45 protein-coding genes, 1 tRNA gene and 3 pseudogenes (1 of these 49 running past the window's edge) are annotated in these 57,671 nt (G+C 64.8%); 23 read left to right on the top strand and 26 right to left on the bottom strand.

Going from position 1 to position 57,671, the window contains the following annotated elements; genetic code table 11:
• The 10 genes and pseudogenes from cmk to A7A08_RS04515 form a co-directional block, all read left to right on the top strand.
• A protein-coding gene (gene cmk / locus A7A08_RS04560; RefSeq protein ID WP_069094660.1) for a (d)CMP kinase crosses the window boundary here: on the top strand, positions 1–17 show its end. Its footprint begins 625 nt before the window's first position; the window shows 17 of its 642 coding nt (coding positions 626–642); the start codon falls outside the window, past its left edge; its stop codon occupies positions 15–17.
• 221 nt (positions 18–238) lie between these two features.
• Positions 239–2,119, top strand: coding sequence for a 30S ribosomal protein S1 (rpsA, locus tag A7A08_RS04555; protein WP_083226455.1), 1,881 nt, complete (start codon positions 239–241; stop codon positions 2,117–2,119).
• Between the two features lie 88 nt (positions 2,120–2,207).
• Complete coding sequence (gene sppA, locus A7A08_RS04550) at positions 2,208–3,170, top strand: signal peptide peptidase SppA (protein ID WP_069094363.1); 963 nt, start codon at positions 2,208–2,210, stop codon at positions 3,168–3,170.
• A gap of 50 nt (positions 3,171–3,220) precedes the next feature.
• Positions 3,221–3,538: an integration host factor subunit beta gene (ihfB, locus tag A7A08_RS04545; RefSeq protein WP_069094362.1), complete on the top strand. Its 318-nt coding sequence runs from the start codon at positions 3,221–3,223 to the stop codon at positions 3,536–3,538.
• Positions 3,539–3,699: 161 nt separating this feature from the next.
• Positions 3,700–4,038 (top strand): lipopolysaccharide assembly protein LapA domain-containing protein, encoded by a 339-nt coding sequence (locus A7A08_RS04540; protein ID WP_069094361.1) that lies wholly within the window; start codon positions 3,700–3,702, stop codon positions 4,036–4,038.
• A gap of 166 nt (positions 4,039–4,204) precedes the next feature.
• Positions 4,205–4,873, top strand: a complete 669-nt coding sequence (locus A7A08_RS04535) for a phosphoribosylanthranilate isomerase (protein WP_069094360.1) — start codon at positions 4,205–4,207, stop codon at positions 4,871–4,873.
• A gap of 19 nt (positions 4,874–4,892) precedes the next feature.
• A pseudogene (trpB, locus tag A7A08_RS04530) lies at positions 4,893–6,117 on the top strand (tryptophan synthase subunit beta).
• Positions 6,114–6,956 (top strand): tryptophan synthase subunit alpha, encoded by an 843-nt coding sequence (trpA, locus tag A7A08_RS04525; RefSeq protein WP_069094359.1) that lies wholly within the window; start codon positions 6,114–6,116, stop codon positions 6,954–6,956. Before trpB ends, trpA begins: the two are co-directional and overlap by 4 nt.
• A 42-nt stretch (positions 6,957–6,998) precedes the next feature.
• Positions 6,999–8,129 (top strand): acetyl-CoA carboxylase, carboxyltransferase subunit beta, encoded by a 1,131-nt coding sequence (accD, locus tag A7A08_RS04520; protein WP_083226454.1) that lies wholly within the window; start codon positions 6,999–7,001, stop codon positions 8,127–8,129.
• A 25-nt stretch (positions 8,130–8,154) separates the two neighbouring features.
• Positions 8,155–9,519: a bifunctional folylpolyglutamate synthase/dihydrofolate synthase gene (locus tag A7A08_RS04515; protein WP_069094358.1), complete on the top strand. Its 1,365-nt coding sequence runs from the start codon at positions 8,155–8,157 to the stop codon at positions 9,517–9,519.
• A gap of 50 nt (positions 9,520–9,569) precedes the next feature.
• Here A7A08_RS04515 and trxA read toward each other — a convergent pair whose 3' ends face one another.
• The 9 genes from trxA to A7A08_RS04470 all read right to left on the bottom strand — a co-directional run bounded on the left by trxA (position 9,570) and on the right by A7A08_RS04470 (position 25,516).
• Positions 9,570–9,905, bottom strand: a complete 336-nt coding sequence (gene trxA / locus A7A08_RS04510; protein WP_069094357.1) for a thioredoxin — start codon at positions 9,903–9,905, stop codon at positions 9,570–9,572.
• Positions 9,906–9,983: 78 nt separating this feature from the next.
• Entirely contained in the window at positions 9,984–13,493 is a 3,510-nt protein-coding gene (gene addA / locus A7A08_RS04505) for a double-strand break repair helicase AddA (RefSeq protein ID WP_069094356.1), read from the bottom strand.
• Positions 13,494–13,496: 3 nt separating this feature from the next.
• Entirely contained in the window at positions 13,497–16,547 is a 3,051-nt protein-coding gene (addB, locus tag A7A08_RS04500) for a double-strand break repair protein AddB (RefSeq protein ID WP_069094355.1), read from the bottom strand.
• Positions 16,540–17,241 carry a nucleotidyltransferase family protein gene (locus A7A08_RS04495; RefSeq protein ID WP_069094354.1) on the bottom strand — a complete coding sequence of 234 codons (702 nt, stop codon included), beginning with the start codon at positions 17,239–17,241 and terminating at the stop codon, positions 16,540–16,542. The genes addB and A7A08_RS04495 overlap by 8 nt, the downstream gene beginning before the upstream one ends.
• Before the next feature lie 33 nt (positions 17,242–17,274).
• Complete coding sequence (gene tsaE, locus A7A08_RS04490; protein WP_069094353.1) at positions 17,275–18,807, bottom strand: tRNA (adenosine(37)-N6)-threonylcarbamoyltransferase complex ATPase subunit type 1 TsaE; 1,533 nt, start codon at positions 18,805–18,807, stop codon at positions 17,275–17,277.
• The gene (locus A7A08_RS04485) at positions 18,804–21,251 is read right to left on the bottom strand and encodes a sensor histidine kinase (protein ID WP_069094352.1); all 2,448 of its coding nucleotides are present in this window, start codon (positions 21,249–21,251) and stop codon (positions 18,804–18,806) included. Before A7A08_RS04485 ends, tsaE begins: the two co-directional genes overlap by 4 nt.
• A 293-nt stretch (positions 21,252–21,544) precedes the next feature.
• Entirely contained in the window at positions 21,545–23,176 is a 1,632-nt protein-coding gene (locus A7A08_RS04480; protein ID WP_083226451.1) for an outer membrane beta-barrel protein, read from the bottom strand.
• A gap of 110 nt (positions 23,177–23,286) precedes the next feature.
• Positions 23,287–24,675 carry an adenosylhomocysteinase gene (gene ahcY, locus A7A08_RS04475; protein WP_069094350.1) on the bottom strand — a complete coding sequence of 463 codons (1,389 nt, stop codon included), beginning with the start codon at positions 24,673–24,675 and terminating at the stop codon, positions 23,287–23,289.
• A 295-nt stretch (positions 24,676–24,970) separates the two neighbouring features.
• The gene (locus A7A08_RS04470; protein ID WP_069094349.1) at positions 24,971–25,516 is read right to left on the bottom strand and encodes a glyoxalase superfamily protein; all 546 of its coding nucleotides are present in this window, start codon (positions 25,514–25,516) and stop codon (positions 24,971–24,973) included.
• 280 nt (positions 25,517–25,796) lie between these two features.
• Between A7A08_RS04470 and A7A08_RS04465 the strand changes: the two genes are divergently transcribed.
• On the top strand, positions 25,797–26,492 hold the full coding sequence (locus A7A08_RS04465) for a VIT1/CCC1 transporter family protein (RefSeq protein WP_069094659.1): 696 nt from the start codon (positions 25,797–25,799) through the stop codon (positions 26,490–26,492).
• Between the two features lie 3 nt (positions 26,493–26,495).
• Here A7A08_RS04465 and A7A08_RS04460 read toward each other — a convergent pair whose 3' ends face one another.
• The 5 genes and pseudogenes from A7A08_RS04460 to A7A08_RS04440 all read right to left on the bottom strand — a co-directional run bounded on the left by A7A08_RS04460 (position 26,496) and on the right by A7A08_RS04440 (position 30,361).
• Positions 26,496–26,804, bottom strand: coding sequence for an HPr family phosphocarrier protein (locus A7A08_RS04460; protein ID WP_245290815.1), 309 nt, complete (start codon positions 26,802–26,804; stop codon positions 26,496–26,498).
• Positions 26,805–26,811: 7 nt separating this feature from the next.
• Complete coding sequence (locus A7A08_RS04455) at positions 26,812–27,213, bottom strand: PTS sugar transporter subunit IIA (RefSeq protein ID WP_069094348.1); 402 nt, start codon at positions 27,211–27,213, stop codon at positions 26,812–26,814.
• A 76-nt stretch (positions 27,214–27,289) separates the two neighbouring features.
• Positions 27,290–27,802, bottom strand: a complete 513-nt coding sequence (locus tag A7A08_RS04450) for an HPr kinase/phosphorylase (RefSeq protein WP_245290814.1) — start codon at positions 27,800–27,802, stop codon at positions 27,290–27,292.
• Between the two features lie 24 nt (positions 27,803–27,826).
• Positions 27,827–29,645 (bottom strand): annotated as a pseudogene (locus A7A08_RS04445) (stimulus-sensing domain-containing protein).
• A gap of 20 nt (positions 29,646–29,665) precedes the next feature.
• On the bottom strand, positions 29,666–30,361 hold the full coding sequence (locus A7A08_RS04440; protein WP_069094346.1) for a response regulator transcription factor: 696 nt from the start codon (positions 30,359–30,361) through the stop codon (positions 29,666–29,668).
• Positions 30,362–30,513: 152 nt separating this feature from the next.
• Between A7A08_RS04440 and A7A08_RS04435 the strand changes: the two genes are divergently transcribed.
• Both A7A08_RS04435 and A7A08_RS04430 read left to right on the top strand, forming a co-directional pair.
• Positions 30,514–31,254 (top strand): HugZ family pyridoxamine 5'-phosphate oxidase, encoded by a 741-nt coding sequence (locus A7A08_RS04435; RefSeq protein WP_069094345.1) that lies wholly within the window; start codon positions 30,514–30,516, stop codon positions 31,252–31,254.
• Between the two features lie 22 nt (positions 31,255–31,276).
• Entirely contained in the window at positions 31,277–32,776 is a 1,500-nt protein-coding gene (locus tag A7A08_RS04430) for a gamma-glutamyltransferase family protein (RefSeq protein ID WP_069094344.1), read from the top strand.
• A 154-nt stretch (positions 32,777–32,930) separates the two neighbouring features.
• Here A7A08_RS04430 and A7A08_RS04425 read toward each other — a convergent pair whose 3' ends face one another.
• Positions 32,931–33,398: a COG4315 family predicted lipoprotein gene (locus tag A7A08_RS04425; protein WP_069094343.1), complete on the bottom strand. Its 468-nt coding sequence runs from the start codon at positions 33,396–33,398 to the stop codon at positions 32,931–32,933.
• A gap of 303 nt (positions 33,399–33,701) precedes the next feature.
• Between A7A08_RS04425 and A7A08_RS04420 the strand changes: the two genes are divergently transcribed.
• Positions 33,702–34,013, top strand: coding sequence for a hypothetical protein (locus tag A7A08_RS04420; protein WP_141693843.1), 312 nt, complete (start codon positions 33,702–33,704; stop codon positions 34,011–34,013).
• 226 nt (positions 34,014–34,239) lie between these two features.
• Positions 34,240–34,623 (top strand): hypothetical protein, encoded by a 384-nt coding sequence (locus A7A08_RS04415; protein WP_141693842.1) that lies wholly within the window; start codon positions 34,240–34,242, stop codon positions 34,621–34,623.
• Here the strand turns inward: A7A08_RS04415 and polA are convergent.
• The 3 genes and pseudogenes from polA to A7A08_RS04400 form a co-directional block, all read right to left on the bottom strand.
• Positions 34,620–37,583: a DNA polymerase I gene (polA, locus tag A7A08_RS04410; RefSeq protein WP_069094340.1), complete on the bottom strand. Its 2,964-nt coding sequence runs from the start codon at positions 37,581–37,583 to the stop codon at positions 34,620–34,622. The two genes, A7A08_RS04415 and polA, sit on opposite strands and share 4 nt — an antisense overlap.
• Before the next feature lie 226 nt (positions 37,584–37,809).
• Entirely contained in the window at positions 37,810–39,492 is a 1,683-nt protein-coding gene (locus A7A08_RS04405; protein WP_069094339.1) for an FAD-dependent oxidoreductase, read from the bottom strand.
• Between the two features lie 295 nt (positions 39,493–39,787).
• A pseudogene (locus tag A7A08_RS04400) lies at positions 39,788–40,761 on the bottom strand (acyltransferase family protein).
• Between the two features lie 799 nt (positions 40,762–41,560).
• Between A7A08_RS04400 and A7A08_RS04395 the strand changes: the two are divergent.
• Both A7A08_RS04395 and A7A08_RS04390 read left to right on the top strand, forming a co-directional pair.
• Positions 41,561–43,714 (top strand): TonB-dependent receptor, encoded by a 2,154-nt coding sequence (locus A7A08_RS04395; protein WP_169822918.1) that lies wholly within the window; start codon positions 41,561–41,563, stop codon positions 43,712–43,714.
• 224 nt (positions 43,715–43,938) lie between these two features.
• Positions 43,939–44,015, top strand: a tRNA-Arg gene (locus A7A08_RS04390).
• A gap of 61 nt (positions 44,016–44,076) precedes the next feature.
• On the opposite strand, the gene A7A08_RS04385 is transcribed toward A7A08_RS04390, so the two are convergent.
• Positions 44,077–44,976 carry a hydrogen peroxide-inducible genes activator gene (locus A7A08_RS04385; protein ID WP_069094337.1) on the bottom strand — a complete coding sequence of 300 codons (900 nt, stop codon included), beginning with the start codon at positions 44,974–44,976 and terminating at the stop codon, positions 44,077–44,079.
• A gap of 101 nt (positions 44,977–45,077) precedes the next feature.
• Between A7A08_RS04385 and A7A08_RS04380 the strand changes: the two genes are divergently transcribed.
• Complete coding sequence (locus tag A7A08_RS04380; RefSeq protein ID WP_069094336.1) at positions 45,078–45,287, top strand: DUF465 domain-containing protein; 210 nt, start codon at positions 45,078–45,080, stop codon at positions 45,285–45,287.
• 75 nt (positions 45,288–45,362) lie between these two features.
• A complete protein-coding gene (gene nhaA / locus A7A08_RS04375) occupies positions 45,363–46,565 on the top strand; it encodes a Na+/H+ antiporter NhaA (protein ID WP_069094335.1) in 1,203 nt (400 codons plus the stop codon).
• A gap of 13 nt (positions 46,566–46,578) precedes the next feature.
• Here the strand turns inward: nhaA and A7A08_RS04370 are convergent, their stop codons facing one another.
• Both A7A08_RS04370 and A7A08_RS04365 read right to left on the bottom strand, forming a co-directional pair.
• Complete coding sequence (locus A7A08_RS04370) at positions 46,579–47,112, bottom strand: MarR family winged helix-turn-helix transcriptional regulator (protein WP_069094334.1); 534 nt, start codon at positions 47,110–47,112, stop codon at positions 46,579–46,581.
• Complete coding sequence (locus A7A08_RS04365) at positions 47,109–48,017, bottom strand: arginase family protein (RefSeq protein ID WP_069094333.1); 909 nt, start codon at positions 48,015–48,017, stop codon at positions 47,109–47,111. The genes A7A08_RS04370 and A7A08_RS04365 overlap by 4 nt, the downstream gene beginning before the upstream one ends.
• 167 nt (positions 48,018–48,184) lie before the next feature.
• Here A7A08_RS04365 and A7A08_RS04360 point away from each other — a divergent pair, with 167 nt between their 5' ends.
• Positions 48,185–48,631, top strand: coding sequence for a GFA family protein (locus A7A08_RS04360; RefSeq protein WP_069094332.1), 447 nt, complete (start codon positions 48,185–48,187; stop codon positions 48,629–48,631).
• Positions 48,628–48,837: a hypothetical protein gene (locus A7A08_RS04355; protein WP_141693841.1), complete on the top strand. Its 210-nt coding sequence runs from the start codon at positions 48,628–48,630 to the stop codon at positions 48,835–48,837. Before A7A08_RS04360 ends, A7A08_RS04355 begins: the two co-directional genes overlap by 4 nt.
• A gap of 88 nt (positions 48,838–48,925) precedes the next feature.
• On the opposite strand, the gene A7A08_RS04350 is transcribed toward A7A08_RS04355, so the two are convergent.
• Genes A7A08_RS04350 through A7A08_RS04335 form a run of 4 tightly spaced genes read right to left on the bottom strand, consistent with a single transcriptional unit; the run spans position 48,926 to position 54,013 of the window.
• The gene (locus tag A7A08_RS04350) at positions 48,926–49,495 is read right to left on the bottom strand and encodes a sarcosine oxidase subunit gamma (RefSeq protein WP_069094330.1); all 570 of its coding nucleotides are present in this window, start codon (positions 49,493–49,495) and stop codon (positions 48,926–48,928) included.
• Positions 49,488–52,451, bottom strand: a complete 2,964-nt coding sequence (locus A7A08_RS04345) for a sarcosine oxidase subunit alpha family protein (RefSeq protein WP_069094329.1) — start codon at positions 52,449–52,451, stop codon at positions 49,488–49,490. Before A7A08_RS04345 ends, A7A08_RS04350 begins: the two co-directional genes overlap by 8 nt.
• On the bottom strand, positions 52,448–52,735 hold the full coding sequence (locus tag A7A08_RS04340) for a sarcosine oxidase subunit delta (RefSeq protein WP_069094328.1): 288 nt from the start codon (positions 52,733–52,735) through the stop codon (positions 52,448–52,450). Before A7A08_RS04340 ends, A7A08_RS04345 begins: the two co-directional genes overlap by 4 nt.
• Positions 52,736–52,762: 27 nt before the next feature.
• Positions 52,763–54,013, bottom strand: coding sequence for a sarcosine oxidase subunit beta family protein (locus A7A08_RS04335; protein WP_069094327.1), 1,251 nt, complete (start codon positions 54,011–54,013; stop codon positions 52,763–52,765).
• Between the two features lie 89 nt (positions 54,014–54,102).
• Between A7A08_RS04335 and A7A08_RS04330 the strand changes: the two genes are divergently transcribed.
• Positions 54,103–55,248 (top strand): GlxA family transcriptional regulator, encoded by a 1,146-nt coding sequence (locus tag A7A08_RS04330; protein ID WP_069094326.1) that lies wholly within the window; start codon positions 54,103–54,105, stop codon positions 55,246–55,248.
• Here the strand turns inward: A7A08_RS04330 and A7A08_RS04325 are convergent.
• A complete protein-coding gene (locus A7A08_RS04325; protein WP_245290813.1) occupies positions 55,157–55,879 on the bottom strand; it encodes a FadR/GntR family transcriptional regulator in 723 nt (240 codons plus the stop codon). The genes A7A08_RS04330 and A7A08_RS04325 overlap by 92 nt on opposite strands.
• Before the next feature lie 301 nt (positions 55,880–56,180).
• Here A7A08_RS04325 and A7A08_RS04320 point away from each other — a divergent pair, with 301 nt between their 5' ends.
• Positions 56,181–57,524, top strand: a complete 1,344-nt coding sequence (locus tag A7A08_RS04320) for an NAD(P)/FAD-dependent oxidoreductase (RefSeq protein WP_069094325.1) — start codon at positions 56,181–56,183, stop codon at positions 57,522–57,524.
• Positions 57,525–57,671 lie beyond the last annotated feature (147 nt).

The following is a 57,671-nucleotide window of genomic DNA, read 5'->3' as shown; positions in this document are numbered from 1 at the left end:
GCGGGTCCGCCTCCTAACCGGCGCATCCCTCCGCAGCCCCCTATTTCGCCTTTCCGCCACTAAAATCTCGCGGCCGGACGAACAGGCGCAACGCAGCCCGAACAGAGCTATCAGGAGGCATGGCGACGGCGATCGAGCGCGGGGCCTCCCGGTATTTGAATGCAATCTGGACGATTGGAAACGATCGGACGAGGACGGACAGGACCGTCACAGACGCCCATGGGGCTTAGGAGTATTGATGAGCGAACCGCAGACCAGCGTAGAACAGCCGAGCCACGACGAATTCGCAGCGCTTCTTGAAGAATCTCTTGCCGATGTAGCGCTCGAGGAAGGCACCGTTGTTAAGGGGACCGTCGTCGGCATCGAGAAGGACGTTGCGGTTATCGATGTCGGTCTGAAGACCGAAGGCCGCGTGGCCCTGAAGGAATTCGGCGCCACGGCCAAATCCGAAGATTTCAACGTCGGCGATATCGTCGATGTCTATCTGGAGCGCGTCGAGAACGCGCTCGGCGAAGCCGTTCTGTCGCGCGAGAAAGCCCGCCGCGAAGAGAGCTGGGTCCGCCTGGAAGAGAAGTACAAGAACAACGAGCGCGTCGAAGGCATGATCTTCAACCGCGTGAAGGGCGGCTTCACCGTCGATCTCGACGGCGCCGTGGCCTTCCTGCCGGGCAGCCAGGTCGACATCCGCCCCGTGCGCGATGTCTCGCCGCTCATGAACGTGCCGCAGCCCTTCCAGATCCTCAAGATGGATCGCCGCCGCGGCAACATCGTCGTCTCCCGCCGTTCGGTTCTCGAAGAGCACCGGGCGGAGAAGCGCTCCGAGATCGTCGGCCGGCTCGAAGAGGGTCAGGTCATCGAGGGCGTGGTCAAGAACATCACCGACTACGGCGCCTTTATCGACCTGGGCGGCATCGACGGCCTGCTCCATGTCACCGACATGGCTTGGCGCCGCGTTTCGCACCCGTCCGAGATCGTCAATGTCGGCGACACGGTGAAGGTGCAGATCATCCGCATCAACACCGAATCCCAGCGCATCAGCCTCGGCATCAAGCAGCTTGAGGCGGATCCGTGGGAAGGCATCGCCTCGAAATATCCGGTTGGCGCACGCTTCCAGGGCAACGTCACCAACATCACCGACTACGGCGCCTTCGTGGAGCTGGAGCCGGGTGTCGAGGGTCTGATCCACATCTCCGAGATGAGCTGGACCAAGAAGAACGTCCATCCCGGCAAGATCATCTCCACCAGCCAGCAGGTCGAGGTGCAGGTGCTCGAGGTGGACGCCGAGAAGCGCCGCATCTCCCTCGGTCTGAAGCAGACCCAGGAGAACCCGTGGTCGGCCTTCGCCGAGTCCCACCCGCCCGGAACCGAGATCGAGGGCGAGATCCGCAACATTACCGAGTTCGGCCTGTTCATCGGCCTCGAAGGCGGTATCGACGGGATGGTCCATCTCTCCGACCTCGACTGGAACAAGTCGGGTGAAGAGGCTCTGAAAGAGTACAAGAAGGGCGAGACGGCCAAGGCCGTCGTTCTCGAAGCCGACGCCGAGAAGGAGCGCATCAGCTTAGGCATCAAGCAGCTCGGCTCCGATCCCTTCGAGGGTGAGGGCAGTGGCGGCGAGAAGCTCAAGAAGGGCGCCCGCGTCACCTGCGAGGTCACCGATGTCAAGGACGGCGGCCTGGATGTGAAGCTGGTCGATTACGATCTGCCGGCCTTCGTTCGCCGCGCCGACCTGTCCCGCGAGCGTTCCGAGCAGCGGCCCGACCGCTTCGGCGTGGGCGAGAAGTTCGACGCCGTCGTGACCCAGTTCGATCCGAAGAGCCGCAAGGTCAATGTCTCCATCAAGGCACTTGAGATCGCCGAGGAGAAAGAGGCCGTGGCTCAGTACGGCTCGACCGACTCCGGCGCGTCGCTCGGCGACATTCTCGGGGCGGCTCTGAACAAGGCCAGCGAAGGCACCGATGAGGAGCCGGCCGAGGAAGAAGCCAAGCCGAAGAAGAAGGCCACCAAGGCGGCCAAATCCGAAGAGAAGGCCGACGACAGCGCCGAAGAGGCTGCTGACGATTCCGCCGAAGAGGCGAAGGACGAAGCGTCCGACGACTCTTCCGAAGCGGACAAATAAGAATGCTGTCTGCCGCGTCTCGAATTCCGGTTCGGGGCGCGGCATTCATGCTATATAGCGGCAATCTCGAACCCGCCGAGCAAGGCCGATGGCTCCTGACAGCGAAGTCCTGATCGACCGCCGCCGCACCCGCCGGCGCCTGACCTTCTGGCGTTTTTCGGCAATCACCCTCGCCGTTCTGCTGCTCATGGCAATGCTCCTGAGCAACGTGAAGTTCGCCGGCCAGGCGGGCGTCCTGCCCCATATCGCGCGGGTCGAAATCAACGGCATCATCACCGACGACCGCAAGCAGACCGAGCTCCTGGAACGCCTGCGCAAGGCTGATCAGGTCAAGGCGGTCATCGTCGCCATCGACAGCCCCGGCGGCACCACGACGGGCGGCGAGACCCTGTTCCGGGCCATCCGCCGCCTCGCCGAGGAGAAACCCGTCGTGGCGACATGCGGCACCCTGGCCGCGTCCGGCGGCTATATCGCCGCGATCGCCACGGATCGGATCTTCGTTCTCGGCAACACCCTGACCGGTTCCGTCGGCGTCATTTTCCAATGGGTCAATGTCAGCGAGCTGCTCGATCATGTCGGCGTGAAGGTCGAGGAGGTCAGGAGCGGGAAGCTCAAGGCGGTCCCGAATCCGTTCGAGCCCGCCAGCGAGCCCGCCCTGAAGCTCACCCGCGAAATGGTCGACGACGCCAAGGATTGGTTCTTCGGGCTGGTGAAGGATCGCCGCAAGATCGATCTCGACGACGTTCCGGGCCTTAAGGAGGGCCGGGTCTATTCCGGCCGCCAGGCGGTCAAATACGATCTTGCCGACGCGATTGGCGACGAGCGCGACGCCCGCAAATGGCTGGCGAAGGAGAAGGGCATCTCCATGAAGACCGAGGTCATCGAGTGGTCGGTCGATGAAGAGGACGAAGGACTTCTCGGAGGGCTGTTCGGCAGTGTCGCGAGCAGTTTCGGCTTTCCGATGAAGGAGATGAGACAGGTCGCGAGCGATCTCACCGATTCGCTCCAGCTTGACGGTCTGGTCTCGCTTTGGCACGTTAACAACCGGTAGTTGGGGGTACGGCCGTCATCGGGAAGGCGAGCGGCCGAGCGGGGCGTAACATGATAAAATCTGAGTTGATCCAGCGGATTGCTGCTGCCAACCCACATCTCTTTCAGCGGGATGTGGAGCGCATCATCAACATTATTCTGGACGAGATCGTCGCCGCGCTGGCGAGGGGCGAACGTGTGGAACTGCGCGGCTTCGGCGCTTTCACCGTGAAGCATCGCGCAGCGCGCCAGGGGCGTAATCCGCGCACCGGCGATACCGTCTTCGTGGAAGACAAATACGTGCCCTTCTTCAAGACCGGCAAGGAGCTGCGGGAGCGCTTGAACGGCGAGCACGAGCACGAACACGAAGCCACCGCCGAGGCGGGCTGAGCCTCCGGGCGGGTTACGCCGAAGCGGGTCATTGGGAGGGCAGGGATTTCGAGATCCCGATGGGCCTCCCTGGCCTTGGCTTCGCGGCGGCGAGCACGTTGCGGCGAAGGGGCCGGCGACGCGCCTCGAGAAGAAGCGTCAAGTTGATGAGGTGAAGCCCGGTGTGGCGTAGTTTCGGCTTTGTCCTGATCGTATTGCCCCTGGCGATAATCCTCATCGCCCTGGCTGTCGCGAACCGCGCGCCGGTGGATCTCGTCCTCGATCCGTTCGCAGGACGCTTCGTCGTTCAGATCCCGCTCTTCCTGCTCATCTTCGGCAGCCTCGGCCTCGGACTTCTCATCGGCGGCTTCGCCACCTGGATCAGCCAGGGCAAATGGCGCAAGACGGCGCGCAGCCGGCGCCGCGAAGCCTACGATCTGCGCCGTCAGGCCGATCGCTTGGAGCGGGAGCTGGAGGCGCGCGAGGCGGATCCCCATCAGCCGCGGCTTACCGCCGAATAGCGCGGCACAGGAAGTCGCTCTCCGTTAGGGAACGTTAGCCGGGCGGATGGACTCAAAGCGCCGGATTGCCTAGTTTGAAGCAACTGCGCCCAAGTCCGGCGATGATCGCGGACGAACCGGCGGATTTCTCCAAAACCGGCGAATTTCTTCAAGAGTAGCGTAGACCGTGGCGGTAAAGATCAAGATTTGCGGCGTGCAGACCAACGAGATCGCCGAAGCGGCGATCGAGGCGGGCGCCGACTATCTGGGTCTTGTCTTCTTCCCGCCCTCGCCGCGCAATCTGTCCTTCGAGCAGGGCGCCCGCCTTGTGAAGGCCGTCGACGCGCGCATCCCGACCGTTGCGGTCCTGGTCGATCCCGACGACGAGCTGATCGATCGTATTGTAACGACCGTGAACCCTGACTACCTGCAACTCCATGGAAGCGAGAGCCCGGAACGGGTCGCCGCCATCAAGGTCCGCAGCGAGCTGCCGGTGATCAAGGCGGTGCCTGTCGAGAAGGCCGAGAACGTGGATGACGCCGCCGGCTATATTGAGATCGCCGACATCATCCTGTTCGATGCGAAGCCGCCCAAGGGCAGCAAGATGCCGGGCGGACGCGGCGAGCGTTTCGACTGGGAACTGCTGTCGGAGCCGGACGTCCCACGCCCCTTCGGCGTGTCCGGAGGCCTCGATGCCGGCAACGTGTTGGAGGCCATGGCTGTGACCCATCCGGACCTGGTCGACGTATCGTCCGGCGTTGAGAGCGCTCCCGGCGAAAAGGATGAGGAGCTGGTGCGCTCCTTCATCAATATCGCAAAGCTAGCCGAGCCGGAGGAGCAGCAGGCCGCCCAGTGAGGTTTGCAGAAAGAACATCATGGCCGCATCGCAGACTTTGAATAGCTATCGCAACGGCCCCGACGAACGGGGACGCTTCGGCCTGTTCGGCGGACGCTTCGTCGCCGAGACGCTGATGCCGCTCATCCTGGATCTGGAGAAGGCCTACAACGAAGCGAAGCACGATCCGGAGTTTCAGGCCGAGCTCAAGAGCATGCTCGCCCATTACGGCGGACGGCCGAGTCCGCTCTATTTCGCCGAGCGCATTACCGAAGAGCTTGGCGGCGCGAAGGTCTATTTCAAGCGCGACGAGCTGAACCACACCGGCTCCCACAAGATCAACAATTGCCTGGGCCAGATTCTGCTCGCCCGCCGCATGGGCAAGACCCGCATCATCGCCGAGACGGGGGCCGGACAGCACGGTGTCGCCGTAGCCACCGTGGCGGCGCGCTTCGGTCTGCCTTGCGTGGTCTATATGGGCGCCACCGACATCGCCCGCCAGAAGCCCAATGTCTTCCGCATGCGCCTGCTGGGCGCCGAGGTGAAGCCCGTCACCTCCGGTGCCGGGACCCTGAAGGACGCCATGAACGACGCTGCGGGACTGGGTAACCAATGTCGAGGACACCTTCTACATCATCGGAACGGCGGCCGGCCCGCATCCCTATCCGGCCATGGTGCGCGATTTCCAATCGGTCATCGGCGAGGAGACCCGCCAGCAGATGATGGAGATGGAAGGGCGACTGCCCGACACCCTCGTTGCCTGCATTGGCGGCGGCTCCAATGCCATCGGCCTGTTCCATCCCTTCCTCGACGATCCCGGCGTCGCCATTTACGGCGTGGAAGCCGGTGGCCACGGCGTCGATACGGAGAACGGACATGCCGCCTCCATGACCGGTGGCAAGCCCGGCGTGCTGCACGGCAATCGCACCTATCTTCTGCAGGACGACGACGGGCAGATCCTCGAAGGCCATTCGATCTCCGCCGGTCTCGACTATCCAGGCGTCGGTCCGGAGCATTCCTGGCTGAAGGATACGGGCCGCGTGAACTACGTCCCTGTCACCGACAAGGAAGCGCTCGACGCCTTTCAGTTCTGCACCCGGCTGGAGGGCATCATTCCTGCGCTCGAGCCGTCTCACGCTCTGGCCCACGTCATCAAGCTGGCGCCGACGCTCCCCAAGGACAATCTGCTGGTGATGAACATGTGCGGCCGCGGCGACAAGGACATCTTCGCCGTCGCCGACCACCTCGGCATGGAGATGGGATGACCGAGACGCGTATCGACAGACGCTTCGCCGCTCTGAAGCGCGAGGGCCGGGCCGGGCTGGTGACCTTCGTCACCGGCGGCGATCCGGACTACGAGACCTCCCTCGAGCTCCTCAAGGGACTGCCCGGCGCGGGTGCCGATGTGATCGAACTCGGCATGCCCTTCTCAGATCCCATGGCCGACGGTCCCGCCATCCAGGCGGCCTCTCAGCGCGCCCTGAAGGGCGGCCAGGACATGCACAAGACCCTGGCGATGGTCCGCGCGTTTCGCGAGGATGACGAGGATACCCCGATCGTCCTGATGGGCTACTACAATCCGATCTTCGTGTTCGGCGTGGACACCTTCCTGAAGGAGGCCGTCGCGGCGGGTGTCGATGGGCTGATCGTCGTCGATGTTCCCCCGGAAGAGGACGAGGAGCTGTGTCTTCCGGCCATGCAGGCCGGGCTGAACTTCATCCGCCTGGCGACGCCGACCACCGACGAGCGGCGCCTGCCCAAGGTTCTCGCCAACACCTCCGGTTTCGTCTATTACGTCTCGATTGCCGGGATCACCGGCACAGGTGCTCCCGATGCAGCCAAAGTGCAGGCGCATATCGGGCGCATCAAGGCCAAGACCGATCTTCCCGTGGCTGTCGGCTTCGGCATCAAGACGCCGGAGCAGGCCAAGGCTTTATCCGAGGGTGCGGAAGCCGTGGTCGTCGGCTCGGCCCTGGTGAAGACGATCGAAGAGAACCTCGACGAGAACGGGCGGGCGGCGGCCGGGACCCGGGATCAGGTTCTCAAGCTGGTGGGCAGCTTGAGCGCTGCCCTACGCCAGCCTGAGAAGGCCGTCGCAATCTAAGGTATTTCGCATCTTTCTGCCGGTTGTGAGAGTTTAAGACCCGTGAATTGGATCAACTCAGTCGTAAGACCCAAGATTCGCAACATCCTCCGCAAGAAGGAGGTGCCGGATAACCTCTGGGTGAAATGCCCCGAGACGGGGCAGATGATCTATTACAAGGATCTCGAAGCGAACGGCTTCGTGGTCCCCGGCAGCAATTTTCATATGCGCATGAGCGGCGAGGTCCGTCTCAAGGCGCTGTTCGACCGGGGCGTTTTCGAGCCCATCGCGCTGCCCGATGTCAGCCCCGATCCCCTGAAATTCCGCGACGAGCGGCGCTACACCGAGCGCCTCAAGGACGCCCGCAACAAGACCGGCCTCACCGACGCGGTCGTCGCCGGCGAAGGCACGCTCGACGGCCAGAAGGTCGTGTCGGCGGTGCAGGACTTCGCATTCATGGGCGGCTCCCTCGGCCGGGCGGCTGGCGAAGCGGTGGTCACCGCCATGCGTACGGCGGTGAACCGGAAGGCACCCTTCATTCTGTTCGCTGCCTCGGGCGGCGCACGCATGCAAGAGGGGATCCTCTCCCTGATGCAGATGCCCCGCACCACGGTCGCGGTCCAGGAGCTTCGCGAGGCGGGCCTGCCCTATATCGTCGTGCTGACCAATCCGACCACGGGCGGCGTCACCGCCTCCTACGCCATGCTGGGCGACATCCATATCGCCGAGCCCGGCGCCCTGATCGGCTTTGCCGGCCCGCGAGTCATAGAGCAGACGATCCGCGAGCAGTTGCCCGTCGGCTTCCAGCGCTCGGAATATCTGCTGGAGCACGGCATGGTGGACATGGTCGTCCACCGCCATCAGCTTCGCGAGACCCTTTCCCGCATCTGTCATCTCCTCATGGAGCGCGAGAGCGGCCGCCAGGTCGCCATCCCCGACGTCGTCACGCCGGAAGTCTCTGTGCCGGAAGGGATGAACGGTGTCTCCGCAAAGGATATGCCGGACTCTTCCATCGCCGTTGAGGATGGTGAGGCCATGGCCGCGAAATCCCATCATCCGGCTGGCAAGGGAAACGGCGCCGCTCCGATCTCCGGCGAAGCCCACGCGGACGACGAGGCGGAAGAGGGAGGCACCGACGGCCACAGCCAGGCATCGGGCAACGGTCAGCAAAGCGACCGCCCGCCCAACGCTTAGGCCAAGCTAGGTTGAACAAGCCAAATTGAACAAACGTCCACCCGATCTCGCGGGCGCTTCGCCTCTCTCCGGCACCTATACCAGCGCCACGCTGCTTGAGCGGCTTCAGCAGCTCCACCCCCAGGTCATCGACCTGTCTCTGGGGCGCATGGAACGTCTGCTCGCGGCTCTCGATCATCCGGAGGACAAGCTTCCGCCGATCGTTCATGTCGCGGGCACCAACGGCAAGGGATCGCTCATCGCCTTCGTCCGGGCCATCGCCGAGGCCATGGGCAAGAAGGCCCATGTCTATACCTCGCCCCATCTGGTCGATTTCCACGAACGCGTCGTGCTGGCGGGCGAGGGCGGCGGCAAGCCAATCCCCGAAGCCGATCTTGTGAAATGCTTGGCGCGCGCCGAAGAGGCCAATGACGGCGAGCTCATCACGCTGTTCGAGATCACCACGGCCGCCGCGATGCTGGCGTTTTCCGAAGCGCCGGCGGATCTCCTGTTGCTGGAGACCGGCCTGGGCGGCCGGCTCGACGCCACCAACGTGGTGGAGAAGCCGCTGCTCACTGTCATCATGCCGGTCTCGATCGACCACGTCTCCTTCCTCGGCGACACCATCGAGAAGATCGCGGCCGAGAAGGCGGGCATCCTGAAGCCCGGCGTTCCTTGCGTTGTCGGACGTCAGCCGCCGGAGGCCCTCAAGGTCATTGAGGCCCGGGCCAAGGAGATCGGCGCGCCGCTCCATGTCGCGGGTCAGGATTGGAACGTCTTCGAGCAGCATCAGCGGCTGGTTTTCCAGACCGAGTCTGTCCTGCTCGATCTCTCATTGCCCCGTCTGGTCGGCCGCCATCAGATCGAGAATGCCGGCGCGGCCATCGCTGCCGCCAGCCTGATCTTCGGCGACGAGCTGACACCGCCGGCTCTGGAGGCCGGTCTCGCCAATGCCAAATGGCCGGCGCGTCTGGAGCGTCTGCTGCCCGGCGCCCTCTACGATCACGTGGATGAGGGAACGGAGATTTGGCTCGACGGCGGCCATAACGCCGCCGGGGGGTCCGCCGTGGCACTTGCCCTTGCGGAGCTCGACGAACGCGCACCCGCGCCGCTTCAGCTGGTCTGGGGAATGATGGAGGGAAAGGAGGCCGAGGCGTTCCTGGCCCCCTTCAAGGGCCTCATCGAGCGCATCTATACCGTTCCGATCCCGGACGAGCACAATTCGTACGATCCGGAGACTCTGACCGAGATCGCAAGAAATTCAGGCTTCGAGGCTGTATCTACGAACGGGCTGGTCTCCGCCCTGGAGAGAGCGCAGGCCGATGTCGGCGACACGGCACGCATCCTGATCTGCGGCTCGCTTTATCTTGCGGGCCACGCGCTGCGATACCATCGGGGCAACCGAGCCTAAGCAAAGGCCCGGCCGCCGAAATCTTCAGATTTTAGAGGAAAGAGCGACCGTTACGCCGCGGCGGCGCCGATCGTACCTTCGATCCACTCCGCAAGCCGGCTCTTCGGCTGAGCGCCCGTATGGGTCGCGGCCAGCTCGCCGTCCTTGAAGATCATGAGGGTCGGGATGGCCCGCACATTGTACTTCGAAGGGGTGCGCGGGTTTTCGTCGATATTGATCTTGGCGACCTTGATCTTGCCGCCATACTCTTCCGCGATCTCCTCGAGCGCAGGCGCGATCTGGCGGCAGGGTCCGCACCATTCGGCCCAGAAATCCACCACCACCGGGGTAGAGGACTGCAGAACTTCTGCGTCGAAGGTGTCGTCGGAAATCGTGGAGGTTGCCATGTTTTTCTCCTCTGCCGCAGGCGGGCTTAGGGAAGTGCCCGTCGCCTAGGGGCAACCTAGGTATGCCCCCTCAGCGCGTCAAGACTGGCTTCCCTGCAATATCTTTGTTTCGGCCTGTGCAAGTTGGGCTTCGGGGATTTCCATCAGCCGCGCCCCATCGGTCCAAAGCAGGCAGGCTCGGATTTCCTTGTTGGGATAGAGGTCCTTAAGGGCAATCCGATAGGCCGCCAGCTGTGAGATATAAGCCGGTGCGACGGCTTCCGGTTCCAGGGGCGGAGGCCGATTCGTCTTGTAGTCGAGGATCAGCACGGCCTCCTCGGAGAGGACCAGACGGTCGATCTGCCCACTCAGAAGACGCGCGGTTTCGCCACGGCCGATTCGCGCCACCACAGGGACTTCGGCCAAGCTCCCCGGTGCGAACAGGGCCGAGAAATCCGGATGGCCGGCAATGGCGAGGGATTCGGCGACGATGTCGTCCCTCAGACCTTCCGGGAGGTCGGCGCCGCGCACCGCAATGAACCGCGCTGCGGCGGCCTCGCGCGCCTCAACCGGGATCTGCGGCAGATGCTCCAGGAGCGCATGTATCAGACGGCCCCGGGTGAAGCGATAATCCTCCGAAAGCGCCTTCGGCCCAAGCGGCGGCGACTCGAAGCTTGGCGCGCCGCCGGGCGTTCCCTCCACCTCGATGCCTGAAGGCGTGAGCGGCTGCATCCCGCGTTCTTGCGGCACGGGGCCGCGCGCCCAATCCGGAAGGGCTTGTGCCTCATCCTCGCCCGGCCGGCGCGGCGCTTCCGGCACCACCTTGTCCGGTGGCGATGTCAGTCGGTGAACCGGGCGGCCTTCAGCGTCTTCCGCCTCGCTCAATAGCCCCCGCAAGGCGGCGCGCGCGAGGTCGTACCAGGAGCCGTTCCCCTCCCGGCCAGGCTTCCAGCCGCCGATATACAGCCGGTCACGCGCACGGGTCATCGCCACATACAGGAGCCGGTGATATTCCTCCAGCTCCGCATCCTTGGCGGTCTGCCTGGCATCGTCCAACGGGTCTATGCCCCTGGCGCCCGCGGGCCACACGATATGAACCGGCGCGTCCTCGGGCTGATGCGCGCGCGGGATCTCGAACAGCGATCGCCGACCGTGATTGGGGAGGCGGCACGTATCGGGCAGGAAGACGATGGGCGCCTGCAACCCCTTCGCGCCATGCACCGTCATGATGCGCACCTCGTCGCGCTCCTGCTCCATGTCCCGCTTGATCTCCAGATCGCCCGCCCGAAGTTGATACACGAAGCCTTGCAGCGACGGCGCTTCCTCCCGGTCGTAGGCGAGCGCCAGCTCCAGCATCTCGTCGATCGCTTCCGCCGCCTCCGGGCCCAGCCGGGTCAGGAAGCGCTTGCGGATCTTCTGCCCGTCCCGTCCCAGCACGTGGGCGAAGAATTCGTAGGGCGGCATGAAATCGGCGAAGCCGAGCCACTCGGAAAGGGTGGTGGCGGCTTCCGCGAAGTGCTCCTCGCCCGCGAGGTTCTGGCCGGCCCGGTCCTGCAGCGTGCGCCATAGCGAGCCCCGCCTGTCATGGGCCAGCGCGAACAGATCGTCGTCGTCGAGGCCGAAGAGCGGGCTCTTCAGAACGACGGCGAGGGCCAGATCGTCCTCCGGCATCAACAGCACGTCCGCAAGCGACAGCAGATCCTGCACGGCAAGCTGGTCCGTCAGCACCATGCGGTCGGCGCCGGCCACCGGGATGTTCAACCGTTTCAGCCATCTGATCATGGCAGGCACGAAGGGGTTCCGCCGCTGCACAAGGATCAGGATATCGCCTGGCCGCACCGGCCGGGCCGCTGACTGAAGCATCTCCTCCTCGTCGAGCCAGCGCCGGATGGTCCGCGCGATCCGTTCGGCGAGCGTCTCCACGGCGCGCTTGGTGGCGCGTTCCTCGTTCCACGGCTCGAAGGGCGGCGTGGGGTTCGGCTTGTCTTCCTCCTCCGCCTCCCACAGCTCGACCAGCCCCGCCTGGCCTTCCCGGTAGGCATGATGCTGGATCACCGTCTCCGCCTGCCACGTCAGCCCCTTCGCGGCGTCGGCCTTCGCGAAGACCTGATCCACCGATTGCAGCACGGGCGCCACGGACCGGAAGGAAAGGCTGAGCGGCACGTCATGCCAATGCTGGGCCGCCTGCCTTGCCTGCGCCGCGAACCGGCGGCCGTAGGTACCGAACTGTGCCGGGTCCGCGCCCTGGAAGCTGTAGATGGACTGCTTCTCGTCCCCCACCGCGAACAGTGTCCGCACCCGCGCACTCGCCCCCTCGCCGGCGAAGAACTCCGCCGCCAACTTCTCAACGATCTGCCATTGCGCTGGGTTGGTGTCCTGCGCCTCGTCCACCAGGATGTGGTCGATGCCGCCGTCGATCTTGTAGAGCACCCATGCCGCCGCCATGCTCCGGTTGAAGAGCTGCAGCACCTTCTCGATGAGATCGTCGTAATCGAGCGCCGCTTCCGCCTGCTTGGCGCGGGTATAAGCGCCCTGGATGGCATCGGCGAGGGTCAGCAGAGCCGTGCTCGCCTGTGCGCAGCCGAGCGCCTGGATGTCACGGTCGATGGCGGCATACCGGCTCTGGGCTTCGTCGAGCTTGGCGCAGAGATCGGGCGCCGCCTTCTTCACCGCAGCGCTGCAAACCCGCGACCGCGGCTTGCCCTCGCCCGTGAAGAAGATCGGCCGCAACGCCGCGGCGCGGGCTGGGCCGGTGGTTCCCTTTGCCTTCGCCGCTGCCTTCAAGAAGCGTTCGTCGTCGCCCGTCGTGCCGCCATAGGCCAAGATCGCCTCGACCAGGTCCGCTAGCTCATCGTCGGGAAGGACATCGCCCAGGGAAGTCTGAAGCGCGCTTGCGTCGCCGTCGGCATCCAGCCCGAACAGATCCTTCAGCGCCGCGCATTCGAGATCCGGCCAGTCGGACCCCGCGCCGTGCAATCCCTGAAGTTGCTGAAGCGCATGCCGCTTCTCCAGCGCCGCGTGGATAATATTGCGGAACTGGTCCTCCCCGGCCAGACGCACGACGGTTGTCAGCGCGCGCCCAAGGCGACTCTCCCGGTTCGCCGCCGCCTGGCCAAGCACCTCGTCGAACGCGTCGGAGAGGTGCCGCGCCTGATCGCGTTCCTCCAGGATCGTGAAGTTCGGCGCGACCCCGGCCTCAAGCGGAAAGCGCTGTAGCAGCCGTTCGCAGAAACCGTGGATGGTGTGGATCTTCAGCCCGCCCCGCGCTTCGAGCGTGCACGCGAAGAGCCTCCGGGCGGTAATCACATCTCGCGGTTCCGGCGCCCGGCCCAGCACACGCGTGAGCGACTCCTGGAGTGTTTCGTCCTCCTCCGTGGCCCATCCCGCCAGCGTGTCGAGCAGGCGGTTCTGCATCTCCGCCGCCGCTGTCTTGGTGTAGGTCAGGCAGAGGATGCATTCCGGCGCAAAGCCCGCCAGCAGCAGCCGCAGGATACGCCGAACAAGTACGGCCGTCTTGCCGGTGCCCGCATTGGCGGAGACCCAGACGGAAGCGTCCGGCTCCGATGCTCGCGCCTGGTTGCGGTCTGCGGCCTTGAGGAGCTCGCTCATTCGCTACTCCCCCTCCCCGCCGGCATTGCCCCACTCGTCCACCCGGGCGAGCTGGGCAAAGTCGTCGTAGCGATAGGCGCCGCCGAAATAGGTGCCGCTCCGCCGCATCGCCTCATAGGCACGGGCGGCATCGTCGAATTCCTTCACCAGCCCCGCGAGCGCCGCCATGGCCTCATCGGCAAGGGCGTCGGGCGTCTGCTGGCCGGCCTCGCGCTCTTCGCCGCCATCGCGACGTCCCGAAGCTTGGATGTAGCGTAAGGCCGAGACGGGACGGGGGCCGATCTCGCCGAAGCCCGCGAGGCGCGCGATCGCAGCCTCCAGGGGAAGCTGCGGGGCATGCATCCCGTCGACGGCCGAGGGCGCTGGCGGGCTGCCCGTCTTGTAGTCGTAGATGGCCAGCGTGCCGTCATCGAGTATATCGATCCTGTCGGCCCGCGCCGTCAGCTCGAAATCCAACGCGTCCAGACGAAGCGCCCCGCGCACCTCGCTGACGATCTCGATCGCGCCCTCTCTCCGAAGCGGTTCGGTCTCCGCGAACCAGCGCGCGAAGTTCTCGAAATGCGGCCGCCAGAACGCTTCGATCCGTGCCGCGCCACCGAGCCCTGCGAAGAGCTCGTCGGCAATTCCGGTCAGCGTGCCGGAAATATTCTCTGGCAGGCGGTCGGGATAGCGTTCGGCGAAGATCGAAAGAGCGGCGTGAACCACCTTGCCGCGCAACGCTGCATCGGCGGTTTGTCCCAGCGGCGGCAGAGGCTCCAGCCGGAGGATATCCCGCGCATAGACATCGTAGGGATTGGCGATCCAGCGCTCGATCCGGCTGACGCTCAACCGGCGCGGGCGAGCGTCGACCGGCGGGCGTGGCGCGGGCTGCGCGACGGGTGCGAACCCATCCACGTGGTCCCGCATCTTGGCCCAGGCGGTCCATGGGTCGGTGGGCCTTAAGCCGTCACCGGCAGAGATCGCCCGGGTCAGCGCGGTGAGTCGTTGCACCCAGCGCGACGGCACGGTCGGTACGCCGTCCACCTTGAGAGACCGCGTGAGATAGATGCGGTTGGCCCCGAGGCTCTGGGCGAAGTCGTGCGCCGAGAGGCCAACCCGTCGCTCCGGCGCAGGCAGGCCGAGCGCCTCCCGCATGGCGCGATTGAGCCAGGGGCCCGGCTCCTGCGGCTTGGGCCATGTGCCTTCGTTCAACCCGCCGAGGATCACCACATCGGTTTGCTGAAGCCGCGCCTCCAGCGGTCCCCAGATGAACAGCCGGGGATGAGCGCCACGCGCGGGCCGCACCACCTGGCCGGAGAGCAGGCTGCGATAGAACGCGGGATAGTCTGCCGCGCGAAGCGAGGTTCCGCCCCCTTCCGCCATCAGGTCGCGCAGGAAGACGGAGAGTGCCTCACCGGCGTCTCCCATCCAGAGCCGGTCGCTGCTGCCCGTTTCGTCCATCGCCAGCGCTTCGGCCGCGGCGGCATGAGCCTCGGCATAGGCGGATGCGCTCGCCGCCTTGCCGAGGGTGGCAAGCGGCGAGAAGGCGGCTTCCAGCTCATCCACTAGCGCCAGGACTCGCTCGATCTCCTCGCCCTTGAGCCGCCGCGCGGCGTGGGGCCGTTCCGGCTCCGTGGTGGCGGCGGCCCGGATGCCGGCAAAGCCTTGGCCGAGATAGACGTCCCGGAACGCCGCCCGCTCCAGCAGGCGGGCCACCATGCGCATGGCGCCCGCACTTCGTCCGAGACGGGTGAGAGGATGCTTTAGCAGCGCCATCAGCTCGGCCGGTGCGAAATCCGCATGGGCCGCCTCCAGCACCAGAGACAGGAACGCTCCCGGCACGGTGCGCGTGACGGGCGTGCCGGCGGAATCGTCGATGGCCAGGCCGAATTGGCGTACCCGCGCGGCGACACGCCTCGCCAGCGCACGGTCCGGCGTGATGAGCGCGGCTTTGCGGTCCGGCTCCTCCACCGCGTGTCTCAGGATCAGTGCGATAGCCTCCGCTTCGTCCTGCGGGCCCGGCGCTTCGATCAGCGAGATGCCTTGCAGCGCGTCCGCAATCCCTCCATCGCCCGCCAGCGCTTGCCACCGCTCTGTGGTCTCGGCCGGGCGCAACACTTCGCTCACCAGGCGTAGGCGGGCACTTTGAACGTCGTCGGCGTCCGCCCCGGGCACCGTCGCCACCTCCGACCGCTCCAGTTCCAGCCGGCGAAGCAACTCCCACATGCCCGCTTGCGGATGCTCCGGATGACGTCCGAGCGCCTCCCAGCTTTCGTCGTCGAGACTGAAATCCAATCCGGGCAGCACCACCGCCCCGTTCGGCAGGGTCGAGATGGTCTGCAGCAGCCGCGCCGTGGCCGGCACCGTGCCGGTGGAGCCCGCCGCGATCACTGGGGCATCGCCGATTGCTTCAAGCCGCGCAGCCTCCTGATCCATGAGAATGCGCCGCCGCTCCGCAGGCGAGACGAGCCCGTTCTCATCCAGAAAATTGGGCCAGTGCTCGGTAACGATCGTCAGGAAATCGATGGTCTGGGCCCAATGGCCGGCGAGATCCTCCGGCACCAGCGCTTCGAGATCCGACAGATCGGCTTCCTCCCGTCCGACCTCGTCCATGAAGCGGCCGAGATCGTCGGCGAGATGCGACGCCTGCGCCGGCGTGATGCCAGGCGGGCGGTCGGGCTCCTTGGGCAGGCTCCTCTCCCAGGCGAAGATCAGCTGCATCAGCGCAAAGCGCCGCTGCAGGTTCGAGATCGCGGGCTTTCCTGCTACCCCTTCGCCATCGTCAAGCTCGGCGCTGAACAGAAGCGTCTCTTCCTCCGGATCGCCCAGGGCCCGAATCTGCGGCAACAGCAGGGTCTTGCCGCCGGCCGCCGCGAGAAAGGCTTCGCGCAAGCCACGCGCCGCGCGTCGGGTCGGCAGATAGATGGTCGTCGACGGCAGGTCGAACGGGTCCGGTGCCGCCCCGCCCGGATGCGGCAGGTCGCCGGACAGGATTGCTCTCGCCAGGGTCTCAAGGAAGGGCGCCGAGGGCGGTATGGAATAGAGGCGCGGGCGCTGGCGCGCCGGCTCAGCCACCGGAATCCTCGAGCCGCGCTTCGGCCTGCGCCACGGCATCCGGGGTCCCGATATGCATCCATTCCCCATCGAGGGCCGTACCGTAGAGGCGCCCCGCTTCGAGCGCCCGGTCCCAGAGGACGTTGAGGGAGAAGGCACCGTTCGGTGCGCCTTCGAAAAGTCGTGCGTCGCACAGCGAGACGCCGGCGAAGACCAGAGGGGCAAGCGGGGCATCGCCCCTGCGGGTCAGCCGGCCGTCATCGTCGAGAAAGAAGTCGCCCTTGCCGGGATAGCCGAGGCTCGTCTCTCTCTCCGCCAGGAGAAGCAGTGCATCCATGCGGGAAGGGTCCCACAGCGCGGCCAGCGCGTTAAGGGCGGAACGCCCGTTCTCCCGCCACAGCGCATCCGAATTGTGGATAAAGAAGGGGCCTTCTCCGAGTGTCGGCAGCGCCTTCTTCACGCCGCCGCCCGTGTCCAGCAGCACGTCCCGCTCATCTGATATGGCGATGTCCGGGCCGCCCTGCCGGGCCTTCAGGTGATCCTCGATGATGTCCGCAAGGTAGTGGACATTGACCACGGCGCGCCGCACGCCAGAAGCCGCAAGTCCGTCCAGCACATAGTCGATCAGCGCCTTGCCGGCGACCGGAACCAGAGGCTTGGGCCGGCTATCGCTCAAGGGCCGCATGCGCGTGCCCAGCCCTGCGGCGAGCACCATGGCGTTGGGGACGGAGGTCACGGGATCGGTCTCTCAAAGGCCAGGGGGCGGAAGCCGGTCGGCCTCCGGAAGCGCATCCTTGTACCACGATCGCAGTTCCGACAAAGCCGGGTGGTGCAGATTGCGCTCCAGATAGCGCGCCACTCGGGGCATGTGGTCGAGATAGCGGCGTTTCCCGTCCCGCGCCGCCAGCCGCGCGAAGATGCCGAGGATCTTGCTGGCCCGCTGGGCACCCAGGACCGCATAGCCCCGCAAGAAGTCTTCCGTGGCGAAACTCCGTTCGGCGTCGTCCCGACGGGCGCAGTAGTAATCGAGCAGTTCCGCCTCCAGTGCCGCCGGTACGTCGACCCGGGCGTCCTGGAGCAGGGAGGCGAGGTCGTAGGCCAGCGGCCCGATCATCGCATCCTGATAGTCGAGCAGGCCGACCCGCTGCACGCCCGTGCGGTCCTCCAGCCAGATAAGGTTCGGCGAATGGTAGTCCCGCAGGACCCATCCGGGATCCTCCGGCGCGATCTGTTCCAGGAGAGGGCGCCACAGCGCGAGATAGGCTTCGCGCTCGGCAGCTTCCGGCTCCCTGCCATGCACCGCCCGCCACAGCCAATCGATGAGCAGGGAGGCTTCGATCAGCATTGCTTCCGCATCGAAATGGGGCAAGGTGTAGGGCGGACCTCCCGGAATAGGCAGCGGGCCCGAAGGCGGCGTCTGTCCGAGCTTCAGAAGCACATCCACGGCCTCGCGCATCAGCGCGGCCTGGCTGTCGCCTCTGGAGTAGGCCGGCGTGAACACCCGGTCGCCCAGATCCTCCAGCAGCAGGAATCCCTGAGCGAGATCGCCGTCGTAGAGTTCCGGCGCCGAAAGGCCCCGCTCTCGCAAGGCCTCGCCGACTGCAACGAAAGGGATGACGTTCTCTGCCAGATGGACGAGCTGGCTGTAGGGTTTGCCGTCCGCGATCGGCGGACCGTCCGGCATGGCCGGCGCGTTCATCAGGATCGCGCTTTCCCCGCTATAGAGAATCGCGCGCGCGTAGGAGCGCGCGGAGGCGTCTCCCTGGACGAATTCGAGCTGGGCCGTCGCAAAATCGGTTCTCTCCAGAAACGCAGCCAGGTCCTTCAGCCGCGCGAGCCGGAGCGCCCAGCCTCCGCGGCCGGTGAGGACGAGATCACGGGTGTCTGCATCCCCGGTCTCGTGAAACCCGATGGTCAGGCGATCGTCGGCGAGGTCCTGCTCCGCCCGTTCGGGCCATTCGGCAAGCACCACGCCGTCGGCGAGAGCGTCCTCCAGGCCGAGTTCCTCCGCCTCTCCGGCTCCGAGACGATAGAAATCGCAGTGATGCACGGGGAAGCGCGGTGTCGCATAGCTCTGCACCAGCCCGAAGGTCGGACTTTGCACCTCCTCGGTGCTGCCCAGCCTGAGGATCAGGCTCCGCGCGAATGTCGTCTTGCCGGCACCGAGCGGCCCTTCTAGGCCGACGAAATCCCCCGGCCGCAGAAACAACGCGATCAGCTGCGCCAGCCGGTCGAGACCCGCAAGATCGATCCCTTCAAGCTTCCATTCGGTATCGCTCATCCCGCAAGGCTGGAATGTCTACCGGAGCCTGCGGCGTCCGAGGTGTCTTGAGGCGCCCGGGGCAGCCACACCTGGAACTCGGTGCCCCGGTCGGTGCCGGTGCGGAGCGCGATATGGCCGCCATGCAGCTCCACGAGGCTTTTCACGATGGCGAGTCCGAGACCCGCGCCGCGGCGTCCGGCGCCCGAGGCCCGGCTTTCGAAGGGCTCGAAGATCGATTCCTGCATCTCGGCGGGAATGCCCGGCCCCTCATCCTTTACCCGGAAGCGAATCATGCCGTCGTCGTCGTCGCAATTGAGCATCACCGTCCCGCCGTTCGGCGAGAAGCTCACGGCGTTGGACAGGAGATTATAAAGGATCTGGGATAGCCGCTGCCGGTCCGCCGTCACCCTGTCGACAGCCTCGCCGATCTCGACGGCGAGCTTCACGCCGTTCTGCTGCATCTGCCCTGCAAGCCCGCTCTCCAGGGAGGCGATGACCTTGCGCACGTCGACCCCGTCCTTCTCAAGATGCAACGCACCGGCATCGATGCTGGCGAGGTCCAGAATGTCGTCGATGATGGTCCGCAGGGTCCGGCCCGAGGAGCGGATGTCGTTGAGATATTCTGCCTGCTTGTCGGAGAGCGGGTCGCGTGCGACGTCGAGCAGGAAATCGGTGAAGCCGACGATATTGGTGAGCGGCGTCCGCAGCTCGTAGGAGACGTGGCGGATGAAGGTGGTCTTCAGCCGGTCCGCCGTCTCCAGCGCCTCGTTCTTCTCGATCAGGGCGCGTTCTGCACGGACCGAGTCGCTCACATCCACATAGGTCAGCAGCGTTCCGCCGTCGGGCAGGGGCAGAGCGGCCGCGGCGATCACGCAGCCGTCGTCCCGGTCGAACTGGCTTTCATATGGATAGCGCTCTGAGGTGATGGCGGTCACGGCGACCTTGGTCCGCGCCCATTCCTCCTGGTCGTCGTGCAGCACCCGGCAGCTCTCGATCACCTCGTCGATATGGGGCTCGCCGTCGAGCTGGCGAGGATTGAGCCGCCAGATCGAGGCGAAAGCTTTGTTGTAGAGCCGCAGCGCGCCGTCCTGGGAGAACACGGCCACGCCTTCGCGAAGCGTGTCGATGGTCTCGCGCTGCACCTGGATCAGCTCGTTATAGCGGCTCTCCAGGGCAAAGCGCTCGGTGACGTCCTCGTAAAGATAGGTCACGCCCCGGCCCGGGACGCTGTCGATCACGACATGAAGCGCGCGTCCGTCTGGAAGATGCCATTCGTCATCGAACTGGGCGTCCCGGCCATAGACGGCCAGCCAGCCTTGCTTCCAGTCGCGGTAATCGGCCTTTTCGGGAAGCTGACGGGCGAAGCGCAGCTTGTCGAGGATCTCCGCATCGAACGGACCGTCAGCCAGCCATGCCGCGTCGAGCTTCCAGAGATCGGCGTAGGCCTGGTTGAAATGGACGAGCCGCTGCTCGGAATCGAACACGGCGAAGGCGGTCGCCATGCGGTCGAAACCGCGCAACCGGCCGTCGGCGCTCGCCTGGGGTTTCCGCTCTGCCGCGATCTCCCGCGCCATGCCGGCCGAAACGCCGCCGCGGCCGACCACCTGCGCGGAATAGCGCTGGGCGCCCCGGCTGGTGGAAACCAGGATTTGCTCCCGGAACTCGCCCGCCCGAGCCAGGCTTTTCTCGGCCGCCTTGCGGTCGTTGGGCGGCAGGATATCGATCTGCTCCTGCACTACGCGGGTCGCGGCGTTCGCGTCCGTTGCATCCGCGTAGGCCTGGTTGACCCAGGTCAGATTGCGGTCCGGACCGCGCAGCCACGCGGGTTCCGGCAGTGTATCGAGCAGGGACTTCAACGCCCCGATCTGCGCATCCAGCAACCGGTGCCGGTCGCCCACCCGCGCCATATCGAGACGTTGGCCTGTGATGTCGCGGACCTTGAGGGTGACGCACGGGCCTGCGGCACGGCCGTCGATCTCGATATGCTTGCCGGCGAGAGTCGCCAGCATCAGATTGAAGCCCTGTCCGGTCTCGGTCAGCGAGGCGATCGCCGCCTTCAGGCTGTCCACGCCGTCTTCAGACAGCCATTCGGAGAACCGCATGAAGGCGTCCGCGGCGCTCGGCACGCCGAGGCTTTGCGGCAGGTTGGCAATCAGCAGCTTCGGGGCTTGCGCTTCGGTCCACGCGAAGAGCAGTTGCGGTTCGGCGGCGAGGATCGATTCCAGCCGCATCTTCCGGCTTCGCAGGGTCTCCGCTTCGTTGATCGCAGCTTCGGCCCGCGCCCGGGACTGACGGGTGGTGCGCATGGCATAGAGCGCCGTGCCGATGGCGAAGGCCATCACGCCGAGCATCGTGCCGAGAATGAGCAGCAGGCGAATATCAAGCCCCGCTGCGCTGCCGCCAAGCTCCTGCGCAGCCGCGCGGGTACTGACGGCCGCCAGCGCGCTCGATGACAGCAACACGGATGGAAAAAGGTGCCGCGGACATACCGCCACCGATGCAGCCCTCCCCCAATTGGTCCGCATTGCGTAAGCTCCAGTTGGCCGTCCACGCCGGAAATGCTGAACGCTGCGCAAAACGATGTACGGGGAAGTGCAGGTCCGCCAGCGCGGGTCGGCGAATCACGTGTAGCTTATCCACATCGATGACTCTTGCCCACCACGGGACACCGTATCGGGTTAAGCAATCATTAACCGGATGCAGAGCTGCAACGGTTGCCTGAGGAAGGGCGCCGGTAAGGGGCCATAGGAGGGGTTTAGGAGCCGCCTCCAGTCGAAAAGCGGTAGGAGCCCTGGAAAAGAAGCTGCGCCTGTTCGGAGGCGTAGCGCATCGGGATGATGATCCCGTCGCCGCCGAAATTCACGTTCCCTGTTTCGGTCCACATGGACCAGTAACGCCCGCCCACGCCCAGGCTGAACGCGTCCGTGAGTGCGTAGGACAGCGTGGCTTCGAGCTGCACGCCGATCCCGCGCCCGCTTTCCGGCGAGACGAGGCTGCGCAACACGTGGTCGTCGGTCCCGTCGAAATCGACATAGGGAAGATAGGCCGCCTCCCCCTGGAAGGTCAGCCGCTGGGTCACGTCGAAAGTCACCGCGCTGCCCAGCCGCAGCGCGTGCCAGACATCGTCCTCGCTGATCCCCAGAACGCTGGTCGGAATCTCGGTCGCGCAATCCGAATTGGGATTGGCGATCTGACGGCACCCATCCGCGTCCATGTCCTGGCGGAACTGGCTGTAGCCGATGAAGGGCGCGATGGAATAGCGCTGACCCCGCCACCAGGCATAGCCGACATCGACGGTGCCGTATTTGATTTCGTTGTCGACGGTCGAGACCGTGTTCGAATAGGGGATGGCGGCCGCCGGAAACTGCAGGTCCCAGTCTTCGTCGTTCATCTTGCCGCCGCTGGTCGCTCCGCCAAGCACGCCTTTCACCATGACGCCCGATGGCGTGTCGAGCCGGGCGAAAACCTCGCCCCCATTGCTGTCGGTGTTCTCGTAGGTCAGCCGTGAGGCGAGGCTGTAATCGCCTTTTCCTTGGAGGCCGAGATCCTTGTGGAACTGGCCCCAGCCATAGGTATAGCGCGCGCCCACCTCCAGGCTGTATCCCGGCGCCATGCCGGGTTCGGTGACCGGGCGGAATAGCGCCACATCGCCCGGCTGCCCGAAGCGGTAATTGGCGCCGAGCTTCACCTGATGGAGGTCGGAGGAGAGTCCGCTCGGCCCCCCGGCCACGACCCCGAAGGGACCGTTCGGCGGCGCGGCCTGGGCGACGCTCGCCGGCGCCGAAAGGTCGGCATCGTAGGAGAGATAGGCGTATTCGGCCTTCAGGCTCCAGCCGCCACCGATGGCCCTTTCCATACCAGCGCCCACGGTCCAGCCGAAATCCGTGCCGCTGTCGCGCACCGCGGCGCCAGCCTCCGCGTTCGGTGCCGCGGTGGTCTCGCTATAGACCAGGGCCAGACCCGCCTTGCCGTAGACCAGGGTGTCCGGATCGAGCAGGAAGCCGGCCCGCGCCGTGAGCGTACCCATGGCGTCGATCTTCCGCCGGCAATTGGCGCTGACATAGAAGCCGCTATAGGCGAAGCAGGAGTTGGTGCCTTCGAGATCGGCGAGGCTCGCCTCGGCTTCCAGCCCGTAGACGAAGCTGCCGGACTGCCAGCTATAGCCGATCTGACCGCCATGGATCGGGCCGGGGCTGCGCACCTCGTCGCCGAAGATGGGCGCGCCGAACGGATCGCTCACATCGGCGAGGTCCAACGCCCCGCCCGTATGATAGCCGAGATAGAAGCCGGTCCAGTCGAAAGGCTGAGGTGTTTCGGCTACCGCCGGCGTCGCCAAGCCTATCGGCAACAGCAATGTGAAGAGCAAAGCTCCCGCGCGGCCCGCCATCGGTCAGTCCCCCAAGACCATGAATAGCAAGGGAAACTGTGGGGTGATTCGCCCATGCACGCTAACGTGGAGCGTGCATGGGCGGTAAGCCTGTGGGTAACGAAAACGCCCTAGTAGCGGTAATGCTCGGGCTTGTAGGGGCCTTCCTGAGGAACGCCGATATATTTGGCCTGCTTCTCAGTCAGCTTGGTGAGCTTGGCGCCCAGCCGGCCCAAATGCAGCGCCGCCACCTTCTCGTCCAGCGGCTTCGGCAGCACGTAGACCTTGTTCTCGTACTTGTCGTTGTTCTGCCAGAGCTCGATCTGCGCCAGCACCTGGTTGGTGAAGGAGGCGCTCATGACGAAGCTCGGATGGCCGGTCGCGCAGCCGAGATTCACCAGCCGGCCCTCGGCCAGCAGGATGATGCGGTGGCCGTCGGGGAACTCGATCTCGTCCACCTGCGGCTTCACATTGTGCCACTTGTAGTTCCGCAGGCCCGCGACCTGAATCTCGGAATCGAAGTGGCCGATATTGCAGACGATGGCGCGGTCCTTCATCTGGCTCATGTGATCGGTGGTGATCACATCGGCGTTGCCGGTCGCGGTGACGAAGATATCGCCCTTCTCGACAACGTCCTCCATGGTCGCGACCTCATAGCCCTCCATGGAGGCCTGCAGAGCGCAGATCGGGTCGATCTCGGTGACCGTCACGCGGGCGCCTTGGCCGCGCAGGCTCTCGGCGCAGCCCTTGCCCACGTCGCCATAGCCGCAGACCACGGCGATCTTGCCGGCCAGCATCACGTCGGTGGCGCGCTTCACGCCGTCGACCAGGCTTTCCCGGCAGCCATAGAGGTTGTCGAATTTCGACTTGGTGACGCTGTCGTTCACGTTGATCGCCGGGAAGGGCAGCGTGCCCTCCTTCTGCATGTCGTAGAGACGATGCACGCCGGTGGTTGTCTCTTCCGAGACGCCCTTCATGTTGGCGCGCACCTTGGAATAGAAGCCGGGCTCCTTCTCCAGACGCTTCTTGATCGTCTCGTAGAGGACGCGCTCTTCCTCGTTCTCCGGATCTTCGAGCAGCGAAGCATCGGACTCCGCGCGTGCGCCCAAGATCACCATCAGCGTGGCGTCGCCACCGTCGTCCAGGATGAGATTTGCGGTCTCGCCATTGCCCCAGTCCAGGGTCCGGTCGACGTAATCCCAATACTCTTCCAGGGTCTCGCCCTTATGGGCAAAGACCGGCGTGCCCGTGGCGGCGATGGCCGCGGCCGCATGGTCCTGGGTGGAGAAGATGTTGCACGATGCCCAGCGGACATCCGCGCCCAGCGCCTTGAGGCTCTCGATCAGCACGGCGGTCTGGATGGTCATATGCAGGCAGCCGGCAATGCGCGCGCCCTTCAGCGGCTGCGCACTCCCAAACTCCTCGCGCACCGCCATCAGGCCGGGCATTTCCGTCTCGGCGATGGCGATTTCCTTGCGGCCCCAATCGGCGAGCTCGATGTCTTTGACGTAGTAGTTCATCTGGCGGCGTCCACTCGTTTCACTTGGTGATCGGTCACTCGACCGTCGGCGGCCGATAAAGATATAAAGAAGTCCTTATATATCCACTCTCACCGTCGCAGGCTAGGGGCCAAATGGGGCAAATTGTCGGCCTTTAGACCCGCCCCATGCGTCACCCCCGGCTCGACCCGGCCGCTAACGATCGTCATGGCCGGGCTTGTCCCGGCCATCCATGAACACCGACCCGCGTTATTTCACTGGGACAGGGGTTACGGATCCCCGGCACGGGGCCGGGGATGACAGGAGGAGGGGGGGGCTACTCGGCCTCCGCCTCGCAGAAATGGATACGGTTGTTGAAGGGGTCCGTCACCGAGGTGACGAGGCCCCAGGGGGCACCTTCCAGCCCCGGCTTCATATGCCGGTAGTTCTTCGCGATCAGCTCGGCCTGGAATTGCCGCACGCCCTGCATGCGGACGAACACGCCCGACCCCGGCGTCCCGTCGCCGTGATGGCCCGATAGGTGGAGCGTGAGCCCGGCGCGTGAGACCTGGGCGTAGAGGGGAAAGTTGTCCCCGAAGCGGTGCTCCCAGTCGAGATTGAAGCCGAGGAACTCGACGTAGAACTCCTTCGCCTTGTCCTCGTCGAAGATGCGAAGGACCGGGCATGTCTCGGTGAAGCGGATACCCGCCCCATCGTCGAGCTGCGCTGCCAGCACATTCCAGTCTCCCAGACCGAACTGGCGGGCGACGACTTCGAGAGCCTCGCTGTGGGAGACTTCGACATTCCGCTCGGCCAGCACCGCTCGCAGGCGCTTTGCCATGCTTTTGGGGTCGGCCAGAGGCCGTTGAACGGAGTCAGCCATGCTGCATCAATCCTTCTCTCCGGCGATGTTCGATCAGGCTCGCATTGCTGACGCGTTCGCCGTGTCAAGAAAGGATCGTGCGAAGGCTTCGTGGTGGGATGCATTCACCAAACCCCGTGCGGGGCGCGAGCGGCAGGCTGCATCGACCGTCCGCGAAATTATGACGTCCTCTATATCCGCGCAATGGCGAAGGAGTATGCTTCAAAGGCGAGCAACCGGAGCCGAGCAGATGCCGTCCAATCCGTCGACCAAGATCGATCCCCACCAGCAAGGCCGTACCTTGCGCAAAACCCATGGCGAAACCCATCTCGTATCCCGCATCGGCTGGCTCCGCGCGGCCGTGCTGGGCGCCAATGACGGGATCATCTCCACCGCGAGCCTGATTCTGGGCGTCGCGGGCGCCTCGTCGGGCAAGAGCGAGATCCTGCTTGCCGGCGTCGCTGCGATGGTGGCGGGCGCCATGTCCATGGCCGCCGGCGAATACGTCTCCGTCAGCTCCCAGTCCGATACGGAAAACGCGGACCTAGACCGGGAGCGCCGCGAGCTGGCCGCGATGCCGGAAGCGGAGACCGAAGAGCTGGCCGAGATCTACGTGGACCGTGGCCTTGAGCCGAAGCTCGCCCATGAAGTGGCGAAGCAGCTCATGGCCAAGGACGCCTTGGAAGCCCACGCCCGCGACGAGCTCGGCATCTCGGAGATCACCACGGCGCGGCCTATCCAGGCGGCGCTCACCTCGGCGGCGACCTTCACCTCGGGCGCTTTGCCGCCGCTTCTTCTCGTTGTGGTGACCCCGGAGAGCTACATCGCGATCGTTGTCGCCATCGGCTCGCTGTTCACCCTGGCCGTCCTCGGCTACCTCGGCGCCAGGGCAGGCGGCGCCGACATCGGAAAGTCGGTACTTCGTGTGACGTTCTGGGGGGCGCTCGCCATGGCCGCCACCTATTTCATCGGCGGCCTCGTGGGCACGGCGGTGTAGCCGCTACTCCCCTTCGCCGAACTTGTCCTCGATGAGATCGATCAGGGCGTTCATGGCCTCGCGGGCTTGATCGCCTTCGGCCTCCAACGTGACGGTCTGGCCTTGCGCCGCCCCCAGCATCATCAGCCCCATGATGGACGTGCCGCCCACCGTGTGGCCCTCGCGGCTGACCCGCACCTCGCAGGACGGATACTTCGAGGCCGTCCGCACGAATTGCGCCGAGGCGCGCGCATGCAGCCCCTTCTTGTTGGGAATGAGCACCTCGGCCGTATACAGCTTGCCGCGCTTCTTGATGTCTCGATCGCTGGTCAAGGCAGGCTCAGTCCGTCGCCAGGATCTGGCTGGCTACGCTGATATATTTGCGGCCGGCCTCCTGCGCCTGGAGCACGGCCTCTTCCAGGCCGCACTCGCCGCGCACCGATGCGAGCTTCACCAGCATCGGCAGGTTCACCCCGGCGATCACCTCGACATTCTTCCGCTCCATGGCGGAGATCGCGAGGTTCGAGGGCGAGCCGCCGAACATGTCGGTCAGGACGATCACGCCGGAGCCTGAATCGACCCGGCTGAGAATCTTCAGCATCTCGTCCCGTCTGCGGTCGAGATCGTCCTCAGGTCCGATGCAAATCGTCTCCAGCTGCTCTTGCGGTCCCACGACATGCTCAAGCGCTGCGCGGAACTCTTCGGCCAGCTTTCCGTGTGTGACGACGACGACGCCGATCATGCTCCCCCATCTCCGTCCGCCCCCGGTTCAAGGGGCGCTATCTTTCTTGCCAGAGGGCGCGTGTGCAAGGGACTTCCTAACGCTCTACGCGTGAATCTGACGCAGCCAGCACGGCCAGCTTCACCTTCATGGCAGACGAAGCGTGGAAGGCTGCGAGCTTGATAATGGGCAGTGCGGCGCCTGCCACCATGGCGGTTTGCGGCTGTTCCGGCAACATACGGGGCACCTCCTCCTCCGGCACCAGATCGCAGACCACCACGAGACGGGCTTGCGCCAAATAGGGCGTCTCGATGATCCCCAGCCCGCGCACTTCCATCTTGCCGGCGAGCCGCTCCGGTGGCCGTGCGGTGACCGAGCCGTCCGCTCCTGCGGCAACGCGCACCTGATCGTCGGCAACGAGCATGGGCGGATTCTCCGGATCCTGCAAAGCCAGACAGCGGAGCGCGAGGTCGGATTTACCCGCGCCGGAGCGGCCGCGAAGCAGGATCGCGTCCTGTCCGAAGGCGACGCATGTACCGTGCAGCAGTTCGCCGCGGTCCAGCGGCTCCAGGTTCGATTCGCCGCGGTTCGATCCGCCTGAACGGTCCAATGGAATCCTCGAACGGTTGCGAAATTAAACGTTGGCTGCGGGGAGCTGGATCACGAAGCGCGCGCCGCCGCTGGTGCGTTCGGTGTTCGGATCCGCCTGGTCCCGCCAGTTCAGGGGTCGGTTCTCCGCCCAGATCTTACCGTTATGGGCCTGGATGATCTGCCGCGAGATGTTGAGGCCGAGGCCGGAATTCTGACCGAAATACTGCTCCGGCCGATCCGTATAGAAGCGCTCGAACACGCGTTCCAGATTTTCCTCAGGAATGCCGGGTCCTTCATCCTCGATGGCGATCTCGATCGTCTTGCCCTGACGCTTGGCGAACACCCGGACCTGGCCTTTAGGCGGCGAGAACGAGATGGCGTTCTCCAGGAGGTTCACGATCACTTGGCTCAGCCGGCTGTCGTGGCCTTCGACGACATAGGGGGCCTTGCCCGGGCTGAAGGCGATGTTCAGCACCACCTCGGGCACGTCGTCCCTGTGAATGTCATTGAACAGCGAGACGGTGGTGCGCAGCAGCTCCGCCATATCGACGTCGATCAGGTCCTCGCGGGCGAGCTCGGCATCGAGGCGCGAGGCGTCGGAGATGTCGCTGATCAGCCGGTCCAGCCGGCCGATATCCTGCTGGATGATCTCATGCAGCCGTGCCTGCTCCTCCTCGGTCTTCACCAGGGGCAGGGTCTCGACCGCCGACCGCAACGAGGTGAGCGGATTCTTCAGCTCGTGCGCCACGTCGGCCGCGAAGTTCTCGATCGCGTCGATCCGCTTATAGAGCGCGTTGGTCATGTCGCGCAGCGTGCCCGAGAGATGGCCGATCTCGTCCCGCCGGCTGGTGAAGTCCGGGATCTGCGTCCGCGCCTTCACGCTGTGGCGCACCCGCTCCGCCGCCGCCGCGAGCCGCTGCACGGGCCCGGCGATGGTGTTGGCAAGGATGATGGAAAGGATCACGGTCACGGCCGCCGCGAACAGGGACACCCGCACGATACCCCAGCGCTCCGCCGCGACGATGTTGTCGATATCGCCGCCGCGGGTCGAGAGCAGCAGCACGCCCAGCACCGCGCGCATGCGCTGCACCGGCACGGCCACGGAAACCACCAACTCGCCCTTGTCGTTCACCCGAACGATGGGCACCGGCGTCCCGCCCAGCGCCGCGGCGACCTCAGGATAGGCCTTGCCGTTGTCGCCGCCGATCTCTTCGTAAAGCGGCAGATCGTATTGCCGAAGCCGCGTCTTCACCGCCCGCCAGAACGAGGTCAGCGCGTCCGGCTCCTCCGCGCTCGGGGGCGGCAGATCGTAGCGCAGCACCTGGCCGCGGCTGTAGAACATGTCGGAATCGAGGATCAGCGCGCCATCGCGATTATAGATGCGCGCGCGGGAGCCCGTAGGCTTGACCAGGCGCCGCAGGATCGGCGCGGCCTGTTCCGGGTCGATGGTGAACTCCAGCGGACCGCTCAGCGCCTCGTCGTCCAGGTTGCTGGCCTGGCCCGATTCCAGCTCGAGCAGCCGCTCCGGATCGAGCTGCACCTGATCCGTGTCGATGCCGGCGGACGCGGCCAAGGCGCCCCGCGATGATCTCGCCCTGGGTCAGCAGGCTTTGCACCCGGGCATCGATCAGGCCGGCGCGGAACTGATTGAGATAGAGGATACCCGAGACCAGGATCGCCAAACCGATGAGGTTCAGCACGACGATCCGGCGGGTCAGGCTCGGAAAGCCGTAGCGGAGCAGCGGCAGGCTGCGCAGCCACCGCCAGCCTTGGCGGGCCCTCGCGGCAAACGCCGTACGCCACCGCTGCAACCGGCCCCGAGATTCCGTCTCGGGCCAGGACCTATCGGCCTCGGCGGTCATCGCGCTCCCTTAAGTCCGGACTACTCTTTGAAGCGGTATCCTACGCCGTAAAGCGTTTCGATAACGTCGAAATCTGTGTCCACGGCTTTGAACTTCTTGCGCAGCCGCTTGATGTGGCTGTCGATGGTCCGGTCGTCGACATAGACCTGATCGTCATAGGCCGCATCCATCAGCGCATCGCGGCTTTTCACCACGCCGGGACGCTGGGCCAGGCTCTGCAGGATAAGGAACTCGGTCACCGTGAGCGTGACCGGATGGTCGTCCCATACGCAAGTATGGCGCTCCGGGTCCATGCGGAGCTTGCCGCGCTCGAGCACCTTGGATTTGTCTTCGGCCAAGGTCGCGCTGTCCCGCGGTGCGGCTCTGCGCAGCACCGCCTTCACGCGCTCCACAAGCAGGCGCTGGGGGAAGGGCTTCCGGATGAAGTCGTCGGCGCCCATCTTCAGGCCGAACAGTTCGTCGATCTCCTCGTCCTTGGACGTCAGGAAGATGACCGGCAATTCACTCCGCTGACGCAGGCGGCGCAGCAGCTCCATGCCGTCCATGCGGGGCATCTTGATGTCTAGGATGGCGAGATCCGGCGGGTTTTCGGACAGACCGTCCAGCGCACTTGCGCCGTCATTATAAGTCTGTGTCTTATACCCCTCCGCCTCGAGAACCATGCGCAGGGAAGTGAGAATGTTCCGGTCGTCGTCAACAAGTGCGATCGTTGGCATTGAGATAGCCTTTAGGGCTTTCGCCCGTCCTGAGCGTTTCAGCGAATATGTCTGTGGGGCGCAAGGCTGCTCTTAATTATGGCAGCATAGGGGCGCTATCAGCGCCGCCAATTTGTGGGAATTCAATATAGATCATTGTGGTGCAAGTAAATATGTCTACCGACGATAACCCGAGCCGTGCCGAACTCGCAGCCGATGCCCGTTCTCTTCTCCGCCGCGCCCTGAAAGGCGCTCTGGCAACCATGGATGCGGAGACCGGCGGCCCCTATGCTTCGCTGGTGACGTTGGCGACCGATCCACAAGGCTGCCCTACCTTTCTCATTTCGACCTTGGCGCGCCACACCAAGAACCTGGTGGCAAATCCGCGCGCCTCGGTTCTGATCGACGGCACGGACGGTCTCGGCAATCCGCTGGAAGGCGCACGGGTATCTATCCAGGGCGTGGCCGAGCCTGTCGATGAGGAACTCGTGGCGAAGCGCTTCGTTGCACGCCACGCATCGTCGGCTGGCTATGCCGGCTTCAACGATTTCGGCTTCTGGCGGCTCGTTCCCAAGGGCGCCCACTATATCGGCGGCTTCGGCAGGATCCTCGATTTCTCGCCCGACGAGCTTCTCACCGATACCCATAACCTCAAGGCGCTCTTCGATTCCGAAGAGGGCATTATCTCCCATATGAACGAGGACCATGCCGACGCCATTGAGCTCTATGCGACCCAGCTCCTGGGGGCTGAGCCGGGCCATTGGCGCATGGTCTCCTGCGATTCGGAAGGCTGCGACCTGCAGCTCGAAGGCAAGGTCATCCGGCTTCCGTTCGACGAGCCCGCCAAGGTGCCCGAGGACGTGCATAAGGGCCTGGTGAACCTGGCTCAGCGCGCCCGCGCCAAAGCGGCGTGATGGGCGTATCCGCCGAGGCGTCATGACTCGAGGCGTTGTCGCGGCCGGCCATCGGCTGACGGCCGAAGCCGCCGCCGGAATCCTGGCCGAGGGCGGCAACGCCTTCGATGCCGCCATTGCCGCCATCGCCATGGCGACCGTCGCCGAGCCGGTGCTCACGTCGTTGGGGGGCGGCGGCTTCCTCATGGCGCGCCGGGCCGGCGGCGAGACGGCCCTCTACGACTTCTTCGTCGAGACGCCGCTGCGGAGGCGCCCCGACTCCGAGGTCTCCGTCGAGGCGATCCTTGCCGATTTCGGCCCCGTCACCCAGGAATTCCATATCGGACTGGGCACAACCGCAACGCCCGGCCAGGTGCCGGGGCTATTCGCCATCCACGAGGCGCTGGGCAGCGTGCCCATCGCCAGGCTCTTCGCTCCCGCGATCGAGACGGCGCGGGACGGTATGCGGCTCACACGATTCCAGACCTATCTCTTCGACGTCGTCGCCCCGATCCTCAGCGCGTCGGAAAGCGCGCGGGCGATCTTTGCGCCGGAAGGTCATCTCCTGCGGGAAGGCGATCTTCTGCGGAATCTCGGTCTCGCTGAGACCTTCGAACGCCTGGTGGAGGAGGGACCTTCGCTCTTCGCCGAGGGTGAGGTCGGTCAGGCCATCTGCGCCCAGTGCAAGGAGCATGGCGGTCACCTTACCAAGGAGGACCTTGCCGCTTACCGCGTGGTCGAGCGCGACCCACTGATCTGGCGTCATCGCGGTGGCGCTCTTGCCCTTAATCCGCCGCCCGCCGCTAGCGGCGCTCTGATCGCCTACGGCCTCGGCGTGCTGGAAGCTCTGGACGACGAGCGATCCGACACGCTCCACCTCTTCCGCGCCCTGGCGGCCACCAATGATGCGCGGCGGCGCCATGGCGAGGGTCTTGCGGATCGTCTCCGCGGTGGCGCGCTGGATGACGAATTCGCCCAACTCGCCGCTCACCCGCCGGCCTATCGCGGCACAACCCATATCAGCGTCATCGACGCGGAGGGGAATGCGGCCGCCGTTAGCCTCTCCAACGGCGAGGGCAACGGCCACATGGTGGGTAATCACGGCTTCATGCTGAACAATATGCTGGGCGAGGAAGACCTTTCACCTGACGGCGTTGGCCGGTGGCGCGAAGGCGTCCGGCTCTCCTCCATGATGGCGCCGACCATCATCTCCGAGGCCGACGGAACCGTCACGGCGCTCGGCACCGGCGGGTCCAACCGAATCCGCACCGCCATCCTCCAGGTCGCGCTGAATCTCGTCGAGCACGGCATGGATTTGGAAACGGCCGTCTGCGCGCCTCGTATGCACGTGGAGAAATCCGGCAAGCTCAGCTATGAGCCGGGGCTGGATATGGGGGAGGCGTTGCAGGAAGCGTCCGAGGTTCACGCCTGGCCCGAGCGCAACCTTTTCTTCGGGGGTGTCCACGCCGCCCGCCGTCATCCGGACGGATCGCTGGAGGGGGCGGGCGATCCCCGCCGGGGCGGCGACAGCGTGATTGTTTGAGATTTCAGACCAGGGCCACGCCTGATTTGAGGCCCGGCCGTCATCCTGAGGTGCCCGAAAGCTGGGCTTCGAAGGCCGGCCGGGCGCCTCAGGATGATCCGGCGTTATGCTTGGCGAGCGTGATCCGCTCGATTGGAAATGTCGAGCGCCGCCACTAATCTTGGTCGTGCTCTCCGCCTTCCTCGTGCACCTTCTCGCCATCGGCGGTCAGCAGATACCACTCGCCGCCGAAGCCATGCTTGTCCTGGCCCTGGGGCGCATCCTTGCCCTCATCCTTGATGAAGTAATAGAGCGGCCAGCCGTTATAGGTGACCTGGGAAGAACCTTCGCTCTCCATCACGCCGATCAGGTCCGCATTCACGCCCTCGCCCGCTTCGGGAGCCTTCTTCACGATATAGGGCGGCCAGGCCTTCAGGCAGTCCGCCTCGCAGCTGCTGGCGGGCTTGGAATCGCCCTTGCCCTGGGTGTCGGTGGTGAAGAGGTAGAGCGGCCGCCCGTCGCCGTCGGCGAGATACTTGCCGAAGTTCTCGCTCTCCTTAAGCGTGACGGTGCCGTCCGCCGCATGGGCGGGAACACCGAGGAAAAGCGCGCTGACGATTAGTGCAAGAAATCCGATACGCATAGTGTCGCTCCTGAAAGATCATAAAGGGAATAGACGCCCAGCCTTCCGCACCTGTTCCGTCCGGCAACCCTAGGAATTTCCGCGCGTTACCGCCAGCGTGGCTCTTGCCAAATTTTTTGCGAATGTCGCCATGGCCGGCTGGGAATGCTTCTCCGGCCCATTGCGCTGGCGCAGAACCCAGCTAGTGTCACAGGCATTGTGGGGGGATATCGTCACATAACCGGCGCAGGTTTGGCCCTGCTGCTTTGCTTCGCGCTGGCGGGCTGCGCTACGGCGCCCGAGCCGCCGCCGGATGAGCCCGCGATGCCGCGCCTGTCAGGCCATCCCGCGACGGAGCGGGAGCGCGCGATCCTCATGCGTAATATCCAGATGCAGATCCCCAAGGACATGCGGCCCGAGATCGGCAAGGCCCTCTTCGCGCTGGTGCCGGGCGGCGGCAGCTATTCCTGCGGCATGGTCCACGCCATCGAGGGATCGGGCCGCCAGACCCAATGGTCCATCTTCGAGTTCACCGTGACGCCCCAGGGCAACTCGCGGATGAACATCAGTAAGCCGGGCCAGGAAGAGGCCCTCATGGCCCGCTGCCGCTCCCACGGCCTGGCGCTGGAGGATTAGGAGGAATAACGCGCGCGCTCCTCCATGCTCACGCAGTCATTGCCCGGCTCGACCAGGCAATCCAGTAACCACCGCGCTCGCCTGGTTAGCGCGACAGGGCTACTGGATCCCTGCTTTCGCAGGGATGACGGCCGGGCGCTGTTTCTCTCCCCATTCGGGAGAAGGTAATCATCTCTTCAGTCCCGCACCGCTATCCTCTCGGCAGGGGAAGGGGGACAGTTGGCCCATGCGATTGCTGGTCGTTTTCATGCTTTGCGGGACGCTCGCCGCCTGCGCCATCCCTGACGAGCCCGCGGCGCCGTATCATCCGCCCCGGATCACCCATCCGCACGGCCAGGTCTATACGCCCGACGCCGAGGAACGCGCCCACATCGCGGCTACCTTGAGGCCGGTTCTGGGCGGTCGCCAGCCGGAACTCGGCAAGGTGCTCTCGCTCACCGCCCAAGGCGGCATCCAGAGCTGCGGCCTGGTCCGTTCCGGTCAGGGCTGGCGCGCCTTCGCCATGATGCGACCCACGAGCGGGAAGCCCGACATAGACCTCGCCACGCCGAACCGGGAACACATCCTTCTGGAAATCTGCGCGGCGGAAGGCATGCCGATTACGATTTAATGCGCCGCCTCCCAGTTCGCGCCGGCGCGGGCATCGACCTTTAGCGGCACTTTGAGCTGCACCAGGGGCTCGGCGGCGCGGGACATCACCTGCTTGGCGATCTCCATGGTCTTCTCCGCTTCCGCTTCGTCCACCTCGAAGACCAGCTCGTCATGCACCTGCATCAGCATGCGCGCATGCACCCCCGCCTCCTCCAGCGCCGCCGCCATCTTGATCATGGCGCGTCGGATGATGTCGGCGGCCGAGCCCTGGATCGGCGCGTTGATGGCCGCCCGCTCGAAATTCCCCCGGAGTGAAGGGTTCTTCGTGTTGATCTCGGGGTAGTGCGCCTTACGGCCGAAGATGGTGGTGACGTAGCCCGTCCGCCGGCACTCCGCCTTCATCTCCTCCATGTAGTCCTTGATGCCCGGGAAGCGCTCGAAATAGGTGTTGATGTAGTCCGCCGCCTCGCCTCGCGGGATGCCGAGCTGGTTGGCGAGCCCGAAGGCCGAGATACCGTAGATGATTCCGAAATTGATCGCCTTGGCCTTGCGCCGGGTGTTCGGATCCATGCCTTCGATGGGCACGCCGAACATCTCGGACGCCGTCATGGCGTGGATGTCGAGATCATCGGCGAAGGCCTGGGTGAGGGCGGGGATCTCCGCCATATGGGCGAGCACCCGCAGCTCGATCTGGCTGTAGTCGGCCGAGATCAGCACCTTGCCCGGCTCTGCGATGAAGGCCTTGCGGATCGCGCGCCCCTCTTCGGTCCGCACCGGAATATTCTGCAGGTTCGGGTCCTGGCTTGAGAGCCGCCCCGTGGTGGTCGCGGCCAGCGCATAGGAGGTATGGACGCGCCCCGTCTCGCCATTGATGTAGCCGGGCAGCGCATCCGTATAGGTGCTCTTCAGCTTGGCGATCTGGCGCCAGTCCAGGATCATCTGGGGCAGCTCGTGGCCCCCGGCCGCCAGCTCCTCCAGGATCGACGCGTCGGTGGACCAGGCGCCGGTCTTCGTCTTCTTGCCGCCGGGCAGGCTCATCTTGTCGAACAGGATCTCGCCGAGCTGCTTGGGCGAGGCGATATTGAATTTCTCCCCCGCGGAAGCTTCGATCTCTTCCTCCAGCCGGGCGATCTCCTGGCCGAACTTGCCCGAGAGGCTGCCGAGAAAGCCGCGATCGACCTTCACGCCGGCCGCTTCCATCTCCGCCAGCACCGGCACGATGGGACGCTCCAGCGTCTCGTAGACGGTCGTCACATGTTCCGCTGCCAGCCGGGGCCGCAGCACCATCCAGAGCCGCAGCGCGATATCCGTCTCCTCGCCCGCATATTCGGTCGCCTTGTCGATGGCGACCTTATCGAAATTCACCGCCGACTTGCCCGTCCCCATCACCTCCTTCTGGGTGAGGCAGGTATGGGTCAGAAGCGAGCCGGCAAGCTCGTGGGGCAGGTGCTTCGCGCGTCCGGCATCGAGGGCATAGGACATCAGGCAGGGATCGTCGTAGCCGCTAAGTTCGATCCCGTAGCGCCGGAGCGCAATCATGTCGAACTTTGCATTGGAAACGATCTTGAGGACGCTGTCGTCTTCCAGGATCGGCTTCAGGAGGCCGATCGCCGTGCGCAGATCGATCTGGTCGGGCGCCGCCCCGGAAAGCTCCAGCCCGTCTTCCGCCCTGTGACCCAGCGGCACGTAGGCCGCCTTGCCCGGCTCCAGGGAGAGCGCAACACCGGTCAGGGTCCCCTGCATGGCGATCTGCTCGTCGAGCTTCACGCGGAAAGCGAGATGGCCGCAATCCCGTGCAGCGGTCAGCAGTTCCTCCAGCCGGGCGGCGTCGGTCACCGTCTCGTATTGGGTTCGGTCCAGAGGGATCGCCGACAGCGCTTCCGCCCGGTTCATGGCGAGCTGCGCCGGCGTTCCGCCCTCGCCGCCGGCTCGGGTCGGCGCGACCATGCCGCCGTCGCCTTCCGCTTTCTTGCGTAGGGGATGATCGTAGGCCGCGCCCCCGCGGGCAGGCTTGGTGGGCACGGCGCCCTCGGGCAGCTCGTGTCCAAGCCCTTCAGCGACCCGCTTTAGAAGCGTGGTGAACTCCATCTCCCGCATGAAACTCGTCAGCGCATCCGGATCGGGCGTCCGCACCGCCGTCATGTCCAGCGGCACCTCCAGCGGCATATCCGTATCGAGCGTCACCAGCTTGTGAGACAGCCGCGCCTGGTCGGCGAACGCGATGAGGTTCTCCCGCCGCTTGTTCTGCTTGATCTCGTCGGCGCGCTGCAGGAGGGTTTCCAGGTCGCCGAACTCGTTGATGAGCAGCGCGGCCGTCTTCACCCCGATGCCCGGCACGCCCGGCACATTGTCCGTCGTATCACCGATCAGGGACTGCACCTCGATGACCTTGGAGGGCGGCACGCCGAACTTCTCCATCACGCCCTCTTCGTCGATCACCTTGTTCTTCATGGTGTCGTACATCTGGATACCCGGACGCACGAGCTGCATGAGGTCCTTGTCCGACGAGACGATGGTGACGTCGGCGCCCGCCGTATGGGCCTGGCAGGCATAGGTCGCGATGATGTCGTCCGCCTCGTAGCCCTTCTGCTCGATACAGGCCACGTTGAACGCCTTCACCGCATCCCGGATCAGCGGGAACTGCGGGATCAGATCCTCCGGCGTGTCCGGCCGGTGGGCCTTGTAGTCCTTGTAGAGCTCGTTCCGGAACGTCTTCTCCGAATAGTCGAACACGACGGCCAGGTGCGTCGGCGGCTGCAGCTCGCCGGCATCGCGCAAGAGCTTCCACAGCATGCCGCAGAACCCGTGCACCGCCCCGATGGGCAGGCTGTCGGAAGGGCGCGTCAGAGGCGGAAGCGCGTGATAGGCGCGGAAGATATAGCCCGAGCCGTCGACCAGATAGACATGGTCGCCCTTTGCCACGGGCTTGGCGTGGGCAGTACCGCCGGCGCCCGGCGTTTCATTGTCGATGAGGGTCATGGAGTGGGAATATAGGGTGCCGCGCCCGCCCCGTCAGCAGGCGGATTTGCGCGCGGTGCCGATGCGGCAAACACCTTGTCATTGCCCGGCCTGACCGGGCAATCTGCTCCCTCTCCCCTCAGGGGAGAGGGTTGGGGTGAGGGGGTGCCCAGGTCAGCGAGTCTTTATCCCCCTCACCGGGCGCTTTCAGCGCCGACCGCTACCCGCCGGGGAGAGGTGAGTCTCCCTAGTTCGACTTTTCCATCTCGGGCTGCTGCTCGGACCCTTGCGGCGCGAAGCTCTTGCCCTGGCCGCCGAAATTCTTCTCGATATATTTCTCGAAATATTTCCGTAGCACGGGGAAGTCGTGGGCGAAGCGGAGGAAATCCTTCTTCGCCACGAACAGCACCTCGGTGTCCTCCACCGCCTCGACGAGGCCGGTGCGGAGAAGCGGGCGCACCATCATGCGCTCGCCGACGTGGTCGCCGGGGCCGAGATCGCGCACCAGATGCTCGTCCGTATCCGGGTTGTCGATCTTCAGCTTCAGCTTGCCCGACAGCACCAGATAGAAGCCGTCCAGGATCATGCCCGGCTCGAACACCACATCGCCCTTCCGATAGTGGATGTAGCGGGTGGCCGGCGCGTTGCCCTGGATCAGCACCAGGTTCGGCGGCATGAACGCGTTCAGGATCCAGGTGAACAGCAGCCGCGCCTTGGCCTGGAAGCCCGGGATGAAGGAGAGGTAGAAGCCGCGCCACAACAGCCACGCGAAGAAGCCGGTGAGCTTGAAGCCGTACACGTCGGCCACCGCCTTGGTGGTGCCGAGCGAGGCCAGCGAGCCCTTCGACTTGTAGGCGAACGGCTTCAGCTTCTTGTCGTTGCCCTTGACGGAGGCGAGCAGGTTGAGGGCGAGCTGATGACCTTCGCGCACGGCGAACTGGGCCGTCTGCGGAGCGTAGGCTTGCGGGTCGTCGCCCGGCTCGTCCTCCAGCGGGATAAGGGCCACGTCGCCCAGCGCCCAGACATGGTCGAGCCCGGGCACGCGCATCTCGCGGTCCACCTGGATGCGGCCCCATTTCATGTCGAGGCCGAGCGCCTGGACGAGCTGGCGCGGCCCGTTGCCGATCGTGGCGACGATCGTGCCGGTGGGGATCAGCGCGCCGTTGGTCAGCTCCACGGCGGTGGAGGTTGCCGACTTCGTGCCGACGCCGGTAATCACCTCGATCCCTTCCAGCTTCAGGCGCCGCGCGGCGTAGTTGGCGAGGTCCTCGGCGAAGGTCGGCAGAATGCGGTCGGCATACTCCACGAGGAGTACGCGGATGTCGTCCTTGGTGACATTGGGATAATAGCGGACCGCCTGGTGGATCAGCGCGTTCACCTCGCCCACGGTCTCCACGCCCGAGAAGCCGGCGCCGACCACCACGAAGGTCAGCAGCTGGCGCTTCTGCGCCGGGCTGGTGGCGACATCCGCCATCTCCAGGCAGGACAGCACGTGGTTCCGCAGCTTATGGGCGTCGGCCACCTGCTTCATGGTGAGCGCGTGTTCTGGCAGGCCCGGGAAGCGGCTGAGATCCACCGTCGTGCCGAGGGAGATGATCAGCTCGTCATAGGTCAGCTCGACAGGAATGCGGCTCGATCCCTGGACGACGATCACCGACTTCTTGGCGAAATCGACGCCGGCCACTTCGGCCTGCCGCACCTGCACGCCCGTTAGGAGCTGTCGCAGCGGCACCACGGCATCGGAGGAGTGGATGCCGCCCGCAGCGACCTCCGGCAACAAGGGCTGAAACACGAAATAGTTCGTGCCGTTGACGAGCTCCACATCGACCGTGTCGCGGCCACGTTTCGCCAGGGACTTCGCAGCGAAAACGCCGCCAAAGCCACCGCCCAGCACCAGAACCTTTTTCTTCGCCGAATCTGTCTTAGCCAAAGCTCAATCCCATTTGGCCCCGACCGCTCGGGGCATAGCTTCTCCCAACCGTGTCCAGATAGGTACGCCTATGGCCGTGCACGTCAAGTCGTGCTGCACTGCAACAATGTCGCTGTGGTTGAAAGAACAGAGGCCCAGCCGTCCCTCAGGCTGGGCCTCCAAGGCCGATAGGCCCCACGAAAAGTTGACCGATAGGCCCCGCGAAAAGTTGGCCGATAGGCCCCACGGAAAGTCGGCCGGTAGGCCCCACGTTATCTCAGCGTCTTCGCCGCACCGGTCCGGTGGAGCGCTTGACTCAGTCTGCTCCGGCGAGCGCCGGCTTTTCCCCTTCATGCTTGGCCCCGAGCCGTGCCCAGGCCGGCCGGCGGAACAGGAACATGAGTGGAGTGCGGCGGACGAGGACGAAGAAGATCAGCGGCGTGATCGCGCCGACGGCCGTCACGGTGACCGCCGCCAGCCCGACATCGATCTCCGGCGTCAGATGCAACAGAACGGTCCGTGTCACGGCCATGGGCAGGAAGAAAGCGAGATAGACGACGATGGAGTTCTCGCCGGCGAAGCGGAGCGGGCGCGCCCAGTTCCAGGTCGATAGCAGCGCCGAGAACGCCACCACCGCCATGGCGCCGAAGAACCCGAGGCCAAGCCCGATCAACGGTGCCGCCGAGACGCTTCATAGACCAGCACGGCCTCCAGGAATGCCCAGCCGGCCAGAAGGCCGATGGCTGAGCGCTGGCGCGCCATGACCCAATCGGCGAAGTGGAACACCAGCGGTGCGAAGGCATAGCCCGTGTAGAAATAGATGAAGCGGGTGCAGAACTCGTCGGCCACGATCCAGCCGGTCTCCGGCTGGGCGATCTGCAGCAGGCAGCCGCCGAGAAACATGACCGGCACCGGCACCCGGCGGGTGAGCTTGGCCACCACGAAAAACACCGGCAGCAGATAGATGAACCACAGCGTGCCGAAGGGCTGGATGAAGGCGAGGAGATATTCCTCGACGACCCCGGTCCAGCCGATCTCCTGAGCGAAGCCGGGCGCCTTGAAGGCGAATTGGATGGTGACCCACAGCGCGTAGAAATAGGCGAAATGGACGACCTTCTTGTCGAGATAGGTTCTCCAGTCGCGGTCGATGACCCGCGCGAGGAAGAGGCCGGAGATCAGGAAGAAATCGGGCATGCGAAAAGGCTTCGCGAACGCGACCAGCGCCCCCATCCAGCTGGTCTCGCCCGCCGCAGCCTCCACGCCGAGGGTAGAGTGCATCATCACGACCATGACGATGCAGAACCCTTTGGCGTAATCGACCCAGCCGATTCTTTGTGTATTGCCTTCCAAAAGTCTCCGGCCTCTGCCTCGGCTCCCCCAAAGACGTCGTGGAGAGGAATGCCGTGGAAAGAAACGATGCAGTCCCCGCGTGCAAAAGCCGCGCTAACCTTTCGCTAACCATAAAAGATCGTTGAAAGGCGGGGGTTCTGGCGCAGATGCGCCCCGGGGTGCGATTGCCTTTGCCGCCCGGGCCTGACCCATATCGGCACAGCCCGGACACTCCGTTGTTTCAATGTGGAGCCCGAACTCCATCGCCGATTCGCGTCCGACGGCAAAGCGCTTTCGCTGGAGTTGCGGACACTTCGAGGGCAAATATCTGTGCCGGTATGCCAAATATGACTCTTGAAGTCAGAATTAATAAAACCTAAACGGGTCAATGGGGACGGGCTAGGGGCTTATCGGATTCTCAGCCGACTGCAGTCGGTACAAGCGGATTCCAGGACCACAATCAAATCCGATCCTTGTGCGTGGCGGGCGGGTGCTCGCCCGGGTTTGTGAGCTTTGGGGGGAGATTATGCGTTGTGGTGTGACGGCCGTAGCCGTGGTGTTGGCGAGCTTTGGGGGCAGTTCTCTAACTTCGAATGCGCAAGAGGCAGTGGACGAGAGAGGCTCATCGGAGCCTTCCACCGCTTCTACCGAAAGCCCGGACGTTTCACCGCCGACCGATTTGGTCGATTCCGGCGCCTACCTGCTGCCTGAGGTCGTGGTTGAGGCCGCACCTGCGAAACGCAATGAAAAGAAGCAGACCATGAGGGCCGCGCCCGTGGCCACAACAGCGCCCTCCGGCGCCGGCGAGAGCCAGGGCACGACACCCCTACCCGGTGTCGTGGTCGAAGGCGAGAAGGTGCTCCGCTCTGTCTACGAAACGACCACCAGCGTGAGCATCGTTACTGGGCAGGAGATTACCGACCGGCAGCTCTTCGATCTGAAGGAGGTGCTGTCTCAGCAGCCGAACGTCGTCACCTCCGATGACAGCACTGGCTTCGCGATCCGCGGTCTGAACTCCGAAGGCCTGACCGGTCTGCAGCATATTTCCGGCGTGCCGCTTATCTCCGTCACGATCGACGGCGCCACCCAAAACCCCGATGCCGTGCGCCGCGGCGCCCGCGGTCTTTGGGATATCGACCAGGTGGAGGTGCTGCGCGGACCTCAATCGACTCTGCAGGGACGCAATGCGCTTGGCGGCGCCGTGGTCATCAAGACCAACGACCCGACCTACAAGCGAGAAATTATCGTCGAGGGAACGGCCGGCACCAGCGAGTTGACCACCGGCGGCTTCGTTCTGAACTCACCCATCGCAGCCGGACAGTCGGCCTTCCGCATCTCCGGCTACAGTTTCAATCACGAGCGGGACATCGACTATGCGATTCCCGCCAATGCGGAGATGGGCGAAGACGAGTATTGGAATCTACGCGGCAAGCTGCTGATTGAACCGGACGCGATGCCCAGTCTCAGCGCCTTGTTCACGATTTCCCACACCGTCGACAAGCCCGGCTCATCGATCGTGTCTGCATTGTCCGACGATATGATTGCCACGGAGCAGGAGTTCCTGGAACGCCAGTTCGTACGCTCGGCGGCCTTCACCGATTTTCGCGATGCCACCTCCGACAATTACGTCGCCGATATCGCCTACGACATCAATCCGGACCTGACCCTGCGCAGCGTGACCGCATTTGCCGATACCGAGACCGTGATCAAGACAGCCGCCGGAGCCGCTTTCGCCCGCAATGGCGACTCAACCACCGGCGAGGATTTCACGCAGGATCTGAGGCTGGAGCTGGCCAATGAGGGCAACGGACTCTCCGGCGTGGCTGGGCTGTTTTACGGCTATTTCGAGCGCGGCTCCTACAACGATCAGACCATCTATCTGCCATACTTCTTCGGCGAAGGCCTTCCGCTGGATACGGCTCAATACAGGGACGCCACCCTCGGAGCGGAAACCGAAAGCCTCGCAGCCTATGCCGATCTGCGCTACCGGCTGAACCGCTGGTCCTTCATCGGTGGCGGCCGTCTGCTGCACGACGAAGTAACGACCCACGGCGCGGGCACGGCGCTCAATCTCGACAACCTCTTCGCGAGTTTCTTCGATCCGACGATCAATCCGCAGGAGTCCGTTGCCGAGGACTCTGAAGCGAGCTTCAACGAGTTCCTGCCTAAGCTCGGCATCACCTACGATCTGACGGACAACCAGACCGTGGGCGTCAGCTACAGCAAGGGCTATCGGACGGGCTTCGAGCAGCTGACGCCTGACAACCGCTACGTCACGGTGAAGCCGGAATATCTCGACGACTACGAACTCAGCTACCGCTCGACATGGCTGGACAATACGTTCGACTTCAATTCGAACGTCTTCTTCTACGACTACACCGACCAGCAGGTGACGGTGCTCAACCAGTATTACGGCGTGGCCGAGATCCTCAATGCCGGCAAGTCCCAGGCCTATGGCGCGGAGCTCGAGGCGCGCTGGCGTCCTGTCGAGCCGTTGCAGCTCTTCGCAGCCCTCGGCCTGCTGGAGACCGAGTTCGAAGAAATGACCACCAGCCAGGGCGATTTCGCGGGCAACCAGTTCCCCGACGCACCGCCCGTCACCTTCTCCGCCGGTGGCATGTACCGGTCGGAAATGGGCTGGTTCGCCGGCGCGAACGTCCGGTTTACGGGCGGCTATTTCAGCACCGGAGATCTTTCCAATAGCCCGTTGCGCGAGGTCGACAGCTACGCCGTTGTCGACGCGCGCGTCGGCTGGGAGTGGGAGCGGTTTACGCTGACCGCCTTCGCCAAGAACCTGTTCGACGAGCAGTACCTGACCCAGGTCGATCGCACGAACGCGCCGCCCCTGGCGCCGGCCTACGCCTTCGTCGGCGAGGAGCGCATCGTCGGGCTAACCCTGAATGGGCATTTCTAGCCCGCGGAACGGCGGACACGTCCGAGCTGGCGGCTGTGCCATAAGAGGCTGTCTTCATCGCAGGCGTGAAAGACAGCCTCTCTGCGTCTGGCCCCTTGGCAAATCGCCCGCCAGCGCCTACACCTCACACGCGCCGCGATTGCCCCGAAGCCGGGGCTCCTTTAGTGTCGCGGCTAGGTTCTGTACGCGTGATATCCAAGTGATATCTCAGAGTCGGCATCCAGGCACCCGTAGCTCAGCTGGATAGAGCGCCGCCCTCCGAAGGCGGAGGTCACAGGTTCGAATCCTGTCGGGTGCGCCAGTTTCTCGGTTTAGCAGGTTGCGAGCAGAGCGTCCGACCACGGGCGTCGCCAGTCGCAATTTCAGCTTTTCAACCGCCCTTCTTCAGCGATCACGTGAGCGACCTCGGCGTAGAGTCCGGCGTAGGCGGCGCCTGACCGCCATGCGGCGGCGACGCTTCGGTATTCCGACCAGCCTGCCGGTTCGGCGATCCTGACGACGTCGAGACCGCCCGCACCCGAACGGATATAGAGTTCGGGCAAGAGCGCCAGACCGGCGCCCGAACCCGCCATCTGCTGCAACGCGTCGAGGCTGGTGCCCTCGTAGTCGGCCGAAATCTTGGCTCCCAACGCCTCGCAAATGGCTTCGAGCTGACGGTGATAATGATGCCGATGATCGAGGGTCAGAAACGTCCGGCCGGCGAAGTCCTCGCTTTGGAGTTCATCCGACGCCAGCAGCGGATCGTCGGGCGGGGCCACGATGCGCAGCGGCTCGCGGAACAGCGGCTCGACATGGAGCCCCCTTCCATCGATCGGCATGGGCGACAGAAGCATGTCGAGCTCACCGGACGCGAGCTTGGCTTGCTGCAGCGCCGGGATGCCCTCGCGCATTAGGATGCGCAGGTCCGGATAGCGCTTGTGCAGAACCTTGATGACGCGAGGCATCAGATAGGGGCCGAGGGTCGGGGTGACCCCGAACCGGATCGAGCCGGCCGGCTTCGACGCCACATAAGCGGCCGCGTCGCGGAAGTCCCGTGTCGCACTGAGAACGCCGCGCGCTCCGGCGATCAGCTCACGTCCGCTCGGCGTGAGCTGCATCCCCTTCGGCACTCGTTCGAACAGTTGCAGACCCAGGCGGTGCTCGAGGGCCCGCAGCTGATGGCTCAAGGCCGGCTGGGTCAGCCCAAGCGCGGTCGCCGCTTCCCCCATATTGCCGATCTCGGCGAGCCGGACGAAGATCTCAATCTGCCTGAGCGTGAACATCGCGTCCCATTAGAGAATTTTATCGAGAGGAGGCAAGAGTTCGAATTGGATTATCGCCTCTGGGGGCCTCATGTTCTGTCCATCGAACGATGGAGAGTGTGATGGCCACAACGAGCCCCGACGAAAAAATCATGATCCCCCACCTGCGCAAGCTGTTGCGGGAGCATCGTGCGCTCAACAGATTGATCGACACCACCAAGTCTCCCGGTGCGCGCGAGGAGTTGAAAGCGATGAAGCGCCTCCGACTGCGTCTGAAGGACAAGATCGCGGCGCTCCAGCGGCACTATTATGGGCGCAGCTTCGCAAGCTGACCCTCCGGGCGATGATCCAGCGCCCCCCTTCCCCCTAGTCGGATCGTCGCCCGCCTTTTTCATGACCCGGTGTAGATGATACAGCCAACTCCCACCCAGCGTTTGCGCGAGTTTATCGGCGGCGAGAGCGCCGGCGGCGTCGCCCTGATCGCCGCCGCCGCGATCGCGCTCTGCATTGCCAATTCGCCTCTGCTCGGCACCTATCAGAGTTTCCTCGCCACGCCGGTCAGCTTCACCGCGGGCGATCTTGTCGCGATCGACAAACCGCTGCTGCTGTGGATCAACGACGGGCTGATGGCCCTGTTCTTCTTCCTTGTCGGGTTGGAGGTGAAGCGCGAGATCGTGACCGGCCAGTTGCGGAGCTGGAAGCAGGCTTCGCTGCCTGTCTACGCGGCCCTGGGCGGCATGGTCGTGCCGGCGCTCATCTTCGTCGCGATCAACGCCCGATCGGCGGCGAACCTCGACGGCTGGGCCATCCCCGCTGCCACCGATATCGCTTTTGCGCTCGGCCTTCTCGCGCTGCTCGGCAGCCGTGTGCCGGTGGCGCTCAAGGCCTTGCTGCTGGCGATCGCGATCATCGACGACATCGGTGCCATCGTGATCATCGCGCTGTTCTATACCGAGAACATGAACCTCGCGGCGCTGGGTCTCGCGCTCGTTCCCGCGGCGGGGATGCTGCTGCTGAACCGTATGGGGATAGCGCGCACGATTCCCTATTTCCTGCTGGGCGCCTTCCTGTGGATCTGCGTTCTCAAGTCCGGTGTCCACGCCACGCTCGCCGGTGTCGTCACGGCCATGTTCGTGCCCAACGCCACGGGAGACGAACGGCCGCTCGAGCGGCTGGAGCATGCACTGCACCCCTGGGTGGCGTTCCTCATCCTGCCGATCTTCGCATTCGCCAATGCGGGTGTGTCGTTCGCTGGTGCAGGCGTCGAGGCGTTGCTCGCACCGCTTTCGCTGGGCATCGCCGCCGGCCTTGTCGTTGGCAAGCAAATCGGCGTCTTCGGCGCCTGCTGGATCGCCGAGAAAACGAGGCTCGCGACCATCCCGCCCGAGGTGACGTGGCGGCACCTTTACGGGCTTGCCTGCCTTGCAGGTATCGGTTTCACCATGAGCCTGTTCATCGGCGGTCTCGCCTTCACCGATGCAGGTCAGATCGACGCGGTGAAAATGGGCGTGCTGACTGGATCGCTGATATCTGCCGTCATCGGGATGTCAGTGCTCGCCACCGCGCCGCGCAGGGCGGTCCCAGAGCGCGGCGTGGCAGCCACGGCCTGAGCGTGCATTTGCCTTACCCTGACGCCTTTTCCCGGCAGCGCGTGGCGCCCCGTTCGACGGGACACTCGCTATAGGGGCCGCACGCCTCCTCATCGCAAAGCCGGCACATGGGAAAGCGGTCGTCCTCGACCCTGACGAGCCCCTCGAGCATCCGCTCGACGAAGCCTGAAAGAATGGTCTGTTCCTTCGGCGAAAGCGCGCCAAGCGCGGCGTCGAGGGCCTTGGCGCGTCTATCCAGAATGGAAAGCACGCGGGCCCGGCCGGACCGGGTGAGGTGAAGGCCGAAGGTCCGCCGGTCCTTGCCGCGGCGCTTTTCGACCAATCCGCTGCGTTCCAGCTGTTGCACCGCCCGGACCATGCTGGACTGGCCCCGGCCAAGCTCCGCTGCCAGGCGTTCGATCAGGATGCCCGGGTCCACATGGACGCCTACAAGGATCGCCGGGCCCATGCCGCCGAGACCGGCGACGTCCTCGGCTTGCGCCTGTATGCGGTCGGACAGGGTCAGGGCCAAAGCGCCGAGCGTGTTTGCGGTCTTCGCCGTGGTCATTGGGAGCCTCCGCCCAGCGAAAAGATGGCCTCCAGACAGCGGATGATCTTCCGGCCGTCTGTAAGGTCGGAATCGTTGTCCGGATTGTAGCAGGCGAGCGACATGCCGATCAGATCGGGCGACCAGACCAGCGGCCGCACGAGCTCGGCCAGCTCGGTCCAGGTCAACCCATTCGGCATGGGATAATCGGAGGAGGGGAACTCCTCCTCGTCCAGCACGTCCCAATCGAGATGCAGCCAGAAACGGCCGGGACCGGCGCGCAGATGGGACAGGGCAGACATGCCGGCCGACGCCATCCCGTCGCGCCGCAAGGCATCTGGGGTCCGGCGATAGAGAGAATCTCCGATGTCCTCAGGCATCAGCGACCCTTCGGGCTCGGCGATGTAGTCGTCGCGATACCCCAGCATCGCGACCTCCTCCGGAGCAAGAACGCCGTTCGGCCCAGCGGCGTCCGCCAGCAGGTCTCCAGCGCGCCCCAGCAGGAATGCCATCGGCATGTCGGCGCAATCGCCGGAGAGCGAGGTCTTGCCGTCATAGAGGTCCGCATGCCCGTCGACATAGGCGAGTCCCACATGCCCAAGCGCGTCGCGCGCACCCGCCATGGCGCCGATGATGGGCGCGCAACAACCGCCGACGACCAGGGGCTTGCGCCCTAGGCCGATCTCGCGAGCGACAGCGAAACGCGTCTTCGCGGTGAGGTCGATCACTGCGGGCGCCGCCTTCATCCCGCTAACCGGGTCGCGATCCTTGCTCTCGATGGAGACCGGAAGATCGCCGATATCCGCAACATGGGGCACGACCCGCAAAAGCCCGAGCTCGCGCATGACCCGCGGTCCCCGAGAGGTGCCGTCAGGCGTTCCCTCGCTGTCGACAGGCGCGCCCATGATGCTGAAGTTGTGAACCATGCCGGCCTCCTATGTAGTAAGATCGATGCAGCATGCATCTTTATTGGATTTTTGATTTCGTCAAGCGTTTTCGGGGCGGCGCCGTGAGTCCGGCTCACGTCCGCAGACCTTCATTGTGTGAGCGCGCTGCGATAGGCTTGCAGTCGAACCAAAGGGGAGGACGATCCGTGGCCGACGAAACGGAAAGCGGTGAACGCGGCAACGTGAAAACCGGCGGCTGCCTCTGCGGGAGCGTCCGGTATGAGGTTCGGGGCGAGTTGCGCCCAGTGGTGAACTGCCACTGCTCGCAGTGCCGCAAGACCCACGGCCACTTCATTGGCTACACTTCCGCCGATCGGAACGATCTCGTGCTCGCCGAGGAATCGGGCCTGCGCTGGTACCAGTCCTCGGAGAAGGCGCGCCGCGGCTTCTGCCACCAATGTGGCGCCAGCCTGTTCTGGGAGCCGACGGAGGGCTCTTCGGTCGCGATTTCTGCCGGCACACTCGATGCACCGACGGGCCTCAAGACCGTGCGCCACATCTTCGTGGCGGAGAAGGGCGACTACTACGAGATCGACGACGGCCTCCCGCAGTTTCCTGGCACCATGCGCGGCCACCCGCTTCCGGAGGCATGATGGCAGGTCTAGGCCAGCCGCCCGAGGAAATCCGCACCGAAGCGGTCCGACGGGCCGATTCGCAAGGCAAGCCCGTCTATATCTACCGGGACGGCGAGGAGTGGCGGATCGCGGCGAAGCTCACCGCTCTGCCGCCCGGCGCTCAGAGCTGGGAGTTCCGTCCGACCTCCCACCGCTCGGAGACCGAGAACTTCGGCGGCTGCTGATCGCCCGACTCCAGGCAAAAAAAACTGGGCCCTCGATACGCGAAAGAGCCCAGTTAGTCGGAGGGAGCCTGACTTTTGACAAGTCAGCCTAGAGAACGTTTTCGACCGAAACCTCCACGGCATGCAGGAACGACCGTGCGGAAGAGCGGGCGGTGAGCAGGACGAACCCGTCCTCCCCGTCGCGCAGCACGATCGCCGCCATGTGCTCCATCACCGTCCGCGCGCAGCGGTCGGCCGGAAAGGCGTCCGGATGGAGGTCCAGCGGGCAGATGCGCTCCAAAACGGCGACGACGCTTTCGCCGCCGACCCGAAGCGCCACCCAGACATCGGTCTGGTCGGTCGTGTAGGCAGACCCCGAAAGCGTCTCGGCGAGCCGCTTTTCCGCATCCGGCCTGTCGTGGTTGAAGACCGCGAAGATCTGGCCCGGCGCCATGCCGAGAAATCTCGTCTTGCCGTCTTTCGAAATGGTCACCTTGCCGGGCGCCGGAGGCGTCGTTCCGAAGCTCTTTTGCATGGCGGCGTCGAGGGCCTTGTCGCCGTCCAGCGGCGTGGCGATGGAGACCACCGCCAACCGGGTCAGCTCTTCGACCACGATGCCGTCCTTGTCGGCGCGATATCCGCCCAGCGCAGGCGTAGGATAGAGTGCAGTATCAGACACGGAGACGCTCTCCTTCGGGATCGATGAAGTGGGGCGAAACGATCTCCACCTCGATATCCACATTGGTTGCAGGGCTCACGGCACGGACGATCTCGCCCATGCGGTCGCTGCCGCGCGTGATGAAGCCGAGTCCGATCGAATGGTCGAGAGACGGCGAGAAGGCGACCGAGGTCATCCAGCCTTCGTCATGGGCCATATCGCAAGGCGATCCCTTGGAGAGGAAGTGCCAGCCGGCCTTCAGATGCTGGCTCCGGTCCACGGGACGGAAGCCGACCAGGCGAAGCCCATCGTCCCGGTTCAGATCGGGGCGCTCGGAAAGCGTGTTGCCGATGCAGTCCTTCTTCTTGGAGATCATGCCGCCCATGCCGAGATTCTGGGCCGTGGTCGTGCCGGGCAGCTCCGCGCCCGCCGCGTGACCCTTCTCGATGCGCATCACGCCCAGCGCTTCCGTGCCGTAAGGCGTCACGCCGAACTCCTCGCCCGCCTTGATGAGCGCACGGATTAGGGCATCGCCGTAGCGGGCCGGCACCGCGATCTCGTAGGCGAGCTCGCCTGAAAACGAGATACGGAACAGACGTCCCGGCGTGCCGCCGCAGACCGTGATCTCCGAGCACGCCATGAAGGGGAACCCTTCGTTGGAAAGATCCGTGTCGGTATCGACGACCTTCTGCAGAAGCTTGCGCGAATTCGGACCCGCAACGGCGAACTGCGCCCAGCCGTCCGTGGTCGAGATCAGATGAACGTCGAGATCCGGCCACAGGCACTGGCGGCAGAACTCCAGATGCCGGAACACCGGCCCGGCGTTCGCCGTCGTGGTCGTCATCACGTAATGAGTTTCGCCAAGCCGGGCGGTGGTGCCGTCGTCCATGGCGATGCCGTCCTCGCGTAGCATCATGCCATAGCGCGTCTTGCCCACCGCCAGCTTGGCGAAGCCGTTGATGTAAACCCGGTTCAGGAACTCCGCGGCGTCGCGGCCCTGAATATCGATCTTGCCGAGCGTGGTCACATCGCAGATGCCGACCGAATTGCGGGTGGTCTCGACCTCGCGGTTGACCGTGTCCCGCCAGCTCTTGTCGCCGGGCTTCGGGAAATACTGGGCCCGCATCCACATGCCGACCTCGACGAAGGTCGCGCCCTGCTCCTCGGCCCAGCTATGGCTCGGCGTAAGGCGGTAGGGGCGGAAATCCTTGCCGCGCGCACGGCCGGCGAGCGCGCCGATCGGCACCGGCGTATAGGGCGGCCGGAAGATCGTGGTCCCGGTTTCGGGGATCGACTGGCCGCGCGCATTCGCCATGATGGCGAGGCCGACCACATTAGCCGTCTTGCCCTGGTCGGTCGCCATGCCGAGCGTCGTGTAGCGCTTCAGATGCTCTACCGATCGGAAGCCTTCCTGATGCGCCAGCTTCACGTCCTTTACGGTGACGTCGTTCTGCTGGTCGACCCAGGCCCGCGCCTTGCTCTCCTTCACATAGAAGAAGGGGGTTGCGGCGATCTTCTCGTCGTCGGATTTCGGGGCCGCCTGCGGGGCGGTCTTCATGCCGAGGTCCTTCAAGGCCGCATTGGCCTTGTTGAGACCCTCGGTGAGGGCGGATTTCAGCGATAGCTCGCCATTGGCCGCGCCCGCCACGCTCATGCCGACCGGGATACCCTGATCCGGCACGAAGGCGGCGATGTCCTCGCGCCAGGCAGGACGTCCGCGCTGATGGCAGGTGAGCTGCAGATTCGGGCTCCAGCCGCCGGAGACGGCCAGGCAGTCGACCGGGATCTCCCGACCGCTCGCCAGGGCGATCTGGGTGATCCCCTTTCGGCCATAGGTTCCGGCGACGGCGTCGCCCATGAAGATCTGCGTGTTCGGGATCTGATAGGGCGCGTTGCCCGTGCGCGGATCGATCACCGCGGCGACCTCGATGCCCTTGGCGGAGAGATCCGCAGCCGTGCGCCAGCCGTCGTCATTGCTGGTGAAGATCGCGACTCGCTTGCCGGGTGCGGCGCCCCAACGGTTCACGTAGGACCGCACCGCGCCGGCCATCATGATGCCGGGCCGGTCGTTGTCGCCGAACGCGATGGGACGCTCGATGGCGCCCGCGCATAGGATCGCGCGCTTGGAATAGATGCGCCACAGGATCTGGCGGGGCTTGTCGCCTTGATCGGACAGGTGATCGCGGGCCCGCTCCAGCGCGCCGTAGATTCCGTGATCGTAAGAGCCGTAGACGGTAGTGCGCGGCATCACCCGCACATTGTCCATCTCCGAAAGCTCCTGGACGATCGATTGCGCCCACTCGCTGCCGGGCATCCCGTCGATCTCGTATGTCTCCGAGTTCAGCCGGCCGCCGAGGCGGAAATCCTCATCCGCGAGAATGACCCGCGCGCCCGAAAGCGCCGCGGTCTTCGCGGCCATCAGCCCCGCAGGTCCGGCCCCGATCACGAGCACGTCGCAATGCAGGAAGCCTTTGTCGTAGGTCGACGGGTCCGGCTCGCCGGACAGGGCGCCGAGACCGGCGGATTTCCGGATCAGCGGCTCGTACACCTTCTCCCAGAAGGCGCGCGGCCACATGAAGGTCTTGTAGTAGAAGCCCGCGGACAGGAACGGCGAGAAGAAGTCGTTCACCGCCATGAAGTCGAAGCCGAGCGGACCGCGATGGTTCTGGCTCGAGGCTGCGAGACCGTTATAGAGCTCCGCCACCGTTGCGCGGGTGTTCGGCTCCGCATAGGCGCCGCGGCCGATGGTGAGGAGAGCGTTGGGCTCCTCCGAGCCGGCGGTCAGGATGCCGCGCGGCCGGTGATACTTGAACGAGCGGCCGACCAGCTTGACGCCGTTGGCGACCAGGGCCGAAGCGACCGTGTCGCCTTCGAAGCCCTGGTAGTGCGAGCCGTTGAACGTGAAGTCCAGCGGGGCATTGCGGTCGACGAGGCCGCCGGAGAGGCGGTGAGACTGACGCGAAGCGGTGTTGCTCATTTGCTGCGTCCGAGCGCACGGGCGACGTCCCGAGCCAGCTCGACCTTCGTGATTTCGTGGGTGAGGGTGTTGCGCGTCACGACGAGCCAGGAGCGGTCGCCCTGTTCGTGGAACCAGAGCTCGCGATGCTCGCCCGCCGGGTTGTCGCGCAGATAGAGGTAGTCGTGGAACGCATCGAGCGCGTTCTCGTCCTGCCAGTCCGGACGCTCGATCAGGCATGCGTCGCCGAGATAGACGAACTCTGCCGAGTCGCGCGGTCCGAGAAGAGGGTGGTCGATGATCATGGTCGGAACTGCCTGCTTCGGTGCTGACTAATGGAGGTTCGGTTGGGCGCCCATGCCCTTCTCGTCGATCATCGCGCCGCGCCGGAACCGGTCCAGCCGATAGGCCGCCGCCACCTCGTGGGGCTCGTCCTTCGCGATCAGATGGGCGTAGCAGTAGCCGGAGGCCGGCGTCGCCTTGAAGCCGCCGTAGCACCAGCCGCCGTTGAAATAGAGCCCGTCCACCGGCGTGTGGTCGATGAAGGGGGAGCCGTCCATGGACATGTCCATGATGCCGCCCCAGCTGCGCAGAAGGCGCGCCCGGCCGATCATGGGCATGATCGCCATGCCGCCCTCGCAGACATCCTCCACCACGGGAAGACCACCGCGCTGGGCATAGGTGTTGTAGCCGTCGAGATCTCCGCCGAAGACGAGGCCGCCCTTGTCGGACTGGCTGACGTAGAAATGGCCCGCGCCGAAGGTGACGACGCCCGGAATGGTCGGCTTCAGCCCTTCGCTGACGAAGGCCTGCAGAACGTGGCTCTCGATGGGAAGTCGGATGCCGGCCTTCTCCATCACACGGCTTGAAGAGCCGGCCACGCAGACCGCGACCTTCTTCGCCTTGATCGGGCCGCGGCTCGTTTCCACGCCCGTGCAGACGCCGTTCTTGATCTGGAAGCCGGTGACTTCGCAATTCTGGACGATATCCACGCCGCGCTCGTCGGCGCCGCGAGCATAGCCCCAGGCCACTGCATCGTGGCGTACCGTACCGCCGCGGGGCTGCATGATCCCGCCTTTGATGGGGAAGCGGGCGTTGTCGTAATCGAGGAAGGGGCAGAGCTTCTGCAGCTCGTCGCGGTCCAGCATCACGGAATCGGCGCCCGCCATGCGCATGGCGTTGGCGCGCCGCAGGTAAGCCGCCTGCTGACCGTCATTGTGATAGAGATTGATGATCCCGCGCTGGGAGACCATGGCGTTGTAGTTGAAGTCCTGCTCCAGCCCTTCCCAGAGCTTCATGGAGAACTCGTAGAACGGCTCGTTCCCCGGCAGCAGGTAGTTGGAGCGGATGATCGTCGTGTTGCGGCCGATATTGCCCGACCCAAGCCAGCCCTTCTCCAGCACCGCGACGTTCCGGATGCCGAATTCCTTGGCGAGATAGTAGGCCGTGGCGAGCCCGTGGCCGCCGGCGCCGACGATGACGACGTCGTACTCCTTACGGGGCTCGGGATCGCGCCATTGCGGCTTCCATCCCGTATTGCCCTTCAGGCCTTCGCTGATGATCTTGAATACTGAGTAGTGCATGGCCTGCAACGCTCCGTCTGGTTCAAACCAAACGCTACGATTGGTCGCGGCCGATTGACTTCTCAAATATCGACGGATAGTTACAGGAAATGGTCAAGCGTCCGTCCGAATCTCGCCCGCATGTCGATCTTGAGAAGAGTCGGCTGAGCGAGAAGGAGGCCGATCCGGACGGTCGGCACGAGGCCGATGCCTACCGGATCTGCTTCCTGCTGATCGACGGCTTCGCGCTCATGTCGTACGCGGCAACCGTCGAACCTCTGCGCGCTGCGAACCTGCTCGCCGGGCGGCGCATCTACGAGTTCAGCCACGCAGCGCCCGCAGGCGAGTTCGCCACGAGCTCGAGCGGCGCGCGCATCGATGCCGATGCGGAGATCGGCGTCGATCTCGATTTCGATCTTGTGCTGGTGGTGGCAGGCGGCGATCCCGTCAGCTTCGACGACGAACACACCTTCAGCTGGCTACGGTCTCTCGGCCGCCATGGCGTGCGCCTTGGCGGCGTCTCCGGCGGCCCCGTTATCCTCGCCCTGGCGGGGGTCATGGCCGGACGCCGCATGACCGTGCACTGGGAGCATGCCGAGGCGCTCGCCGAGATCTATCCCGGCCTGCTCATCGAGCGCACCCTCTATGTGGTCGATCGCGACCGGGTTACCTCCGCGGGCGGCACGGCACCCCTCGACATGATGTACGCCCTGCTGGCGGAACGGCAGGGCCCGGCCTTCGCCCGCGCGATCTCCGATTGGTTCATGCATACGGAGGTGCGCCCCTCCGGCGGTCCCCAGCGGTCCGGATTGGTCGAACGTCACGGAACGACCGAGGCTGGCGTCATCCGCGCCATCGAGGCCATGGAGAACCACGTCGCCGATCCGCTGCACTTGGCGCAGCTGGCGACCCTGGCAGGCACCAGTCCGCGGCAGCTCAATCGATTGTTCAAGGAAAGGCTGGGCGTGAGCACCATGGCGTTCTATCGCCGGCTGCGACTCGATGTGGCGAAGAACCTCCTGCAGCAATCCACCTTGCCGCTTACCGATATCGCGCTCGCGACCGGGTTCGCCAACTCGGCGCATTTCTCCAGCGCCTTCCGCGATGTGTGTGGGGTGAGCCCGTCGGCGTTCCGCCGCTCGAAGAAACCGGACGACCGCAGCGTCAGGCCGCCGCCGAGCGCATCAGAGACAGCCGCGCCGTCTCCAGATGCTCCTTCATCAGATTCGCAGCCCGTTCCGGCTCGCGAGCCATGATGGCCTCCAGAATGGCGCGGTGCTGACGGTTATATTCCCGGATCATGTTCTCCGTCAGGGTGATCTCGCGCATCATCGACCATTCCCGTTGATGCCGAACGGAGTTGATCTGCCCCACGAACCAGATCAGCAGCGAGTTGCCGGTGCTTTCGGCAAGCCGAGTATGGAATGCCGTATCGGCGGCGGCGAAAGCGGTCGGATCCTTCGTGCTCGCCTCCATCTTCTCGAGCAGCGAGCCGGCGAAGGCGAGGTCCTTGGGCCGCGCATGGAGAACGGCGAGCCGGCAGATATGCGGCTCCACCGCGAAACGCGTGTCCATAAGCTCCAGAGGCCGCGCGTTCTCGATGATGTCGTTGGAGGGCTCCGGCGGCTCGAAGATCACATAGGCCCCGCTGCCGCGCCGGATCTCAACCAGACCTTCGTCGACCAGCCGGCTTAACGCCTCCCGGACGGTGCCCCGCGCCACTCCGAATTGTTCCGCCATCTTACGCTCTGAGAGCAGCCGCTCATGGGAGGCCAGCCGGCCCTCCTTGATATCCCGCCGGAGCACGGCGGCGAGGTCTGCCGAGCCTGCATAAGTCTCTCCCGAAAGGTTCGGACCGGAAGAAATCTCGTTTTCTGTCTGAGCCAATGTCAATTCCATTTTTGGACCAATAACACGCATTCGGCCGGGCAGGGCCGGAAGTGTCAAGTTGTCACATACCAATCGATTCCGCCGGGCGGAGGCGAGTCGTTCGCGTATTAGTATAGAACCAATTACGAACCAGATCAAGCCTATTCCTACCCACTAAGAGTAAAGTGGACCAAAACTGCTTGATTTTTGGATCACATGCGGACACGATCAACATCATTGTTGCGGATTATTCAACGGCGGTGCCAGAGCGAGACGAGCGCCGCACCGCCAGTTGAAACGGCCAAAAGGGGAGGAACCTGTGTCGTTTCCTGAGCACGCGGAATTCGTAGTTATCGGCGCCGGAATTCACGGTCTGTCAGCTGCCTGGCGGCTCGCCGAGCGCCTCAAGGAGAAGGGCGAAAGCGTAGAGGGCCGCGTCGTTGTCCTCGATAAGGCCGGCATCGCCGCCGGCGCCTCCGGCATCGCCTGCGGTGTCGTGCGCAACAACTACTTCCAGCCCGCCATGCGCAATCTCATGGCCCACTCCGTGGATGTCTGGGAGAGCGATCCGAAAGCCTTCAGCTATCACCCGGTCGGCTACATGCAGATCTCGTGCGAGGCCATGCACGAGGACGTCGCGCAGATCCACCGCGAGCAGCAGGCCATCGGCTACGAGAGCGTCTTCATCGAAGGCGAGAAGGACTCCGCCGACTATATGCGCGGCATCTTCGACGATTGGCAGGCGAAGGGCATCACCTCCGTTCTCCACGAGAAGCGCGGCGGCTACGCCAACAACACCAAATCCATGTACGGCCTGGCCAAGAAGGCCGAGGATCTGGGCGTCCGGATTATCACCGGCACCGAGGTTCAGGAACTGATCACCGAGAGCGGCTCGCCGGCCGTCCGCGCCGTGAAGACCAATCGCGGCACCATCCGTTGCGATCAGCTCATCGTCGGCGCCGGACCTTGGGTGCGCGACTTCTGGGACATGCTCGGCCTGCCGAATAAGATCAAGGTCAAGAGCCCTGACGGCCAGGTCGCCGACGGCGTCGATATGTGGCGCTTCTGGCAGCTGGAGGAGGGCGTCCTCAAGGTCGATCCCGATACGCTCCTGACCAATGACGGAAAGATCCCGCCAGTCATCCACGTCGACACCGACGCGCCGCTGATCTCCGATGTCGACGGCAGTGTCATCACCGAAGACATGTGGGGCATCTACTACAAGCCCGACTGGCATTTCGGCGGCGTCCAGGGCGGTGCGGCACCCTATAAGGTTACGACCCCGGCGGAAGACGTGGCCATCGACCCGTATGGTCCGGCCAGCCCCGAATTCGTCTCGAGCCCCGGCTTCGCGCATATGTGGGTTTCGGCCTTGGCGCATTGCCACAAGCGCTTCCAGGGCTCCATGCCCCGCTACCACCGTGAGCCCTCCGGCGGCATCGGCTGCTTCACGCCGGACTCGTTCCCGGTCTTCGACCGCTTCAACGAGAACGCGACGGTCATCGCCGACTCCAACCACGGCTACAAGATGCTCGGTGTCGGACGCCTCGTGGCCGATGAGGTCATGGGCGACGAGCAGGAGCTTCTGAAGCCGTTCCGTTTCGCCCGCTTCGAAAAGGGAGAGCTGCACCCGACCTCGCACAGCCCGTTCCCCTGGAGCTGAGGTCCCCGAAGTCAATCAAAGAAGGCGGAGCTCCATAAGGGGCCCGCGATCCATAAGGGAGGAAAGCCGTGTCAAAGACGGATATCGAGGAATTTGTAGACGCCCCTGGCCGGGACGAGCTTGTTAAGGAGGTTCGCCGTCAGATCG

The organism is Methyloligella halotolerans (genome assembly GCF_001708935.1).
In the GTDB taxonomy this organism is placed as follows: domain Bacteria; phylum Pseudomonadota; class Alphaproteobacteria; order Rhizobiales; family Methyloligellaceae; genus Methyloligella; species Methyloligella halotolerans.
This window is presented reverse-complemented; position numbering and strand designations above follow the sequence as displayed.

What these genes read in the sequence shown, in the direction of transcription:
- rpsA (WP_083226455.1), top strand. Translation starts at nt 239, where the DNA reads ATGAGCGAACCGCAGACCAGCGTAGAACAGCCGAGCCACGACGAATTC.
- sppA (WP_069094363.1), top strand. Translation starts at nt 2,208, where the DNA reads ATGGCTCCTGACAGCGAAGTCCTGATCGACCGCCGCCGCACCCGCCGG.
- ihfB (WP_069094362.1), top strand. Translation starts at nt 3,221, where the DNA reads ATGATAAAATCTGAGTTGATCCAGCGGATTGCTGCTGCCAACCCACAT.
- trpA (WP_069094359.1), top strand. Translation starts at nt 6,114, where the DNA reads ATGACCGAGACGCGTATCGACAGACGCTTCGCCGCTCTGAAGCGCGAG.
- trxA (WP_069094357.1), bottom strand. Translation starts at nt 9,905, where the DNA reads ATGGCAACCTCCACGATTTCCGACGACACCTTCGACGCAGAAGTTCTG.
- addA (WP_069094356.1), bottom strand. Translation starts at nt 13,493, where the DNA reads ATGAGCGAGCTCCTCAAGGCCGCAGACCGCAACCAGGCGCGAGCATCG.
- A7A08_RS04495 (WP_069094354.1), bottom strand. Translation starts at nt 17,241, where the DNA reads ATGGTGCTCGCCGCAGGGCTGGGCACGCGCATGCGGCCCTTGAGCGAT.
- tsaE (WP_069094353.1), bottom strand. Translation starts at nt 18,807, where the DNA reads ATGAGCGATACCGAATGGAAGCTTGAAGGGATCGATCTTGCGGGTCTC.
- A7A08_RS04480 (WP_083226451.1), bottom strand. Translation starts at nt 23,176, where the DNA reads ATGGCGGGCCGCGCGGGAGCTTTGCTCTTCACATTGCTGTTGCCGATA.
- ahcY (WP_069094350.1), bottom strand. Translation starts at nt 24,675, where the DNA reads ATGAACTACTACGTCAAAGACATCGAGCTCGCCGATTGGGGCCGCAAG.
- A7A08_RS04470 (WP_069094349.1), bottom strand. Translation starts at nt 25,516, where the DNA reads ATGGCTGACTCCGTTCAACGGCCTCTGGCCGACCCCAAAAGCATGGCA.
- A7A08_RS04455 (WP_069094348.1), bottom strand. Translation starts at nt 27,213, where the DNA reads ATGATCGGCGTCGTCGTCGTCACACACGGAAAGCTGGCCGAAGAGTTC.
- A7A08_RS04440 (WP_069094346.1), bottom strand. Translation starts at nt 30,361, where the DNA reads ATGCCAACGATCGCACTTGTTGACGACGACCGGAACATTCTCACTTCC.
- A7A08_RS04435 (WP_069094345.1), top strand. Translation starts at nt 30,514, where the DNA reads ATGTCTACCGACGATAACCCGAGCCGTGCCGAACTCGCAGCCGATGCC.
- A7A08_RS04430 (WP_069094344.1), top strand. Translation starts at nt 31,277, where the DNA reads ATGACTCGAGGCGTTGTCGCGGCCGGCCATCGGCTGACGGCCGAAGCC.
- A7A08_RS04425 (WP_069094343.1), bottom strand. Translation starts at nt 33,398, where the DNA reads ATGCGTATCGGATTTCTTGCACTAATCGTCAGCGCGCTTTTCCTCGGT.
- A7A08_RS04420 (WP_141693843.1), top strand. Translation starts at nt 33,702, where the DNA reads ATGCCGCGCCTGTCAGGCCATCCCGCGACGGAGCGGGAGCGCGCGATC.
- A7A08_RS04415 (WP_141693842.1), top strand. Translation starts at nt 34,240, where the DNA reads ATGCGATTGCTGGTCGTTTTCATGCTTTGCGGGACGCTCGCCGCCTGC.
- polA (WP_069094340.1), bottom strand. Translation starts at nt 37,583, where the DNA reads ATGACCCTCATCGACAATGAAACGCCGGGCGCCGGCGGTACTGCCCAC.
- A7A08_RS04395 (WP_169822918.1), top strand. Translation starts at nt 41,561, where the DNA reads ATGAGGGCCGCGCCCGTGGCCACAACAGCGCCCTCCGGCGCCGGCGAG.
- A7A08_RS04385 (WP_069094337.1), bottom strand. Translation starts at nt 44,976, where the DNA reads ATGTTCACGCTCAGGCAGATTGAGATCTTCGTCCGGCTCGCCGAGATC.
- A7A08_RS04380 (WP_069094336.1), top strand. Translation starts at nt 45,078, where the DNA reads ATGGCCACAACGAGCCCCGACGAAAAAATCATGATCCCCCACCTGCGC.
- nhaA (WP_069094335.1), top strand. Translation starts at nt 45,363, where the DNA reads ATGATACAGCCAACTCCCACCCAGCGTTTGCGCGAGTTTATCGGCGGC.
- A7A08_RS04370 (WP_069094334.1), bottom strand. Translation starts at nt 47,112, where the DNA reads ATGACCACGGCGAAGACCGCAAACACGCTCGGCGCTTTGGCCCTGACC.
- A7A08_RS04365 (WP_069094333.1), bottom strand. Translation starts at nt 48,017, where the DNA reads ATGGTTCACAACTTCAGCATCATGGGCGCGCCTGTCGACAGCGAGGGA.
- A7A08_RS04355 (WP_141693841.1), top strand. Translation starts at nt 48,628, where the DNA reads ATGATGGCAGGTCTAGGCCAGCCGCCCGAGGAAATCCGCACCGAAGCG.
- A7A08_RS04345 (WP_069094329.1), bottom strand. Translation starts at nt 52,451, where the DNA reads ATGAGCAACACCGCTTCGCGTCAGTCTCACCGCCTCTCCGGCGGCCTC.
- A7A08_RS04340 (WP_069094328.1), bottom strand. Translation starts at nt 52,735, where the DNA reads ATGATCATCGACCACCCTCTTCTCGGACCGCGCGACTCGGCAGAGTTC.
- A7A08_RS04335 (WP_069094327.1), bottom strand. Translation starts at nt 54,013, where the DNA reads ATGCACTACTCAGTATTCAAGATCATCAGCGAAGGCCTGAAGGGCAAT.
- A7A08_RS04330 (WP_069094326.1), top strand. Translation starts at nt 54,103, where the DNA reads ATGGTCAAGCGTCCGTCCGAATCTCGCCCGCATGTCGATCTTGAGAAG.